43 protein-coding genes and 1 tRNA gene (2 of these 44 cut by a window edge) are annotated in these 57671 nt (G+C 54.6%); 22 read left to right on the top strand and 22 right to left on the bottom strand.

Annotation, left to right across the window (positions count from 1 at the left end; genetic code table 11):
* Nucleotides 1–1748: the 5' portion of a DUF4175 family protein gene (locus tag FF011L_RS22210; RefSeq protein WP_145354163.1), read on the bottom strand. Its footprint begins 1279 nt before the window's first position; only the first 1748 of its 3027 coding nucleotides appear in the window; its start codon is at nt 1746–1748; its stop codon lies beyond the left edge, outside the window.
* Between the two features lie 282 nt (nt 1749–2030).
* Here FF011L_RS22210 and FF011L_RS22215 point away from each other — a divergent pair, with 282 nt between their 5' ends.
* The 4 genes from FF011L_RS22215 (at nt 2031) to FF011L_RS22230 (ending at nt 6817) form a co-directional block, all read left to right on the top strand.
* Nucleotides 2031–3173 (top strand): sulfotransferase family protein, encoded by a 1143-nt coding sequence (locus tag FF011L_RS22215; RefSeq protein WP_246109566.1) that lies wholly within the window; start codon nt 2031–2033, stop codon nt 3171–3173.
* Between the two features lie 687 nt (nt 3174–3860).
* Nucleotides 3861–4445 carry an LURP-one-related/scramblase family protein gene (locus FF011L_RS22220; protein WP_145354164.1) on the top strand — a complete coding sequence of 195 codons (585 nt, stop codon included), beginning with the start codon at nt 3861–3863 and terminating at the stop codon, nt 4443–4445.
* 61 nt (nt 4446–4506) lie between these two features.
* The gene (locus FF011L_RS22225; protein ID WP_145354165.1) at nt 4507–5844 is read left to right on the top strand and encodes a 3-keto-disaccharide hydrolase; all 1338 of its coding nucleotides are present in this window, start codon (nt 4507–4509) and stop codon (nt 5842–5844) included.
* A 109-nt stretch (nt 5845–5953) separates the two neighbouring features.
* On the top strand, nt 5954–6817 hold the full coding sequence (locus FF011L_RS22230) for a hypothetical protein (protein ID WP_145354166.1): 864 nt from the start codon (nt 5954–5956) through the stop codon (nt 6815–6817).
* Between the two features lie 90 nt (nt 6818–6907).
* Here FF011L_RS22230 and FF011L_RS22235 read toward each other — a convergent pair whose 3' ends face one another.
* The 8 genes from FF011L_RS22235 to FF011L_RS22270 form a co-directional block, all read right to left on the bottom strand.
* On the bottom strand, nt 6908–8041 hold the full coding sequence (locus FF011L_RS22235; RefSeq protein ID WP_145354167.1) for an ABC transporter permease: 1134 nt from the start codon (nt 8039–8041) through the stop codon (nt 6908–6910).
* A complete protein-coding gene (locus FF011L_RS22240) occupies nt 8038–8727 on the bottom strand; it encodes an ABC transporter ATP-binding protein (protein WP_145354168.1) in 690 nt (229 codons plus the stop codon). The genes FF011L_RS22235 and FF011L_RS22240 overlap by 4 nt, the downstream gene beginning before the upstream one ends.
* A gap of 59 nt (nt 8728–8786) precedes the next feature.
* On the bottom strand, nt 8787–10337 hold the full coding sequence (locus tag FF011L_RS22245; RefSeq protein ID WP_145354169.1) for an efflux RND transporter periplasmic adaptor subunit: 1551 nt from the start codon (nt 10335–10337) through the stop codon (nt 8787–8789).
* A gap of 35 nt (nt 10338–10372) precedes the next feature.
* Nucleotides 10373–10888, bottom strand: coding sequence for a hypothetical protein (locus FF011L_RS22250; protein WP_145354170.1), 516 nt, complete (start codon nt 10886–10888; stop codon nt 10373–10375).
* A 37-nt stretch (nt 10889–10925) separates the two neighbouring features.
* Nucleotides 10926–12080, bottom strand: coding sequence for an ABC transporter permease (locus FF011L_RS22255; RefSeq protein ID WP_145354171.1), 1155 nt, complete (start codon nt 12078–12080; stop codon nt 10926–10928).
* Nucleotides 12081–12195: 115 nt separating this feature from the next.
* A complete protein-coding gene (locus tag FF011L_RS22260) occupies nt 12196–12597 on the bottom strand; it encodes a hypothetical protein (RefSeq protein ID WP_145354172.1) in 402 nt (133 codons plus the stop codon).
* A gap of 135 nt (nt 12598–12732) precedes the next feature.
* Entirely contained in the window at nt 12733–14142 is a 1410-nt protein-coding gene (locus FF011L_RS22265; protein WP_145355786.1) for a sulfatase, read from the bottom strand.
* 145 nt (nt 14143–14287) lie between these two features.
* Nucleotides 14288–15235 carry a beta-propeller domain-containing protein gene (locus FF011L_RS22270; protein ID WP_391560892.1) on the bottom strand — a complete coding sequence of 316 codons (948 nt, stop codon included), beginning with the start codon at nt 15233–15235 and terminating at the stop codon, nt 14288–14290.
* 360 nt (nt 15236–15595) lie between these two features.
* Here FF011L_RS22270 and FF011L_RS22275 point away from each other — a divergent pair, with 360 nt between their 5' ends.
* From FF011L_RS22275 to FF011L_RS22285, 3 genes are all read left to right on the top strand, one after another.
* Nucleotides 15596–16642 carry a ThuA domain-containing protein gene (locus FF011L_RS22275; protein WP_145354173.1) on the top strand — a complete coding sequence of 349 codons (1047 nt, stop codon included), beginning with the start codon at nt 15596–15598 and terminating at the stop codon, nt 16640–16642.
* Nucleotides 16643–16865: 223 nt separating this feature from the next.
* Nucleotides 16866–19838 carry a PSD1 and planctomycete cytochrome C domain-containing protein gene (locus FF011L_RS22280; RefSeq protein WP_145354174.1) on the top strand — a complete coding sequence of 991 codons (2973 nt, stop codon included), beginning with the start codon at nt 16866–16868 and terminating at the stop codon, nt 19836–19838.
* Nucleotides 19839–19843: 5 nt separating this feature from the next.
* The gene (locus FF011L_RS22285; protein WP_145354175.1) at nt 19844–21289 is read left to right on the top strand and encodes a DUF1501 domain-containing protein; all 1446 of its coding nucleotides are present in this window, start codon (nt 19844–19846) and stop codon (nt 21287–21289) included.
* 228 nt (nt 21290–21517) lie between these two features.
* On the opposite strand, the gene FF011L_RS22290 is transcribed toward FF011L_RS22285, so the two are convergent.
* Nucleotides 21518–22849: a DUF1552 domain-containing protein gene (locus FF011L_RS22290; protein WP_145354176.1), complete on the bottom strand. Its 1332-nt coding sequence runs from the start codon at nt 22847–22849 to the stop codon at nt 21518–21520.
* Nucleotides 22846–25278, bottom strand: coding sequence for a DUF1592 domain-containing protein (locus tag FF011L_RS22295; protein ID WP_145354177.1), 2433 nt, complete (start codon nt 25276–25278; stop codon nt 22846–22848). The genes FF011L_RS22290 and FF011L_RS22295 overlap by 4 nt, the downstream gene beginning before the upstream one ends.
* Nucleotides 25279–25644: 366 nt before the next feature.
* On the opposite strand from FF011L_RS22295, the gene FF011L_RS22300 reads away from it, so the two are divergent.
* Both FF011L_RS22300 and FF011L_RS22305 read left to right on the top strand, forming a co-directional pair.
* Complete coding sequence (locus FF011L_RS22300; RefSeq protein ID WP_246109568.1) at nt 25645–26655, top strand: DUF1559 domain-containing protein; 1011 nt, start codon at nt 25645–25647, stop codon at nt 26653–26655.
* 355 nt (nt 26656–27010) lie between these two features.
* Entirely contained in the window at nt 27011–27469 is a 459-nt protein-coding gene (locus FF011L_RS22305; protein WP_145354178.1) for a carboxypeptidase-like regulatory domain-containing protein, read from the top strand.
* Here the strand turns inward: FF011L_RS22305 and FF011L_RS22310 are convergent, their stop codons facing one another.
* The gene (locus FF011L_RS22310; RefSeq protein ID WP_218932810.1) at nt 27470–29110 is read right to left on the bottom strand and encodes a transglutaminase-like domain-containing protein; all 1641 of its coding nucleotides are present in this window, start codon (nt 29108–29110) and stop codon (nt 27470–27472) included.
* Between the two features lie 294 nt (nt 29111–29404).
* On the opposite strand from FF011L_RS22310, the gene FF011L_RS22315 reads away from it, so the two are divergent.
* Nucleotides 29405–30097, top strand: coding sequence for a hypothetical protein (locus FF011L_RS22315; RefSeq protein WP_145354180.1), 693 nt, complete (start codon nt 29405–29407; stop codon nt 30095–30097).
* Nucleotides 30098–30363: 266 nt separating this feature from the next.
* Here FF011L_RS22315 and FF011L_RS22320 read toward each other — a convergent pair whose 3' ends face one another.
* Both FF011L_RS22320 and FF011L_RS22325 read right to left on the bottom strand, forming a co-directional pair.
* Nucleotides 30364–32124: an alanine/glycine:cation symporter family protein gene (locus FF011L_RS22320; RefSeq protein ID WP_218932811.1), complete on the bottom strand. Its 1761-nt coding sequence runs from the start codon at nt 32122–32124 to the stop codon at nt 30364–30366.
* A 364-nt stretch (nt 32125–32488) separates the two neighbouring features.
* Nucleotides 32489–32561: transfer RNA gene (locus FF011L_RS22325), tRNA-Phe, on the bottom strand.
* A gap of 207 nt (nt 32562–32768) precedes the next feature.
* On the opposite strand from FF011L_RS22325, the gene FF011L_RS22330 reads away from it, so the two are divergent.
* From FF011L_RS22330 to FF011L_RS22340, 3 genes are all read left to right on the top strand, one after another.
* Nucleotides 32769–34382: a HEAT repeat domain-containing protein gene (locus tag FF011L_RS22330; RefSeq protein ID WP_218932812.1), complete on the top strand. Its 1614-nt coding sequence runs from the start codon at nt 32769–32771 to the stop codon at nt 34380–34382.
* A 27-nt stretch (nt 34383–34409) separates the two neighbouring features.
* On the top strand, nt 34410–35456 hold the full coding sequence (locus tag FF011L_RS22335) for a hypothetical protein (protein WP_145354182.1): 1047 nt from the start codon (nt 34410–34412) through the stop codon (nt 35454–35456).
* A gap of 321 nt (nt 35457–35777) precedes the next feature.
* Complete coding sequence (locus FF011L_RS22340; protein WP_218932813.1) at nt 35778–36821, top strand: glycosyltransferase family 2 protein; 1044 nt, start codon at nt 35778–35780, stop codon at nt 36819–36821.
* Nucleotides 36822–36912: 91 nt separating this feature from the next.
* Here the strand turns inward: FF011L_RS22340 and FF011L_RS22345 are convergent, their stop codons facing one another.
* From FF011L_RS22345 to FF011L_RS22365, 5 genes are read right to left on the bottom strand one after another with little or no spacing between them, the layout of a single operon-like run.
* Entirely contained in the window at nt 36913–38070 is a 1158-nt protein-coding gene (locus tag FF011L_RS22345; protein WP_218932814.1) for a Gfo/Idh/MocA family oxidoreductase, read from the bottom strand.
* Nucleotides 38067–39344 carry a class I SAM-dependent methyltransferase gene (locus tag FF011L_RS22350; RefSeq protein WP_145354185.1) on the bottom strand — a complete coding sequence of 426 codons (1278 nt, stop codon included), beginning with the start codon at nt 39342–39344 and terminating at the stop codon, nt 38067–38069. The genes FF011L_RS22345 and FF011L_RS22350 overlap by 4 nt, the downstream gene beginning before the upstream one ends.
* An 11-nt stretch (nt 39345–39355) precedes the next feature.
* Nucleotides 39356–40477 carry a CDP-glucose 4,6-dehydratase gene (gene rfbG / locus FF011L_RS22355; RefSeq protein WP_145354186.1) on the bottom strand — a complete coding sequence of 374 codons (1122 nt, stop codon included), beginning with the start codon at nt 40475–40477 and terminating at the stop codon, nt 39356–39358.
* A gap of 5 nt (nt 40478–40482) precedes the next feature.
* The gene (rfbF, locus tag FF011L_RS22360; RefSeq protein WP_315851717.1) at nt 40483–41247 is read right to left on the bottom strand and encodes a glucose-1-phosphate cytidylyltransferase; all 765 of its coding nucleotides are present in this window, start codon (nt 41245–41247) and stop codon (nt 40483–40485) included.
* Between the two features lie 29 nt (nt 41248–41276).
* Nucleotides 41277–42671 (bottom strand): polysaccharide biosynthesis protein, encoded by a 1395-nt coding sequence (locus tag FF011L_RS22365; protein WP_145354188.1) that lies wholly within the window; start codon nt 42669–42671, stop codon nt 41277–41279.
* Nucleotides 42672–43013: 342 nt separating this feature from the next.
* Between FF011L_RS22365 and FF011L_RS22370 the strand changes: the two genes are divergently transcribed.
* The 6 genes from FF011L_RS22370 (at nt 43014) to FF011L_RS22395 (ending at nt 52733) form a co-directional block, all read left to right on the top strand.
* Nucleotides 43014–43670, top strand: a complete 657-nt coding sequence (locus tag FF011L_RS22370) for a MotA/TolQ/ExbB proton channel family protein (protein WP_145354189.1) — start codon at nt 43014–43016, stop codon at nt 43668–43670.
* A gap of 48 nt (nt 43671–43718) precedes the next feature.
* Nucleotides 43719–44198, top strand: a complete 480-nt coding sequence (locus tag FF011L_RS22375; RefSeq protein ID WP_145354190.1) for an ExbD/TolR family protein — start codon at nt 43719–43721, stop codon at nt 44196–44198.
* A 4-nt stretch (nt 44199–44202) separates the two neighbouring features.
* Nucleotides 44203–44682 (top strand): ExbD/TolR family protein, encoded by a 480-nt coding sequence (locus tag FF011L_RS22380; protein WP_145354191.1) that lies wholly within the window; start codon nt 44203–44205, stop codon nt 44680–44682.
* Between the two features lie 166 nt (nt 44683–44848).
* A complete protein-coding gene (locus FF011L_RS22385; RefSeq protein ID WP_145354192.1) occupies nt 44849–48259 on the top strand; it encodes an outer membrane protein assembly factor BamB family protein in 3411 nt (1136 codons plus the stop codon).
* A gap of 44 nt (nt 48260–48303) precedes the next feature.
* Nucleotides 48304–50661: an ABC transporter substrate-binding protein gene (locus FF011L_RS22390; protein ID WP_145354193.1), complete on the top strand. Its 2358-nt coding sequence runs from the start codon at nt 48304–48306 to the stop codon at nt 50659–50661.
* Nucleotides 50662–50684: 23 nt separating this feature from the next.
* Nucleotides 50685–52733 carry a hypothetical protein gene (locus FF011L_RS22395; protein WP_145354194.1) on the top strand — a complete coding sequence of 683 codons (2049 nt, stop codon included), beginning with the start codon at nt 50685–50687 and terminating at the stop codon, nt 52731–52733.
* A 164-nt stretch (nt 52734–52897) separates the two neighbouring features.
* Here FF011L_RS22395 and FF011L_RS22400 read toward each other — a convergent pair whose 3' ends face one another.
* Both FF011L_RS22400 and FF011L_RS22405 read right to left on the bottom strand, forming a co-directional pair.
* Nucleotides 52898–53260 carry a cold shock domain-containing protein gene (locus tag FF011L_RS22400; protein WP_145354195.1) on the bottom strand — a complete coding sequence of 121 codons (363 nt, stop codon included), beginning with the start codon at nt 53258–53260 and terminating at the stop codon, nt 52898–52900.
* Nucleotides 53261–53365: 105 nt separating this feature from the next.
* Nucleotides 53366–53974, bottom strand: a complete 609-nt coding sequence (locus tag FF011L_RS22405) for a YqgE/AlgH family protein (protein ID WP_145354196.1) — start codon at nt 53972–53974, stop codon at nt 53366–53368.
* Nucleotides 53975–54137: 163 nt separating this feature from the next.
* Here FF011L_RS22405 and pdxH point away from each other — a divergent pair, with 163 nt between their 5' ends.
* The 3 genes from pdxH (at nt 54138) to FF011L_RS22420 (ending at nt 56490) form a co-directional block, all read left to right on the top strand.
* A complete protein-coding gene (gene pdxH, locus FF011L_RS22410) occupies nt 54138–54788 on the top strand; it encodes a pyridoxamine 5'-phosphate oxidase (RefSeq protein WP_145354197.1) in 651 nt (216 codons plus the stop codon).
* Between the two features lie 322 nt (nt 54789–55110).
* Nucleotides 55111–55659 carry a carboxypeptidase-like regulatory domain-containing protein gene (locus FF011L_RS22415; protein WP_145354198.1) on the top strand — a complete coding sequence of 183 codons (549 nt, stop codon included), beginning with the start codon at nt 55111–55113 and terminating at the stop codon, nt 55657–55659.
* Nucleotides 55660–55893: 234 nt separating this feature from the next.
* The gene (locus FF011L_RS22420; protein ID WP_145354199.1) at nt 55894–56490 is read left to right on the top strand and encodes a carboxypeptidase-like regulatory domain-containing protein; all 597 of its coding nucleotides are present in this window, start codon (nt 55894–55896) and stop codon (nt 56488–56490) included.
* A gap of 67 nt (nt 56491–56557) precedes the next feature.
* On the opposite strand, the gene FF011L_RS22425 is transcribed toward FF011L_RS22420, so the two are convergent.
* Nucleotides 56558–57671 carry the 3' end of a DUF6797 domain-containing protein gene (locus FF011L_RS22425; RefSeq protein WP_145354200.1) on the bottom strand. 2144 nt of this gene lie beyond the right edge of the window, so the window shows 1114 of its 3258 coding nt (coding positions 2145–3258); its start codon lies beyond the right edge, outside the window; the stop codon is at nt 56558–56560.

A 57671-nucleotide genomic window follows, 5' to 3' on the forward strand; every position in this document is an offset into this window, starting at 1 on the left:
GCACGCGCAATCCCCAACGATGCCTCACGTTGTGCAACGTCCTGTTGCAACTGAGCTTCAGAGGTCCGGTCCATGGCGATTTGTTGGCGATTCCTAGCGGTTTGGATTAGCTCCAGCACCTCTTCACTTTGCTCGACCAACCTGCTTTCCAGTTCCTCCGCAGAAATCAAAAACAGGCGTAACCCTTCCGATCGTCCAACCTGCCCCGCCGTGTCTCTTGCTGCTGCATAGAGCAGAACGGCCGCAGGGTCGTCCTGCTCGGGAACAGAATCGAGCGCAATTTGGACGTCTCGCTGAAGTTCAATTCCGTCAGCCGGTTTGGACAACACAAAATCGCCCTCCGCCTCTTGCCCGTCCCCCCATACCAAACCACTCTCCACCAAACCGTAGTTATCACTGGCCGTAAACGAGACATCCAGAACGGCAGCCGATGTCAGATACCGGTCCTGCGGAGTCTCTGTCCAAGCGACAACGGGCACCGAGTCGACCACAACATCGATCTCCCAATCGGGCAAAAACGATCCCGTTAAACCATCAAGATCAGTCCACTCAAACTGCAACGTCTGTGTCCCCTGCTCGTTAGCCGTCGCCCAAGTCGATTCAAACTCCAATCCATCTTTCGACCGTTCGACCGTCAGCATTTCTTCATTGCGAGTGACGACCAAGTTTTGCAATTCCCGATCCACACGAATTCGGATTCGAAACCGGCTATCAATGGGTATCGAAAATCGCCTTGCCTCCGTCTCGAACGCTTCGACGCCGCTGATCGGAGGAGGCTGAACCGACACGCGTCGATCAAGCATCTTAGCGGGCGGAACCACTTCAACGTTCTGCCAAGGCATCGACGTATCGTCTCCCCCTTGGACACGTACCTGAAACGATTCTTCTGTTTGCGACCGATCCAGAATCGCTTCGCCGGTTGCCAAATCAACATCGACCGACTGTTGGGAATCGGGTTCCTCGGCAAGACGCCAAGACAATTTCGTGTCTACGGGAAGGTCCACCCCCGCCGCATCGACAATCTGCAACGAGACTGGATTGCCAGTCGAAATGCGTTCGGGATAACGAAGCTGCAAATGATTTTGCCTTGGCCATTCAACGGATCGCCAAGGCATCGCTAACCGCTGCACGCCGATACTTGCCGTTGCTGGGCGCAGAAAGAAGAACAGGCCCACAGCAACAACAGCGGCCACACAAACCAAGACCGTTTTGAGAAATCGAGGCTGATCAAGCGCCTGAGAAAAATCCAGACCCGCCGTCTCTTCCGCCAAACGATCACTCGCAGCCCGTTGCAATTCGGAATAGGCAGGCAGATTTTGGGAAGAAGAATTCTCTGTCGATGGGTAGGATTCGATGAAACTACTCAGCCGATCGCCCAGCCGCGGAAACCGCAATTCGATCCGGCGAGCAACCTGAAAATTGGTGACCGGACGCACGAGGGGGCTCCACAACCACCGCTCTGCTGCCCACGCTACAACCAATAAAATCGTTACAGTCGCCCCCCAGCGGAAAGTTTCAGGCCAATTTGCCCACCAAGCATGGACGCTATAATCGACACAAATCCCCCCACCGACAACGATTAGCAGGACCGCGGCAAACAGGAATCGCCCTCGCCACCGCAGCCAAAGCTGTGCCTGTCGCGTGACCTTGGCCACCTTTTGAAGCAGCAATTCCGAAGCCTGCGATGTCCGCACCGGCGTCGTGGTCGTTTGTCCAGGACTTGGATCAAAAATTGACTGGTTACTCATGCAAACCAGTATAGGGTTCACAGTCGCGGCGAGAATCACCAGCAAGCGGGCTTCATAGCATTTCCAGCCTGCTCGAACTACGATTCAGTTAGCGAATGGAATGGCCGAAAGAGTACAGAACAGGACCGTCCGCAAATAAATCACCGGTTTATTAAAAAGACGCAGGTTACCCGGCAGAGAAAACCGGAAGGCATGCGTCCTGCAGCAAGAATCGCATTCGACAACCTATCCCGGGGCGGTCCTTGACGCAGTTCCCTTCATCCTCTGACATTGGCTCTGACGTTGACCTCCAACGCTCCGAAACCTTCACCGCAATACCACCCCTACCCTTTCTACAGCCCTCGCTTTTGGCACGGGATGCGGATGGGAACTTGGTTTCGTCTCCTTGCAGACAACCGTTTTCGTGTCCATCCAACTCGCTGGGCACTGGCCACCACGGTCACCCTAGCAGGCCCGTTTAACGAGGCGATGCGACTGGCCCAGAAAGCGATCTATGGTCGCAGATTGGACGCGCAGCAGCTCCCGGCTCCCCCCTTATTTATCCTAGGGCATTGGCGTAGCGGGACCACGTTAATGCACGAACTGATTGCCAAAGACGATCGCCTGGGCGGCCCCTCAACGTATCAGTGTTTTGCGCCGCATCATTTCCTTGTGTCCGAGTGGTTCTTCCGTTCGTTCGGAAAATGGCTACTCCCTTCCAAACGCCCGATGGACAATATGGAAGCGGGCTGGGACCGACCGCAGGAGGACGAATTTGCGTTGATGAACCTGGGCGTTCCCTCTCCCTATCGCCGCATCGCCTTCCCCAACGAAACACCTCCAGACCTTGAATACCTGGACCTTGCCGACGTGCCGCAAGAAAAGCGGGACGAGTGGTTAGCCGCGTTGCATAAATTCCTCCTTTCCGTAACCCTCCGGAAAGACCAACGGCTTGTCCTAAAAAGCCCGACGCACACCGGGCGACTTCGCTACCTTGCCGAGTTCTATCCGGGCACAAAATTTATCCACATGACGCGCGACCCGCGAAGCCTGTTCCCATCCACATGCCGACTGTGGCCAAGTTTGGACCACGTTCAAGCCTTGCAAAAACCCAGTTCGGAAGTGACTCCAGAACTGGAAGCGTATGTCATCGAGTGCTTACAGCGGATGTATACAGCTTTCGAAAGAGATATTGCCCACATCGATCCCGAACAGATCATCCACGTTCGATACGAGGACTTGGTGGCCGATCCGGTAAACAAGCTGGCAGAGATCTACGAAACGCTCAAGCTGGATGGATTTGACGACATCCGTCCAACGCTGCAAGAGTGGGCCGATTCGCAACACCGCGAGTACAAGGTCAACAAGCATTCCCTTCCCCCTGAAACGGAAGCTCGTATCCGCACGGAGTGGGCAGACTACTTCGAACGTTACGGATACGCGTAACCGCCCTCAGCAGCAAAAGCAATCGCGAGCCTTCCGCCCGAGCGACGTTTTTCGTGCAAAATGCCGGACGGCTTAGAGCAAAATTTCTTAGCGGCAGGGCGCGAGCTCTCCGGCCCACGAATGACTGCCGTGCGAAAAGGCCGGACGGCTCGCGCCGTTCCGCTAAGAAGGGCTTGAAGGAAAAATTCCTAGCGGTAGGGCGCGAGCTCTCCGGCCCACGAATGACTGCCGTGCAAAAAGGCCGGACGGCTCGCGCCGTTCCGCTAAGAAGGGCTTGAAGCAAAAAATCCTAGCGGCAGGGCGCGAGCTCTCCGGCCCATGAATGACTGCCGTGCGAAAAAGGCCGGACGGCTTGCGCCGTTCCGCTAAGAAGGGCTTGAAGCAAAAAATCCTAGCGGTAGGGCGCGAGCCCTCCGGCCCATGAATGACTGCCGTGCAAAAAAGGCCGGACGGCTTGCGCCGTTCCGCTAAGAAGGGCTTGAAGGAAAAATTCCTAGCGGTAGGGCGCGAGCTCTCCGGCCCATGAACGACTGCCGTGCAAAAAGGCCGGACGGCTCGCGCCGTTCGGTTAAGAAACGTCGATGACGTTGCGGTCGTGCCGCTTCACGCTAAAGTTGCCGTTACAATTGGACCCGCTAACCGATTAGCAACCGAAATCAAAGTCACTTTTTGCAAAACAAAATCCTGATGCAATATCCAATCGAGCTTAGCTTCAAACTGCTCACATTCGGTCAGCGGATCACCGCGACGGACGCTTCGGGCCAAGTCCTGATGTTCATCAAACAGAAGATGTTCAAATTCAAAGAGCAGGTGGAAATCTACAATGATCCCCAACAGTCGCGTCTGTTGTTCCGAATCGCAGCCGACAGGATGATCGATTTTTCGGCGAACTATCACTTCACCGACGCAGAAGGAAATGATTGGGGAGCCGTTCGACGCCAGGGGATGCGTTCCCTCTGGTCGGCCCATTACGACGTGATGCAAAACGAAACCGTCGACATGACGATTTCCGAAGAAAGCCCCATGAAGAAGTTCTTGGAATCGATGCTCTCTGAAATTCCGATAGTGGGCATGATTGCTGTCTACTTGCTCAATCCCAGCTACATCATCCATCGTCCTGACGGCACCCCGGTCCTACGCTTAACCAAACATCCCGCTTTCTTTGAAGGTCGCTTTACACTTGAAAAACTAGCGGAAATACCGGAGGACGATGAACTCCGCTCTTTGATGGCGTCGATCATGCTGGTCCTCCTTGAACGTCGACGCGGCTAATTTCATATCGCTACCTAAGCCTGCGTTTCCTGCCTCCTTTCCAACTCAAGATAGTTTTGCCATGCCTATTTCCTCTGCCCATCCAGGAACGGTGTTCAGCCTTCGATTCGGTTGCCTGTTGCTGTTGATTTCCAGTCTGATCCCTGGTTGCTCACGTTCAGACGCTCCCACTGCAAAATCAGATGTTCCCGATAGCGAACCAGCCGAAAACGCACCGGATGTTTTAGAAAATCCGATTGCTAAAACACCTCCAGCGATTCCTCAAACCTACGAAATTAATGCGGAGACACTCTTGGCAGCTCGTCTGCCCGCCGAGCAAACCGGAGAGGGGTGGGTGCGGCTGTTTGACAACCAGACTTTGTTTGGCTGGCAGCTAACGGGATCCGCGAATTGGCGTGTCGAAGATAATCGCATCGTTGTCGATGGAGGCGAAAAAAGTTTCCTGGTTTCGACCTCTAGCTGGAATGACTTTGAACTGGAACTGGAATTCAAAGCGGACGAAGGGGCCAGCAGCGGCGTTTTCCTCCGTACGCCTCTCTACCCAGAATCGTCCAAAACCGATTGCTACAACATTCGCATCGCTAATGACGACGCGAATTATCCGACGGGCAGCATCGCACTTCGTAAAGCCGTCGCAGAACTGCCCGCCGAAGCAACCGCTGCCGACCGATGGCATCGCTATAAAATTCGCGTGGAAGGGAATACGGTAACGGTTCACCTGGATGACGAACTGGCCTGCACCTACGAAGACGCGGCGCCGCTGCCAGCAGGGCACGTCTCACTGCTGCACGATCAGGGACACGTCGAATTTCGCGACATTCGAATTCGCCCGCTAGGTTTGCAATCGTTACTTGCCGAAGAGAACCTAGGCCAGTGGAAGCAGTATCCCGAATATGAAGGCGAATTTAAGATCAATGAAGAGGGATTGCTTGCCATCACCGGTGGCAGCGGACAATTGGAAACACGTGATTCCTTTGCCGATTTTGCGATGCTGACCCGAGTCCGCACAAACGCCCCCGATCTAAATTCCGGCGTTTTCTTCCGCTGCATCCCGGGTGAAAAGATGAATGGGTATGAATGCCAGATCAGCAACGCCACCAAAGACGGCAACCCACTGATTCCTGGCGACTGCGGATCGGGCGGCATTTTCCGCCGCCAAGATGCACGTATCGTTGCGGCCGATGACGGAGAGTGGTTCGACATGCTGCTGATCGCCAAAGGCCCCACCATCACCGCTTGGGTAAATGGCATCCAAGTCAGTGACTGGACCGATACACGCGAAGCGGACCCCAACCCTCGCCGTGGCCTACGCTTAGAAGAAGGAACCATGATGCTTCAGGCACATGATCCCACGACCGACTTATCGATCCAGCAGTTTGAGGTCGTCGAATACGAATAACGCGCCCCAATTTAATTTCTTATTTGTTGCGGACGCGGAAACGGGCCACCGCTAGAATAGAACTCATCAGCCCCCCCAACAGCCCTTTTCACCAATACTGGACCCCGTCATGATCACTCGTCTTTTGCTTGCCTGCGTACTCTGCGTCTTCGCAGACTACGCCGCGGCACAGTTTCGAATCCAATTCGGACGAGGGGGCAATTCGACTCAACCCCCTAAAATCGACCACCACGATCAGGTGATTCGCGATGGGCACGGGCACACCGCTGGTGTCGACCACCACAATGGATCGCACAACCGCGTTTCTCCAAATTCTCGGCCTCGGCCTAGACCTAGCGGCACGCACATCGATCATCACGACCATGTCATCCGTGACAACCACGGGCATGTGATTGGCCGCGAACATCACGATGTTGTCCACTCCAATCGTTCCTACCATGTACCGGCCCACCACGGCAATCACCATGGCCAGTATTACGTAGAAGACAGCCGCTACTACTACGTTCCTCCAACATCCATTGGGCATACAGCAGCCAGACCTGCTGCCCTCGCTTTCGGTGGCTACCATCAGTACGAAGACCTGTCGGGCCGACTGGAAACGATGCTGAATGAATTGCTACTAGACCTTCATTACAATTATTCGCATAACCCTGGATTTCAGGAAACCTATCGCGAAGGTTATGAACTGCTAAACGTTGCCAAGTACATTCACGACGCGGAGCATGCGAATGATCGCGATGCGATGCGAGCCAAGCTTGGCGGCATGGACCAACTGTTTCATCACATCGAAGACGACGTACGTGGTTGGTCACGTCACCACCACCGACAAATCGGAAGCCTTGGAATTCTTGACAAAATGGAACACATTGAAGCAACCCTGCATCACCTGATGCACGACGTTGGTGTTTCCGCTCAAGAAGAAGCCCCACTCCCAGGCGGAGGAATCGAACAGGCACCACCACCGACCCCGTAGGGACTTCGGTTTTTGCCATTGATCTTTCTAAGCAGCCCTCCCTGAGGGCTTTCGCCCCGGCGGTCAAGAAAGCAAGTCGGGCACTGATTTTCAGGGTTGCCGCAATGAGGTCACGACCGGCGTCATTGCCGCCTGCAAACCAGGAGGCAACCCAGCAACGATCCCCACTAGCACCGAAACGAAAACACCGCTGACGGCCAATCCCAGTGAAGGACGAAACGCGATCATTGCCCCTTCGGCGCCGATTGCAAATCCCCCGACTGCTAACATCCACAGCGCCGCCATCGTTCCTAGCCCCCCTCCGATAAAACAGAGCACCGTGCTTTCCGTCAGCACAAGCCGCAGTGCTCCCAGCGGTCGCACGCCCAAGGTTTGCAGTACGGCATACTCTTTCATTCGATCTTGAACACTCATCACCGTGGTCATTGCAACAAGAGACAGCACCAATCCCACGCAGGCATACCCGAGGTAATGGGCGAACCCAATCAGGTCGACCAAATCGGATAACGTACTTGCCTGAAAGGCCCCTTTTCGTCGGGTTTTTGTCGCAACCGTCGAAGCTCGCAATTTTGAATCGATCTCCGCGGCAACTCGATCGGGGTCCGCATCTTTGGTTAACACGACTTCGTGCTGTGTCACCAACCCTGCAGCATCCAGTCCACGGGTGTACTGCAAGAAAGCGAGGCTGGTGTAAATCAAGTTTTCCTCTGCGGGAACGGACGACGCGAACACTCCCGCCACGTTGACGTTCAAATCTCCAATTGAAAAAGTATCACCGACGTGCAAGTTACGTCGCTGGGCCACGTTTTTTCCGACAATCGCTGCGTCGCGTCGCTCGGCGAAATCCGCCCAATTGCCAGCGGTCAATTCGATCGGCCGGAGCTTTTGAATTTGCTTGGGATCGGCACCATTAAAAACGACGATATCCAGGCTGGCCCGACAGTTATTGGTCCATACCTGAATCGGCATAACGTCCTGAACCCCCGCGATTTCAAGGATTTTTCGTTGGTAGTCTTCAGGCAATCGGCTTGTCGTCGGACAAAAGCGGTTTTCTTGAAAAACAATCAAACTTTGGTTTGCGTCCTCTCCGCTGGTCAAACGCCGCAGGCCTTCCTGCACCGACCCCACAAAGCAGAATACGAACATCGCCACCGCCGTTCCCGTTACCGTCAGCAGGGTCCGAGAGCGATGGCGCCACAAAGTCTTCAGGACATATTTCGTCATACCGCTTCACCCGCTTGTTCGTGAAAATGACCTCGATCCAACACCAACTGCCGAGTAGCAATCGAGGCGGCTTCGTGATCATGCGTGACCATTAACATGGTGATATTCAACTCACTATTCAGCCGTTGCAGCAACTCCAAAACTTGCTCACTGGTCTCAGAATCCAAGCTTCCTGTCGGCTCATCGGCGACCACGATCTGCGGGTGGGCAACAATTGCACGGGCGATCCCAACCCGCTGCTCTTGGCCTCCGGACAACTGCCGCGGGTAGTGTTCGGCTCGGTCTCGAAGGCCCACAACATCCAAAGCCAGTTCGACTCTTTTCCGTCGTTCGGAAGCCGACATTTTCAGCAGCAGTGTCGGCAATTCGACATTTTCATACGCGGTCAGAACCGGGATCAGATTGTGGGTCTGAAAGATGTACCCGAGATTCGCAGCACGCCAATCGGCAACCTTCCCTCGCGACAGACTGGTTACTTCGGTCCCGTTAACGACGATTCGTCCGGAATCGGGGCGATCGATTCCGCTGACCAGATTCAGCAAAGTACTCTTACCGGTACCGCTGGGCCCCATCAACGAAACGAACGCCCCCTCGGCAACTTCCAAATCAACATGATCCAAAGGGGTAATCACTTCCTCCCCCTTTTTAAAACTTTTGCAAACGTCGTGCAGTTCCACCAGTGCCATTGCATCCCTCGATTCTTGACGAGTGTGATCTCAAAGTTAAATCCCCCACTGCATCGTCGCTACTTAAATCCGAGTGCTCGATCTTCGCCGAGAACCGTCAAAGGCATTCCAGGCTTCAATCCATCGCGGCCTGAAACGATCAGTTTGTCCGTCAACCGCAACCCGCTAACCACTTCCATCAGTCCGTCCGCCCCCGTTTGACCGGATTCCACGGTGCGAAATGCCGCTTGGTCTTTTTCATCAACGACCCAGAAACCATTATCAGCATCCCTTGCTGCCAACAGCGATTCGGGAACAAACAAGCGTTCGATCTCTGCAGACCCTTGATCCCCACCGGGTGATTCAGGAGCGAGAAAAGTTGCCGTCACCAGCATTTCGGGGCGGACATTTTCCGGCGGTTCTAGCAATTCGACTTTCACTTCCAGTGTATTTTTTTGAACGCTTGCGGTACTGGTCACCTGCAACACCCGGCCCAGTATCACGGCTGCCGAAGAAGCTGTTTTGACTTCGACACCTTGACCTCGTGTCACCATCGGAACGTCCTCCAAACGGACATCTGCCCGCACCTGAAGACGATTGGGATCGTACATTTCAATCACCGTGCTGGAGTTTTGCCCCGCGTTCGCATCCATCCCCATGACCCTTGAACCAGGAGAGGCGATCAACCTTAGGACGCGGCCGTTCATGGGGGCTCGAACCACGCTTCGGTCCATCGCCAAATTAGCTTGCCGCAGCAGGAGCACCGATTCACGAAGCAGTGCGGCGCTGGTGCTGACTTTGGCTTCGGCCTCCTCCAACTGCCGTTTTTCTTCCACCAGCAGCGTCAACCGTTCTCGGGCGGCTTTTAGTTTGTTTTCCAATGCCTGAATTTCACGCTGCAGGTAAGGTTCCCGCTGCAGTAATTCATCACGAATCGCCTGCGCCGTTGCGTATGCGTTGGCAGCTTGCTGCACCAGCCTTCCCGCAATCGCACCCTCTGCATCACGGCGTCCCTCCCATGTTTTTTCGGCGTACTGCAAATCCCCTTCGGCGGCGGCAATCAAAAAAGGAAGCTTCGCCAATTCGGTTTTTGCTTTTGCCAACTGGCTTTCCGCGTCGGCAACATCCGCCTGCAAATGAGCTGGCCGATGCAGACGAATCTTGGCGGCGTCTCGTTCGGCTTTGGCTCGAGCCAATTCGCCTTCACGAATCGCTTTTTTGGCCTCCGCCTGTTCGACCGCTAATTCAGAATCGATCGAAATCAGCCGAGCAATCGGCTGATTTTTCTCGATCAGTTCTCCTTCGACGACCAATAATTCATCGATCACGCCCGGCGCCAACGCAGCAACACTGCTTGCAATCGGACGCGGTTCGATCCATCCGGGAGCTTGAAACAACGGGGTGCCCGTCTGTTGGACTTCGCCCCGTTTTACCAGCACCGGCAAAACCGTCACTTCCTGACGCGGCATCCACTGCTTTCCAGCGGCGGCCCCTAACAGAATCAAAAAACCAGCCAAAATCGCTAACGGTATCCCATACCGCAGCCCCCATTTCCGGCCCCGAGAAGGCGCCGAATCGGGGACCGTACGATCCAAGGCAAGTTGGCTAATATCGACTGAATTATCATTCATCAGTTAGTAACCGCGAGAGGTACAATCAGGAGGACTTAGATACTGGGACGAACAAAAACCTGCTTGGCCGACACCGTCAAATTCCCTAATTCATCACGCATAGCCGTTCCTTGAACGACCACCGTCGATAGCTCTTTGACATTCAGCAACTTGCGTGCGTCTTGTGACACAGGGGCTCCGGCTTCATCAACAACTTTGATCGTTGCAATGTTGTCTTTGACGGCCACAGTTTCGCAGCAATAATCCCACGGAGTGGCACAACCTTCATCGGCTGCACAGTAGGGAACCTTGGCATCGACGATGGTAAATGCAGCGATCCCATTGACGAAAGGTTCGGCGGAGCCACCGATCAGGCCAACCAAAGTCACCTCGTCATCATTTTCCGCAACCTTCCGCGCTTCCCCTACCGGCAGCGCACCTTCCGGCTCGGTCTGTACTAAATAGGCCGAATCACCGGCACCATCCGACGACTCCGAATCGGAAGCGACGTCCGAACGACCACAACCGACCATCACCAAAGACAAACCCAACAACGCGATAAACTTCTTCATTTTCAAACTCCAAAACAGTGAGGAAACAAACTAAAACTCAAACGGCTTTTAAACAAACGGCCACCTCCGCCTTTAGCGCTTTCAACGCTGGCGGCAGTGCCCCTAAAACTCCTAACGACAATCCGACACCGCACCCAATCAGCAGGGCCACGCTATCAATCCGTAACGTGAAGGCCCCCATCGTGAAGCGGATCGCCATGCCGTTTAACATCGTTAATGCGATAAAGCCCGCGATCAATGAACCGGCGGCCGACAAGAGGACTCCCTCTTGGATCAGGCTAAGCAAAATTGCCACACGGCGAAAACCAAGAGCTTGCAAGGTCGCAATTTCCCGGACTCGCCCGGCGACCGCGCCATACATCATGTTCAATCCAGTAAAGACACCGGCCCCGGAAACAAGCCATACCACAGTCCAGGCAAGCATTCGCACAGGGCGATAATGTTTTTGCAGCAGGCCGTAGTAAGCGGTTTCGCCAATCGCGCGCAGTTCCAAATCGATACGCTCTTTGCAGAACAGTTCGACTTCGCCCGAAGACCTTCCAGGCTGCAATAGCAGCGCTACCATGCTTAGGTCTTGTCGTTTTGTGGCGGTCTGAAAATCACTAAGCCGGCACCATATCTCGGACTCAAACGCAGCTCCTCCGGCGGCAAATCGACCACTAATCGGCCAACTTTCTCCCTCAAAATCGATCACTTTCCCGACAGCCAACGACTCGGATTCAACACCAAGTTTCGCGGCGGCCAAGCGGCCGACTAAGACCTCTCCAGCCGCTGGCCATTCGCCTTCAAAAACGTTTACGGAACGCCGCACCAACGGGGCTGCGGTGGTCACTCCACGGACCAATCCCAATCCGCCCTTACCTCCTGCTTCGCGAACACGCGTTCCTAGATACAACTCCGGAGAAACGTGTTGGATGCCGTAGCGTGCCTGCGCCCCATCAAAACTAGCTGTCAGCAAACCTGGTATCTGAGCGGCAATGGATGAATTCTCTACGTTCTCTTCCGAGTTCACCGAATAGACCAACACAACCGCATCGTCGCCACTAACGGCCAACGAACGTTCCAGTCCACGAATGAACCCCACGACAACGAAGACCAACGTGATCACCGTCGCCAATGCGATCAGAGTTAAGGCAGTTCGTATTGGCCGTCGGGCCAAATTGCGAACGCCATACTCCCAAGGTAGAAGCATGCTGAGGATCCGATAGAAAGAGCAAATATCCGTGCAGCGTCAAAGAGCCGAGACTCTACGAAACACTTACGCGTGATAGAAAACGAAAGAGGGAAAAGATTTCCGTTTCGCTTGCTCAAATCAGCAAAGACTGATGCGCAATACAGACGTCCCTGCCGCAATTGGGTTGCCAACTACGCGGGGGACCGACGGTGACATTCACTCGCTGCAGCAGTTGTTCCACAATCGGAAGGCTGACATTCAGCGGAATATCTAAAGAAAGAAGATCAAGCGTCCCAATGTCGATCGTTTCATCCGACGCCAACGCTCCATGGCAAATGCATTGCCCACAATCACAGCCAGAATCCGAATCGGAGGACGGATCCTCCGGGCTTTGACTACCTTCGCACGCATCGCAACAGGAAACCTGCAGCCCCTGATCCAATTCGCGACTCTGCCCACATCCATGGGTAAGACAACGCGTTGGGCATGCTAGCAAGCACGCGATCAAGCAAAGATGGATAGAAAGTCGGAACATACAAATACGATACCTTAGAAATCTCGTTAGGCCAAGAGTTCTTTTTGATTTGCAGCAAGGCCCGAGGTGAGAGCACAACGCTCGGGAGACACGCTTGCGGCTTCCAGTTCACCCGACAATCGCAAAAAGTATTATCTAAGGCCGCCATGGTTCCGGACTGCCCGGTTTCTTTTGCAGGAATTTGGCATCGACGGTCTTGTACCATGCATGCAACCGTTCTCGCATCTCCTGGACTCGTTCAGGGTGCCGCGAAGCGATGTCGTTCTGTTCACCGACATCTTCCCTCAGATTATATAATTGAACGCTTCCATCCTCGTAGCGTTCAATCAGCTTCCAATCCCCTTCGCGAATGGCTCCTGCGGGGATTCCACCTTGGTTGCTGTAATGCGGATAGTGCCAGAAGAGTGCGGTCCGGTCGAGAGAACCGCCCTTTAGGACGGGCAATAAATCCCGCCCATCAATGGGATGCTGGACCAGAACTCCGGCCGCAGCAGCAACGGTGGGAAACAGGTCAATCGAGCAGATTGGTTCATCGCAAACGGATCCCGCCGTGGTGATTCCGGGATAGCGGATGATCCATGGCTCCCGAATCCCCCCTTCATAAACCCAGCCTTTCCCGCCTCGAAGCGGCAGGTTACTGGTTGGTGAACCTTCACTAGTGGAAAGCCCACCATTGTCGGACGTAAAGATTACGATGGTGTTATCCTCGACCCCTGAAGTTTTCAACTGCTGAAGGACTTTGCCTACAGCTTCATCCATGGCTTCCACCATCGCAGCGTAAACAGCATGTTTCTGTAGAACGCGAACCCTACGCGGTTTGTCTCCGAAGATCTGCTCTTCATCGCCAAACTCTTCCCCCGCGATACTTGCTGCCTTCGCTTTATATTTTTCGACCAAATCGGGACGCCCCATCAATGGCGTGTGGACCGAATAGAAAGAGAGGTACGCAAAGAACGGCTGATCTTTGTTATCGGCAATGAACTTCGCCGTGTCACGAGCCAAACGATCTGGCAGATGATCTCCGGCAGGACTTTCAACTGCCATCTGCGGATTTTCAAAAGGGGCAAAGTAGCGTTTCCCCGTGTAGGGACCGCCGATTCGGTGCCCACCGATGTTCACATCGAAACCGCGATTCTGAGGATAGTACTCCTCCGATTCACCCAGATGCCACTTGCCTGCGAAAAAAGTCGCATACCCTTTCGACTTGACCGCCTGAGCGATCGTCGTCTCTTTCAGCGGCATGTGATCATTTAGCGGCGCCGGAGCAAACTTCCCTCCACGTTTACCGGAAAAGAAGTTCGTCGCGTCAACACGCGTGGGGTACTTGCCCGTCATCAAACTGTAACGAGTTGGCGAACAAACAGGATTCGCAGCATAACCATCGGTGAACCGAACCCCCGATTTCGCCAACGCGTCAACATTGGGAGTTTCGTAAAAACAGTTTTCATTATTTGCGCCGATGTCCATGTAACCTAAATCATCGACAAGAAAGACAACCACATTTGGCGGGCGTGTTTCCTCCGCAGCGGTCGCGTCCTGGCTCATCACATTCGCCACGCCCAAACAGGCAAGCACCAAAGACCAGACAGGTCCGCGCCAAACAGTGATCTCGAAGGATTGAAATTTCATGATTTAAAGGAGCACAATGAGAACGATAAATTTCAGCAACACGACAATGACAAATCGACCTCTACTTCAAAGGCGGAGCGGCCAGGGGAACACCGTTGGTATCCAGGATTTGGAAATGATGGATGCCATGTTTCAGTCCATCGGTATAGGTCCAAACCACTTCTTTGTCACGATTGACTTCGATCAGCTTGGGAGCGTCCGCATCTTTCCGACCGCCTGCGTACGAGGTGATGACAACATTGCCGTTCGGTAGTACCTGCCCACCGCAAGGGTCTTGAAGCCAGGCCCCCGGCAGGTCTTCATTCAGCAGTTGCCAGACGCTGTTCCCGTCTGCATCAAAATCAACGACACGATTTCCGTTGGTACAGCAGACGAGGGTATTCCCTTCGCCGTGGCGGATTGCCGTGAACGGCCACGAATGAATGGAGTGTTTCGTGTCCCCTTCGGCCGTTGTGTCGATACTGCTAAGGACCTTTCCGTCACGACCATAATGCCGCACTGCAAAATCGAGCAGATGCGGAACCAAGAAACTTCCATCGTCTAACTTACGAGCCATTCGCGTCTGCATATGAAAGTTCTGCAGTTGGCAGTCGAGCGGAAATTGGACGAGGATATCGCCGTACCGGTCCACTTCCAACAACCTTGGTTTTTCCCCCGACTCCGTGATGACGTAGGTTCCCAATCCCGTTGGCTGAGCCGAATTGACCTCGGCTTGAGTCCCTTTCCAAATCAAAGTCTCTCCTGCGGAGCTAACCTCAATAACAGCCCCTCCCGGGTATCGCTTTCCTTTGCTCAGGGTCAGCACAATATTGCCACCGGGCAAAACGTAGCCGTCCCGAGTTGAATGCGGATAGCTCCAGGTCCGCTCCCCTTGCCCGTCGACGATGTAGGTTTCCTGCCCGCATGCCAAGAAACCGTGCGTCGTCTCCTCGGCTTGCACCGATCCAAAATGCAACAGCATTCCGACAACGGCAACCGACAGGAATTTCAATTGATTCGAGTGTTTCATTGTCTAGTTTTTATTTGATGAGGACCGCCTGCAGATCCATGCTGAACCTACTCATTCCCGAACGGGCCACTTCATTGTACTTGGTCGACGGCTGCCCTACGCCCTCCCCCGCCGATCGAAGAAACCGATCATTCATCGCTGACCGGAATCCAGGAAAACACCAAAGAGCCCCCCAAATTGCTTCGAACGGGCCGCGTGGGTCGGCTACAATATTTTACTGCTCCCTCGGAAAGCCAAGGTCTCAAAAAACGAGCTTGCAATGAGTGATCGCTTCACTCGTCAATGAATTCATCGCGACAGGCAAAACCTCCTACTTTTCATGCGAACGCTCCCAACTTCTCCAACTCGGTAAAGATCAACATGAAATACCTCCTACTAGCACTTTTTTCGTTCTCCGGATTACTTGCGAACGCGGACTCTTTGGTATTCGAAGGGGAAGCCGGTCCTGGCAAGGGAAAGCACATTGTTTTCATCGCCGGGGATCACGAATACCGCTCGGAGGAATCGCTTCCCGCGTTGGCTCGCATCATGGCAAAACACCATGGTTTCAAATGTACGGTCTTATTTAACATCGACCCCCAAACCGGCCAGATCGTTGCTGGAACGCCTTCGAACATCCCTGGCATGGAAGCCCTAGAGACGGCCGATCTAGCGGTCGTTTTTCTGCGTTTCCAAAACTTGCCAGCTGAACAGATGCAACACTTTGTCGACTATCTAAATCGTGGCGGTCCGGTCGTCGGCATGCGGACCTCCACCCATGCCTTTCAAATCCCTGCAGAGCAACCGTTCGCAAAGTACTCGTTCCAAAGCGATGCCGATGATTACGAACTTGGATTCGGACATCAGGTTTTAGGACAGACCTGGGTCGGTCACTATGGCCGCAACCACAAACAGAGTACACGGATCACCCCGATTGAAGCGAAGAAGTCACACCCAATTCTGAGTGGTGTTCAAGACGTTTGGGTTCAGGCAGGAGCCTACGTTGGCAAACCAATCGACGGAGACATCCTTACGATGGCACAGCCACTTGAGGGGATGACCCCCGATTCGCCAGTCGTCGAATCGCTACCGCCTCAGCCTTCGGAGTGGACTCGAACCTACGAAGCCCCCAACGGCAAACAAGGTCGCGTCTTTACATCGCTGTACGGGACTCCAGAGGATTTAACAAACGATGGCTACCGTCGTCTGATGGTAAACGGAATCCTTTGGGCAAGCGGCCTGGAAAAAGCAATCACCCCCGACCTTGATATTTCCCTGGTTGGCCCATTCCAACCAAACACCTATGGCAACCAAACGCATGCACTTGGGATCAAACCCGAAATGTATGAAGGGTACGAAAGTCCCATCCCTGCCAACAACAACGTGAATCAACCGGGCAAAAAGAAGAAAAAGGCGACTGCGGAGTAAGTAAGGGTTCACCAATCGTAGCTGCCGTCGCCAGACGGTCGAGCCCTGCATTGCCCACGCTCTGACGAGCGTAGCGACGCCTGATGGGGGATCGGCTTATGGGGGGGCCGCCTGGGAGCATCTCAAACCAAGGCAAGATATAGGCCTCTGTGTTAAGATGAACTAACCGGCCTTTCGTGCTTTTTCTTCCCCTGCATCCTTCACCGGCCCCGCCACCAAATTAATGAAGCTACATCACATTCCTTTTATCGTTGGACTGTCTTGCTTCCTAATCGGGTGTTTTGCATGGGAAGCCTTGCCTGCGGCCGATTTACAGGCAGAGGAACCGCTTCAGTACAACCGTGATATCCGCCCGATTCTCTCGGGCCGCTGCTTCGCCTGCCACGGCCCCGATGAAGAGTCCCGGGAAGCCGATTTGCGACTTGACGATCGAGAGGAAGCGATCGATTTCGGAGCCATTGCACCGGGATCTCCTGACGATTCGCTCCTGCTGGAACGGATTGTTTCGACAGACCCCGATTTGGTCATGCCTCCCCCCCACGCTGACATGCCTCTGTCCGCCACCGAACAGGCCACTTTACGACGCTGGATCGAAACGGGTGCTGAATACCAACAACACTGGGCTTTTGAACCGATCCAGCGGTTCCCGATTCCCGAGGTCGCAGATCCGGGTTGGTGTCGCACCCCGGTCGATCGGTTCATTTTACAGGCCCTTGAGAAACGAAAAATTGCGCCCTCTCCGGCCGCCAACCGAATCACCTTGATCCGGCGACTGTATCTGGACTTGATCGGCCTGCTTCCCACCGCAGACCAGGTCGACGCGTTCGTCAACGATCAATCCCCCGATGCCTATGATCGACTGGTTGATGAGTTGTTGGAATCACCCCACTTCGGAGAGCGTTGGGGGCGTCATTGGTTGGACCAAGCAAGGTACGCCGACTCCAACGGCTACACGTTTGACACCGAGCGACAAATGTGGCCCTACCGTGATTGGGTCATCGATGCACTCAACCGCGACATGCCTTTTGACCAATTCACGATTGAACAGCTGGCGGGCGACCTTCTTCCCGACGCCACGATTTCACAACGAATCGCAACGGGCTTTCATCGCAACACCCTGATCAACCAGGAAGGGGGAACCGACGATGAACAATTCCGCGTCGAATCGGTCATCGACCGAACCAATACGACGGGAACGGTTTGGTTGGGAATGACGGTCGGTTGTGCGCAGTGCCACACTCACAAATTTGATCCGATCACCCAGGAAGACTACTTCGCTTTATATGCCTACTTCAACAGCACGGTCGACAAAAACAACGTCGGGCCACAGGTCTTGCTGAAGTCTGCTGCCTCGGAGCAATTGAACGAATTAAAAGCAAAGTTAACCGCATTAAAAACGGAGCAGGAAAAGAGCCGCCTTGAGCAGACGCCCGCAGAATCCGTCTCCTGGACGCAGCTGAACTTTGCTTCCTTTCAATCGGAATCGGACGCCAAAGCGGACGCACTGGACGACGGATCGCTACTGGTCAGCGGAACCAATGCAACCTTTGACGACTACATTGTTGAATACGAAATTTCGCCTCAGAGTATCGCTGCCCTACAGCTGGACGTGCTGCCCCATCCGTCCCTACCCCTCGGAGGTCCGGGCCGTGCAAGCAACGGCAATTTTGTTTTAGGAGAAGTCGAACTTTACGATGCGGCGGGCAAGAGGATTCCTTTGCATCCAACCGCGATTGCAGATTACTCACAACCAGGGCATGACATCTCTCGCACCGTCGATGGCAACGTGAAGACCGGCTGGGCGATCAATACCAACAGCAAAGGAAACGTTGCTCATTGGGCTCAGTTCATCCTCAGTGAACCTCTGGTTGCGTCCGAAGCGACCCGTTTGCGGCTGACGTTGCGATTTTGGCAGGGGACGCGTCCTTACAACCTGGGGCGTTTCCAGCTCTCGGCATCGCCAATCGCTCCCCCGGTCCCCGATGCGGCACTACAAGCATCGATCGACACGATCACCAAGCAAATCAAGACGCTGGAAGGGCGACGCGTCCGGTCGATGGTGATGCAAGAATTACCCGAACCTCGCGAGAGCCACCTATTTGTTCGCGGCGATTTTCTGCGTCCCGGCGATCCGGTGGTTCCCCATCCCCCTTCGGTCCTCCCTGCCCAGTTCCCTTCCAACCCCGTGCAGGGAACCGACGACAGCAAGGAATCGAATTTGAAGCAACCGAGTTCGGATGCGGCTTTGAAAGACCGTCTGGATCTGGCGAACTGGATCGTTGATCCGGCAAATCCGCTTCCTGCACGAGTCACAATCAATCGAATCTGGGGGCGATACTTTGGCCGCGGCATTGTTGAAACCACCGAAGACTTTGGCTCGCAGGGAACCCCGCCAACGCACCCGGAACTTCTTGACTGGCTGGCTGTGCAGTGGATCGAAAGTGGTTGGTCGCTAAAAGCACTCCATCGCCAGATCGTCACTTCGGCGGTCTACATGCAGTCCTCCAACAGCAGGCCCGACTTAGCCGCCGCCGGAGACCCACAGAACAAGTGGCTTGGCCGTCAGAATCGGATCCGTGTGGATGCTGAAATTGTTCGCGATTTAGCGTTAAGCGCCTCAGGACAAATCACGCGTCCCATCGGAGGCCCATCGGTCTATCCTCCGCAACCCGAAGGGGTCTATGCGTTCACTCAGAAAAAGAAGAACTGGAAGACCAGCGTTGGCACCGATCGATTCCGGCGGACGATGTATACCTTCTTTTACCGCAGTTCCCCTCATCCATTACTGACCGCATTTGATACGCCTCGGTTTAATGTCACCTGCACACGACGAGGTCGCTCGAACACTCCACTTCAATCTCTGATGGTCGCCAACGATGCTGGCATCTTTGAACTTGCCCAACACTTAGCGACGGTCGTTTGCGAAGCGTCCGATGATCCCGACCAGCGGATCACCGACCTGTTTCGTCGCTGCCTTAGTCGCTTCCCCAGCCAAGAGGAACGAGACTTCCTGGCAGGATTTGCAGAGAGCCAAGAAGCGATCTTCGCAGAACAATTCGCGAGCGAATCCGATTCGGCTGATTCGACTTCGAAAAACGCGAACCATCAAGAATCATCACTTAAACCCAATCGAGCCGCCTGGATTGCTACGGCTCGGCTGATCATCAATTTAGACGAATTCATTACAAGGGAGTAACTTCGATGACTCCAGAAAACGACTTCGACCGTCAAGCCACCCGCCGGCATCTCTTTCGAGACTGTGGGATTGGTCTTGGATCGATTGCGTTAGGCGGTTTACTGCACCGCGATGCAATCGGTGCAACTCCGCTGGCAACCAGCCACGGATCGCTGGGAGTCCTTCACCACCCGCCCAAAGCGAAGAACGTTATCTTCCTTTTCATGGCAGGCGGTCCCAGCCAATTTGAAATGTTTTCGAACAAGCCGAAACTGACGGAATACACCGGCAAATCGACTCCTAAGGAATTCATCGAAGGAAAGCGTTTTTCGTTCCTCGGTCCCGAAGCAAAACTGCTGGGCAATACTCGCAAATTCCAACGCTCCGGCGAGAGCGGGATTGAACTTAGCGAACTGCTGCCCTACCACCGTGAAATCGCCGACAAACTGTGCTTCATCCACAGCATGCATACCGACGTCTTCAATCACGGGCCGGCAAAGATTTTCATGAATTCGGGATCCCCTCAGCCGGGACGCCCCTGCATGGGTTCTTGGATTCATTACGGAATTGGCAGCGAATGCGACAACCTGCCAGGCTTTGTCGTCTTGCAGTCGGGACCTCGAGGCCCACGCGGCGGCGGGGCCCTGTGGTCAAGCGGCTTCCTCCCTTCACGTCATCAAGGGGTCCCCTTCCGAAACACCGGCGACCCGATCGTTAACCTTGCCAGCCCCGCACATTTTGATGGGCCGCAGGGCCGAGCCTTCTATGATGCGGTCGGTGCAATGAACCGGAAAAGAATGGCAGCGACCGGTGACCCGGAAATCGAAACACGGATCGCCGCTTACGAGATGGCCTATCGGATGCAATCAAGTGCTCCCGATCTAATGAACATCCAAGACGAATCGCAGGAGACCCTCGATCTATACGGTGTCAAACAAGGGACTCCTTCGTTTGCGAACAACTGCTTATTGGCACGCCGCATGGTCGAACGGGGCGTCCGCTTTATTCAGCTGTACCATACGGACTGGGATCACCATGGCGGACCGGGGCAAACCTTAGGCAAAGACCTAGAACTGTGCTGCAAGCAGACCGACCAAGCCTCGGCGGCTTTAATCAAGGACCTCGAACAACGCGGACTGCTTGACGAAACGCTGGTTCTTTGGAGCGGCGAATTTGGCCGGACACCGATGGGAGAAACCCGAGATAATAAAGTCGGCGGACGCGACCACTTTATCGATGCCTTTACGTTATGGATGGCAGGCGGCGGGATTCGCCCCGGGATGCAATATGGGCAGACGGACGAAATGGGATTCTCGATCACCGAAAACCCTGTCCACGTACGTGACCTGCACGCCACAATCCTCCATCAACTGGGGATCGACCACAAACGCTTCAGCGTCAAATTCCAAGGGCTTAACATGAAGCTAACCGGCGTCGAAGAAGCTCACGTCGTCCACGACATTTTGGCTTAAAAACGGTTTCCGGCCTGTCGACGTCTGGCGCGCGTGCTTGCCGTCGCTGCCGTCGCCAGACGGTGGTTCCTGCTGCATTCTTGTCACAACAGCACTCGTTGCGGCGACGCTCCAAGCCCGCAGGCTTGCGAAAGCAGTTCCGTTTCCGGTCTTGCCCCGGCGGGCTAGTAACTGGCAGCTACCAACTTGTGCGATCGAGATGCGATTCTCCGCCAGCCCCGAATCGCCTTAAGCCAAAACCAGGGGTCCGCCTCCGCAGAAGTCAGGGTTTCCGAAGCTTTCCACGTGGTGTCCGAAACCGTGGGCCAACGACATCAGCAAACGGTTATGAGCCACTCGTTCGTATTTCAGCGACCGGCCCATTTTGAAATTACTGCCTCCCCCGACCAACACGAACGGGATGTCGTTGTGGGTATGCGTGTTGCCTTTGCCTAATTCGTTCGTCCAAACGATCAGCGTGTTGTCCAGCATATTGCCGTTGCCATCGGCTTCTGGAGTTTCCTGCAAGCGTTTGGCCAGATACGCGATCTGTTCGCAGTACCACTTGTTGATCTGAGTCAGTTGATCGGCGGCTTCGGTATTGCTGTCGGGTTCGTGGGATAACCCATGATGCCCCTTATCGATCCCCAACCATCGCATTCTCGCCTGGCCAACCGAATTGGTCATCTGCAGCGAACCGACTCGAGCGAAATCGGCGATGAAGCTGTTAACCATCAAATCGATTTGCATCTTGGTGATGCGTGGCATGTTGTCGTTATCCTGAGTCACTCCAGGTTCCAATTCAGGAACGGCATGCCCTTCCGCTCCATTGCTCACATCCGCAGCCCGCAGCTGCAATTCCATTTCCCGCACCAGCGTCGTGTGTTCCTCCAACATTCGGCGATCTTGCTTGCTGATCGCTTTGGCCATTTTGCGCAGATCTTCCTGCACATCATCGAGGATACTGACCAAGCTCTCTCGGTCCTTCATCTGCCCGTACAACTTGGAAAACATTTGATACGGATCGTCGATCGGTGAAACCGGTTTATTCGCGTCTCCATAGACCATGCGAGTCCATGTATCGGCTCGATCGGGAACCATGACGCCAAATTCAAGCGATCCAAACCGAGTCCGCGTTGCTTCCTCAGCCTGGAAGAAGTTCTTAATCTCCTGATCGATCGACAGCCCTTTGGCCCATCCTGCGGGCGTATCCGACCCGCCTTGGATATTGCCAGGAAAAAGCTCGATGCCGGTCAACAGGCAGCCAATACCGCGCATATGGCCGTCACCATCGCCACGGATCCGATTTGCCAGCCCATGCAGAAAGAGCGTCTGATCCTGGAAAGGGGCCAAAGGTGCGGTGCTTTCCTTCAGCGTAAAGGAATCGCCCTCTTCGTCTGGCCAGAAAGTCTTGGGGATCACTCCGTTGGGACTGAAGACGACGATCAATCGCTGCTTCCGACCCGCTGGCGATTCCGCAGCAAAGCTTGGCAGATTACAGAGGAAGGGGGCGGAGGCGGCTCCCAGGCCTAGTGTCCGCACAAACTCACGGCGACTGCGATGCGATTGAAGCAAATTCATGGCTTGGAAACCTCGCTTGAAGGACTTGGATCGGAGGGACTTGTCTTCGGTGCTGCGGCTGCAATTGCCACCGCGGAATCCGCGACCAAGTCTCGTATATGGTAGGAACTCTTTTGAAACCCTGAAACCAACTGTTCACGGACTTCAAGTGGAAACGCCTGAATCGGTTGTTTGGCAAGGTAGCGAAATAGCTGATCCGTAAATGCACCATGCGCCGAAGGGCTCTCGGCTAAAAATTCAGCTAAATCGACTGCGGTTTCCAGCGTGACCTTTTCACCACTGGATGTCAAATAGATTCCCGAAGCATCAATCGGACGCTCCAGCTCGACAGGACGAAATTGGCCAACGGCATCGAAGTGCTCAAACGAGAAACCGAGCGGGTTAATGATTCGATGGCAGACCATGCAGTCATCACTACTTGTTTGCAACGCGACACGCTGACGCGTGGTTAAATCGGGCTTGGAATCGGGTGGCAACGGTAATTCCGCCTGCGGAGGCGCTCGCAGCGTTCGCCCTAAGACGCTTCTTGCCACCAAAACGCCACGGTGAATGGGAGAACTTGAATCGGAATAAGCAAATCCAGCCATCACATAAGGGTGGGTCAGGGCGCCAGCTCGATAGTCGGGCTGAAACAGAATTCGCTGAAATTCGTCTTGCTTAACTTCCGGGACGCCGTAGTACTCCGCCATCCGGCGATTAAAGAACTGCTGGTTATTTAAAAGCAACCGCCGATAATCCGAATCCTTTTCCCAGACAATTTGATCTAAGAACAAATTCAGACTGGTCCTTAAATCCGAAACCAAAGGAGGCCCAAAATCAGCGTATCGTTCGCGATCCTTGGATAACCCGTGCATGGTATCCAACCCCAGCCAAGCATGCAGGAAACCTCGCAACTTCACCTGAGCACGAGGATCCTCAACCATTCGGATCGCTTGCCTATGAAGCTGTGTCGGATTTCCCAGACGCCCTTCTTTAGCTTGTTTCAAGAGCTCCTTATCTGGCAAAGAATCCCAAATGGCATAAGACAGTCTCGCAGCCCGATCGTAATCGTCGCCGTTCTCGGATCCCGGAAGGTGGTACAGGAACCTTGGCGATTTCAAAGTCATCAGCACGACCAACTTAACCGCCTGACCTGCATCCTCCGATTTCGCAAACGTATTCTCAATATAAAACTGATGAACGTCTTTCGCTAACGGACGACGAAACGCTCGTTCCGCGAACTGTTCACAGAACGCCTTTAGTTTTTCTTCTCGATTCTCGTCGGCTTGTTTACTGCCGGACAGCTCGTCCAAGTGGTCCACGACATAGGCTGCGGTTTCCAGAGCGGCATCCGTTGTTGCATCATCCCATTCTCGCGAAATCGCGTTTCCTCGCTCGTACCCTGTACTGCGGTCATCCGGCGGAAAGGAGGTCGTTACGACAAAAGTCTCGGGCGATTTCCAAGGAACTAAGGCACGATGGGGAATGACCTCACTGACATGGTTGGGCGGTGTCCAGCGAAGTGCTACGCGGGCCAATTTATCCCGCTTCGATCGGTAGTACTCCAAGCGAACGGAATAGCTGCGTCCAGCCAACAAATGAACCGTACCTCGATGCTCCGTCTGATCTCCGGATTGAACAACCGCGTCCACAATGGGATTCTGCAAGTCATTCACAAACAAACGAACCCCGTTCATCGAATCGACGACAAACTCGTACTCACCTGACTCGGAAGCCAAAACCGAACCGTCCCAAGCCATCGCAAACTCTTCGGCAGATAGCTTCGGGTCGGGGCTTCCCTCTCCAAAATCAAAATCGATTTTGTCATCGATACGGTCAAAGACACGATCGCGAAACCCCACCACTCGTGACTTGAAATAGGTTCCACGCAGACCATTCGTCGGTTCCTTGTCATCCTTAACCGCGTCCTCAGTCGCCGCCGATTCGTCCGCTGATGCCGGAGCTCGCCACGCATTGAGTTGCTGCTGCCAGATCTTGTCAGCGTCCTTCCGATTTCGAAAACTGCCAATCAAATCTGCAAGCGTGTTTTGATGTTGCCGGACGGTTAATCGACTCAACTCAACACGAGTCCGCATACGAACCGCAGCAGCTTGCCGGGGGTACAGGACATCGCGGAGGTATTTGGCGACCGCTTCGGCATCCTCGCCCGTGCATTCATCCGGAGCCCCTTCGGGCATTGTCTGCACAATGACGTCGGTCAGTTCGATATGCGAGCGTTCATCCAACAGCGGTTCGTCGTAGGCACCCTCCACCCCTTCACCGTGGACGCCATGACAATCCGCACATCGTTCCAGATAGATCCGTTCCCCCAGCGTAGGTTCCGCCGCCATAACACGGGTGTAATCAGCAGCGAACAGGCCTATCAAAACCGTTAGGCATGCAGACTGCAGCAGCAAATCACGGACGAACCGGAAGAATGACATCGGCATAAGGTGGGATAAAAGGCGAGGGATCAAGTAAATCGACCATCTTCATTATACAGTCCCCTACGCTCGAAGTAGCGAAGCATCTTGGAAGGCCCTTCTCGAAGAATGCCCCACTCGAATCAGAGTGGTCCAGCCAAGTATCGATCTCTCACGGAATCCAGCCTCCCTACTTGCAACCGCACCACCGCAGCCCCACACTAAAGGGTGGTGGCCGTCTACTACACTGATCTGTTGTCAACTAAACCAACTGCACCTTGAATCATCGCGTCGAAGCTCCCGGGCAAACGATGCCTGGTCGCGTCGTGATGAGCGACCTCCGCGCGTTCGAAATTGTTTTCGTTCAACTCTTCTTAGCTGGAGGTGCGTGGGATGGGAATTTACGGGGCAGATCGATTAGTTTTGGGGGCAAACAAGACCGGCCAATTGTTTCGGCGGATGGACCGGAGCCGTTCAAAGCCACGGCATGGCTTTACCCTTGTTGAATTACTGGTTGTCATCGCCGTCATCGGTATCTTGGTTGGATTGATGCTTCCGGCCGTCCAATCGGTCCGCGAAACCGCTCGACGGCTCAGCTGTTCCAACAACCTCAAACAACTGGGACTCTCTCTTCAGCTGTATCACGATTCGCATCTCAGATTCCCCTACGGTTGGGACACACGCGGGATGACGTGGAGCGGCCATATTTTGCCACAACTGGAGCAGAATCCGCTGTACGACAGTCTTCAGTTCCATGAAACGGGAGCCGGCAACTGGGCCTACAACGGGGGCCCCAACGAAACGGCCGCCGGGACGGTCATTGGCAGTCTTCGCTGCCCTAGCATGAACCTTCCGACGCACCTTTCGAACCACGGCATCCCCGAACGAGTCCCTGTCAGCTACCGCGGCAACGCAGGAAGCCTGGCCAGTTCCGACGATGCCAGCACCATCGTCCCTGGAACGCGATCCTTAGAACACCTGCAGCAAAACGGAATCTTCTACGGATGCAGTCAGGTGCGGTTGGGGGATGTTCGCGACGGAACCTCCCAAACATTCATGATCGGGGAATCATTCACCGACCCGTTTTTCTACAAAGACGGCCAAGCGATGGACTACTGGGCGATCGGATCACCGTCGATCGATCCATGTCGCTGCGACGGTGGCACCGGTGGTACCGAATTTTCAGAGGTCGTAGGAACCACCTTTGCACCGCTAAATGCTCGCCGAACGGCACCACAACTAACCGGCCGCCAATTGGAATTAGCGTTCGGCGGCTATCACCCCGAGGGTGCCTATCTAGTCTTCTGCGACGGAGCGGTTCATTTCCTGAACGATTCGATCGACGATGCAATCTATCGTTCGCTCAGTTCACGCAACGGAAACGAATCGATCCCAGGTTGGTAACCCCAATGCCACCGACATAGGCAATTTGCAAACCGCTCTCCTAGCGGAACGCCGCAAGCCGTCCGGCAAGCATCAACGCTCCTAGCAGAACGGCGCGAGCCGTCCGGCAGGCATCAACTCTCTTAGCGGAACGGCGCGAGCCGTCCGGCAGGTGCAGGGGTTTCCAGAACGATTGCCGGACGGCTTGCGCCGTTCCGCTAAGAAAAGATATTGATCTCAGACGCGAACCGTCTGATAGCGGCCCCTTTCACCCGCACCGATTCACCAAGCCACTTGCTCTGCCACGAAAACCACCTCCAACAAAACGCAACCGATAGCGTTCACCCTTTTCTTGCTGACTTTCAAAGGAAAAAACATGTCCCGCACTTCATTCCCCTTTGCACTAAGCATCCTTCTCCTACCCGCCTGCAGCGATCCCCTTGCTCCGGACTACGGGGCACTCGATTTACTGGACGTATCGGGAACCGTGCAGATGGACCGCGCCCCCTTGCCCGATGTCATGGTCACCTTCGAAGATCCGGTCACCGGCGCCTACTCTTATGGCACAACCGATTCTCGTGGCCGGTTCCGCCTGCAGTTCAACAGTGAAGTGCATGGGACGCTGCCTGGACGCAAACTTGTACGCATCCGCTCGGCCGGATCCGAGACGTCCGGTGAAGCGACCGCTGACGAGGAAGAGCAAGGTTCCTCCGCTTCGTTTACCACGTCCGAAACGGAACGAATCCCTTCCATTTACAATGAAAAATCAGAATGGTTCGTCATTGTTTCGGACGAAGAAACACACTTCGATTTGCAGTTAAAACCAGTGTTTTAGCTACTCAGAGGCTTCTAGAATTTCGATTTCAATCTGTCCCATCACACTTAAGATCGGCTGCAAACACTCGTATTCGTTGCCACTGGAAAGATCGGTCGTTACCAGTGCGATACGGCTTGCCGGAGCCGACGCGCCCAACGTTGCGTCCAACGCGATCCAGCCTTGATCAACATAGGCAATGTTCCACATGTGATACAGCATTGCCGGCCCATCGACCGTCTGGACATAGGTCAATCCTGCAACCACACGGGCTGGAATTCCTTGGCTCCGCAACATTGCGGCTAGCAGCACCGCATGTTCGGTGCAGTCCCCCGTTCTGTCCGCAGCGACCTGTGCCGCCGTCGAAAAGCCTCGCGAGTAATCCTTGTGCACAATATGTTGCTGCACCAAACGCGCCATCTTCTGAACTCCATCCGCAGTGTCTTTCGCCACGAACGGTTCAGCGCGATATTTCTGAAACGCTTGTTGCAAAAATGCCTCACACCGCGAGTCCTGAAAATCAATCAGAGAATTCGGTTCGATATCCGCGCTGGAAACATCGGGTAGCGTTGCTTCCCCATCCCATCCAGCGCTAACGGATACCCGCAACGCCTGACCGTCCGAGAGCGAGGAAACCCGCTGCCCTGCGGCCGCGGGAATGGCGAACATCGAATTCTGATCTGAGACGCCATTTGCGCGAACGTCAAAGTGAACCTCGGACACATGCAACGGATCTGCAAGCTGACCGGTTAGAGGAACCGCTGCGGCCAGCAAGAAATCCTTGTCCATCGAAATCTCGGCGGTCGCGGTCGCTTCATCGGTTTGGTAACTGGTCAATCGCAACGCGGGAGTCCACGACTTCACAATTTCCCCCGCTTCATTAACCCAGTAATCCGTCTTTATTTCAGTCCCCGGATCAATCGTCAATCGACAACGCACCTTCAACAACGGAGCCGAACTACCGTCCAGAAGGGAAACGGGTTCCAGTCCTTCGGCGACCAATTCGTACCGGCCCAGTTGGTAACTCACTGGCAGTAAAGCCTGCATGTGCCGTCGTTCACCAGGTTTTAACGGCTTCATCCTTAGTGAAAAGGGAACCGCTAACGGACCTTGATTCCCCTTTTCCCAATGAATTTGACGCTGTGTCGTCTGTCCACTGCGACGAATTTGCAACAGAAGCTGCCCTCCCTGCGGAGAAGCGGTGGTCACCGTTTCGGCCGCACCATTGCCAAGCGTTGAACTCAGTTCCAGCAGCCGGCCATCGCGATCCAGTGTGGTCTGCTGCAGAACGTGATGAGTCATTTTTGAACCACCACGTTGCAAAACCATTTGATCTTCCGCTCGGCAGACCCAGCCTCCATCCATTCCCGCCTGAACATCGACGTGGGAGTACCCAATCTTTTGCCCATCGACGGAATGAACTTCCCAGCGTTCCCATCCAACAAGCGATGCGGCTTGGTGATCCGTTTGCGGATCTGCGGCACCCGACACAACACCTTGCCCCGGAGCCGCTAAGTCAAGCTCCGGTGGCTGGCGTTCACAGCCGGAAAAACCTGCCAGCAGGAGCAGCACTCCGCAAAACGACGGGAGCGAGAGAAAACTTCGCACGACAGCTCTAGCGGACGAAGACCCGCTGAAGATCTGCAGCAAACGACGGTTCATCACGAGGGGCATCCTTGCAACCGAGCGAGGGACTTCTCAGGCCATGCAAACCTGGCAGCGAGCCTCATTTTAGCGTCTCCCCCCCAGCCCTGCCTCTTTCTCCCCTCCGCTAACGACCGATTTTAACAATTAAGCCATCTTTAGCGGCATTGATTTGGAGGAAACACAAGGAAGCCAGGAACCAATTCCGAGTCGCCAGCGGAGGTGACCTAACGTTTTATAGACACCGGGGGGAGTCGAATTGTTTGGCCGTTGATGGCCGTGGTACCGACATTTACCTGTGAGACCAAGTTAATGGGCTTTCTTAAACGCATCCTCCGAAGCACCGGACCTGAAGGCGCTGTCAATACAGACCCGGCGGGGAGCTTTGAGCGATTGAGCGATGAAGAACTACAAGCACACATGGGAATCGACCGATATGATTCATTTTACCTAACCAACGCGATTCGCCCCTCGTACGACCTGCAAGTTATCCCTCGCCAGGGATTCCGGCATGACGAGTACCGGGACGACGCCAGCGGTGCCAGGGTCCCCGTTCTAATGGCTTCGGCTTCACGACCGGATCTACTGGACCTGTTCCTGGAATTGATCGATCCCCTTGGACCGGTTGTCGATGTTGTTCTGGAAACAAGTCACCATGCCACCGCAGGGCACCAGGATTTGTATCGCGAACATATCGATGTCCCCGTGTTAAAAAGCACGCTTTTGGAATTCGAAGACCTGCTGCTGAATGATGGTTGCACCGGCATCGCTGTCGTCAATCCTCAAAAGCAACAAGAGGTCCAGTTCGACGAACACAAGATGTTAATCGCGTACGGACATCCTTTAAAGGAATTCGAACGGGTCTTGATTGCGGGAGACGTTTTCCCTGATCCCGACATCCGGTTCATCACCGAAGCGGAACACGTGCACAGCAGCACCGACCGCTACATCCACGATTTCGAAATCCTCAAATCCCGCCTGGGAATGGATTCCGACTGGAACTAGGGAAAAGCGTTTGCCCTGTCCAATTTGACCAGCCCCGATCATTCATGGAATGCAATTGCATTCCACAGTCGATCTGTAAGAGGGCTGCTTACCATCGCCATCAGCGGCGATGTGCATCCATTGACCTGCGTATTTAATACATTGCGCATCTAACGGCCAGCCTGCATCGCACGATGCACGCCACTCCGCATCAATCGATTCGCACTGCGGCGAATCGACTGGAAACGTCTTTGTCGCCCGCTTCCTTGAAGCGGACAAACTAGGTCCTAAGACTGCGATTCGCGGTACGCTTCGGCCTGCCGGTCGAGGTCCCCGGAAGTGTATCGCTGCCAATACATATCAAGTCGCCGTTTGACGACTCCGCTAAGCAGAAAAACGCCTAACAGGTTTGGCAGGCACATTCCCAGCAGCATCAAGTCCGAGAATGCGAGCACGTTTGTCGCTGCGATAATCGACCCCAGAAACGTGAAGAGCAAGAAGATAAATCGATAGACGATCGAACTGCCCGCACCAAACAACTGCACAAACGATCGCTCGCCGTAGTACGACCAAGAGATACACGTACTAAATGCGAACATAACCACTGCCATGAACAGGACGTAGCCAAACCACTCATGGCCGCCATCGCGGAACGCCGCCAAAGTGAGTGCGGCCCCTTCTTTGGCCTCGATAACATCGGCGTTTGCGGGGTCGACGTGTGCTTGACTGACAATGATGACCAATGCAGTGGTCGTACAGACAAGGACCGTATCAATGAACGGTTCCAGCAAGGCGACAATCCCTTCGCTGATCGGTTCATCCGTTTTCGCCGCGCTATGAGCAATCGGAGCAGAACCGACACCGGCTTCATTGCTAAACGCCGCTCGTTGAATACCGATCACCATGACTCCCACCACCCCGCCATAACCGGCTCCGGGGGTAAAGGCTTCCGTGAAGACGGATGCCAACGCGGCGGGAATTTGTTCTGTGTGAGCAAACAGGATGTACAACGCGGCCAACATATAGGCCATACACATCAAAGGAACGATCGCCCCGGCCACACGTCCAATCGACTTAATGCCACCGACAATCACCACTCCGACCAGCACCGTCATCAGCAACCCGTAGACCCAAGGGTATTGGTCAAGGAACGTGATATCGGTTCGGATGGCCGCCAGCGACTGATTGATCTGGTAGGCATTTCCGCCACCAAAACTGGCTCCAATACAGAGAATCGCAAAGATAAAGGCGAGCACTTTGCCAAGAACCGGCAGGCCCAATTCGGTTAGGCCCTGTTTCAGGTACCGCATCGGCCCTCCCAGCACATGCCCTCGACTATCGACGGTTCGATACAGCTGTCCCAGAGAACACTCTGCAAACTTAGTGCTCATCCCCACCAACCCAACAACGATCATCCAGAACGTCGCTCCCGGACCTCCCAGCCCAATCGCAACGGCGACGCCGCCGATGTTTCCCAGGCCAACCGTTGCGGACAACGCCGTGGAGAGGGCCTGGAAATGGGTCACTTCGCCCGGTTCATCTGGATTGTCGTATCGACCGCGAGCCAACTGAATCGCATGCCAGGGGGCCTTCAGATTGATGAAACCCATTCGAATCGTCAGAAAGACTCCGCCAAGCAGCAACCAGGCCACCACAAATGGAACACTTGTCCCCAGCCAACCGGGATGCGCTTTCCCACTGGAATCTTTCCAGGGCCCTGTATAGAAATCGAAAAAGATGACCGTTTCAACAGGAGCCACAACATACTTGCCGAAGAAGTCATCGATATTAGCCTGCCAATCCGGCGCTTCGGCTTCTTCAGCGGCCGCCTCTGGATCCACTCCGTCCGCAGCCGCCTCAGGTCCCGCGGCTTCAACGTCCACGGCAACCACTTCCTCGGCCACAACCGCTTCCTCGGTGGCCCCCTCATTCGCGCCGACATCCTCCTGCCCAAGCAAGGGGCTGGTTGCCCAACTGCCTCCCGCCACAACTAAAAAAAGAAACAGGATCAAGCAAGGAACACGGCGTCGAAATTCAAGGTCAGTCATCATCCATCCGGGCGGTGACAAAGTACACGAGGGGATCGCTAACGATTCCCATGATTATTGATGAGCGTATATTAACGGGAAACCACATGCGTTTGGACCGCACACTTCACAGGTTCTTCAACATTTATTCTGTGGGGGCCAAAATCACAGCAAACGACCTGCTAAGAACTGCCAGTCTGCAGTTAGGATTGGTGGGTAAAGGACCAACCACCGTTGCGATTGCAGCAACAAGTGGCGAACGCCGGGAAGATGGCTGACAAAACAGCTCCGTCCGGCAAGGGCTCTCAAATCAAGAAACGACGAGAACGCTGAATCGAGGAAGGCTTAGCAAAGCCTTTGCAACAATGAAGAAGAAAAAAAGCAGTGGTCAGGGGCGGGCTCGAACCGCCGACACACGGATTTTCAATCCGTTGCTCTACCAACTGAGCTACCCAACCAAAGCAGGCTGTTATACTAAGTGGCGACCCTGTTTTCTGTCAATCGGTTCGACGAAAAGAGAAGCAGGAAGGTACAAAGAAGTTTTACTGGTCACGTTTTCGTTTATTTTCCGCGGTATTCTGTCGATGCAAGCCACTTTTTCTCGCTCAAAAAATCCGGTTTCTTGGAAAAGGTCAGCGATTTTTTTTGGGCTTGTCAGCATTTTCTTGCCTCTCCAGGCATCCGTTCACGCAGCCAAGCCGACCGATCCACAGGTTCAGGCGATGATTCGCAAAGGAATTCAATTCCTCCACAGCGAAGAATCGATGAAAGGGCTGGGCCATCGTGAGGGGTCCGAAATGTTGATCGCCTATGCGGTTTTCAAAGTGGACCACGAAGAAAACGACCCGATCGTCAAGCGAGGCCTGGATCAAGCGATCCGCTACGCGGGCCAAAGTGCCAGCCAAATTCGAAATCACACCTACGCCAATTACGAGATGGCCGTCGCCATCCTCCTGCTGGCAGAAGTCGATCCCGTCAAATACGAAAACGAAATCCGTAAACTGCGCGACGTCTTTGTCTCGGGACAGCGGGGGCACGGCGGGTACGGATACTACAGCGAGCAGGCGGGCGATATTTCGCAAACCCAATACGTGATGCTGGCGCTCTGGACGCTAGACAAAAATGGGTTCCAAATCCCGACCAATGCGACGATCGGAGTGACAACTTTTTTCCTCCGGACCCAGGCTCCGCAAGGAGGATGGGGATACAAGGGGAACGTGGCCCCCAAAGTCGGGCAAAAAATCCCGCAGGACAATCGAGTCGGTGAAACGCTGACGATGGGCGGTGCAGGCAGCCTACTGATCGCTGGTGAATTGTTCGGATTCTGGGAATCCCCCAACCTGGACCCTGCCCTTGCCGAATTGCCGATCGCTTTCAAACCTGCCGAAAGTGAAAAAGAAAAAATGCTGAAAGCGGCTGAAGCAGCCGGCATCAAGCCTGCTCTGCTGCTTGGCTCGGTCTCGCAGGCCGATCGTTTCCTCGCCAATCCTAAGGGGGGGATCCGGCTGCGTGATTACTACAAGATCTACACGATGGAGCGTTATCGCAGCTTTGTCGAAATCGCGACAGGCAACATCGTTGAAGAACCGGACTGGTACAACAAAGGGGTCGCCGACCTGAGATCCAAGCAATCGGATAACGGGGCTTGGGGGATCAAAGATGCCTACGGCAGCGGCGGTGCCGTGAATGATGAACCGGCAGTCGCGACCGCGTTTGCCATCCTGTTCCTAATCCGAAGCACCAAGAAATCGATTGTCTCCTTCAGCCAAGCGACCGCTCGCGGCGGCCAGGGGCTCCCTAAAGACGCCAGCGAAATTCGCATGGAAGGTGGCCAAGTGAAAGGTTCACAGGTCGCCGGAGCCGTTGACGGGTTGTTGAACCTGCTGGAACAAGATGGGGCCGACGAACTGGACGGCCAGTCGATCCCCGAAGACCTCAAACTGGCGACCGAGCCCGAAGCCCGCCGCAAACAACTGGACCGTTTGATCCGCTTGGTACGGGGCAGCCAATCCTGGCAAGCGCGCCGCGTCGCAGCCCGAGTCCTAGGGCAAAGCGGGGAACTTCGCGTGGTCCCAGCATTGATCTATGCCTTGAGCGACAATGACACCTACGTCAGGCGATTTGCCCGCGATGGCCTGCGATTTGTCAGCCGCCGCTTTGACGGATTTGGAATGCCAGACAAACCGAACGCCACCGAAATCAAAGCGGCTCAACAGGCTTGGCGCGATTGGTACTTAAGCCTTGACCCAGGCTATGTTTTCCTTGACGCTGATTCGTGATCCAATCTTCTCTCGACATTTAAACCAATGAACGATCCTCACACCGATCCCGAATCCGATCCCATTATCGATGCGGAAGCCGTTTCCGACGACGAATTAGTCGTGGAAGCCGAAGCCGTTGCCGACGATGGAATCGAGGAACTAGCCGTTGCCGAAGTGGTTCCACAGGTCGTTTCTCCAAAAGCGATAAAACCACTTAAACCGACCGAAGGCCCGAACCTAAAAACTTCCCGATTCGATTCGGTTAGTTCTTGGTTGATGGCCCTGGCCCTGTTCGTGGGGATTTTCGTCACCCTGTTGTTTGTGATCTGGCTGACTCGCAATATGAAATTTGCGTCCAAGCCGTTCCCACCGATCATCGAAGAAGCGGCTGGCCGAGGCGACAACGCGGAAGGCTTTGAACGCGACTTTGAACCTCCAGGCGCCGAAGAGGTTGAAGAACTAACGGAACCCACGTTGGCGGACACTCTTGAAGCGGTCACCGACGCCGTCAGTAGCGTGGCCGCATCGCTGGACACGATGAACACCAACGCACCGGCCAGCACCGCTGGCACAGGCTCCGGGGACAGCCGGCCGCCCGGCCCCGAAGGAGAGGGCGAAGATATTGTTCCGCGTTTCGAACGCTGGCGATTGAATTTCAAAGCCAAAGACGTTTCCTCGTACGCCAAACAACTTGATTTCTACAAAATCGAATTGGCGGCCGTCGGTGGCGGAGTCCAAGGGGTCGACATCGCTTCGAACCTCAGTGGCGGAGGCAAGAAACGCAAAGTGGACACCGAAGATCCGGCCGCTAAACGGCTCTATTTCAGCTGGACCGACCCCTCGGTCAACTTCGCCGCCTGGGATGAACAACTGCTAAAGAAAGCAGGCGTTCCCCTGGGAGGAAAGCGAATTCGGATTCAACTGATTCCTGAAAATCTAGAAAACGAGCTAGCCCATATCGAACTCGCCTACGCGACCGAAAAAGGACATCCCAGCGTGACCGAGATCGCTCAAACCGTTTTCGAATCGACCGGATCCGGCAATAGCTTTAAGTTTGAAGTCATCGAGCAACGGTACCGCAAAACGAAGTAGTCGCTGCCAAAATCAACAGCGACGATCGTCTCACCGCAACCAACCGCTCCAACGGTCCTCACATCACTCCTCCATACCTCTAAGGCGGAAGCGATGTAACGAAACATGAAAACAACACCGTTCGAACAGGTCAGTGGTTTCCTAACAGCCACCGCATGGCTTGCTGGCGTGACCGTTGCATGACGCTATTTCCGAATATCTCTCAAACCGTTTTTTGATTACAAGCGGGCAAGCCAAACCAGCGTTCTGTCGTGATCAGTCAACGGTATCAGAAGACATCGACTCCCCTACCCTTATAACTTTGACGGCGAAGGTCGATTGTTGCCTGCTTCTACCCCTTGTTTATCGATCTGCCTGCCGACTTACTCTCGCGCCGACTTGCTGGAACGATGTCTAACGGCGTTGCTCCCCCAACTGGATCCGTACGCGAATAAGATCGAGTGCATTGTTAGCGACAATGCTTCACCCGATCACACGCCAGAGATCATTGCTAAGTTCGCAAAACATCCTTGCCTCCGTTCTTTCCGCAACGAAACCAACCTGGGAATTTTGGGAAACATCACAACCGTGGTGACCCAATATGCGACGGGCAAATACGCCTTCCTAATCGGGGACGATGACATCGTTCTCCCCGGGGCCATTGAACGGATCATGAATATCCTGCAGCGACCGGACGCCCCCGATTTGGTCGCTCTAAATGTCGGGTACCAAGACGGCGAGCACCGCCCGCAGGCGGCTGAACTAGCCGCCTTCTTACAAACCATGACGATGACCAAAACGTTGCGACCACATGCGGCCAGTGGTCGTTATTCGTTATCGGAATTGCTGACCGGTCCCGACGCCGACTTCACTGCGTCCTACAGTGTCATCATTCCTCGGCAGTGGTGGTGTGACGAATTCCCAACACCCTTCCTTGATGCTCCGTTTACCGAAGTCCGCAACACCTACCCACACGCGCACCTGATCGCCAAGCGGATGGGTAACCAGCTGGGAGAACTGATCGCGGAACCGTCCGTTCTGATTTTCGAAATGCCAGCGAACGAATTTAGTTGGTCAAAATACCGTGGCATCGTGTCAACGTTACACTCCGTTTCGCTGCTCAAAGAATTCAGCAAAAACGGCGTACCGCAAGAAACCTTGGCTCCCTACTTCCTGAACCTTCTGCAGCACCGCAGTGCTTTTCTGGGCGATCTACTATGGGATCCGGATTGCGCCGGTGGCTGGCGTGAAGCGATTCGATACGGATGGGATCTTAAACGACATCCCTACGAACTGCTGCGCTCATTTGCCATCGCTGGGCTCCACCCAAAATCCCCGCGATGGTTGCGTTGGTTGGCGGAATCAAGACTTAAAAATTCGCAGTGAGCGCCCTCTGTTGAAAAGGGATAATCAAATCGCCAGCGTGTGATTTTTCTGTCGTCGTTTCACGACCGCATGTTCGCGCCTTGGGCCACCCTTATCGCTTTCCTAAATCATCAACTATTTGGGTTGCCCATTGGCGGAATCGTGCAGGCGACTTCAACAGAGCGTTGGCCTCGGTTCGGCTTAATTCGGGAAACCAACGATCGATCAATCGATTACGATGTTCGGGGCAGTCGATATCAAACGCGTTATCCCGAACCAAGCGATTTAACTGGTTCTCTTGTTCGGCCTGCAGACGCGCACTCAAAGCCTCTGTCCATTCGACCGAATCCAGACAACGATCAACGGAGGCTTCCCAATCTTCATATGCCGTTTGCCCATGGGCGACCTCCAAGAACCGCCGGAGCGAACGTGTTAGTGGTCGCTCGCCACACAGCGGATTGTCCGTTCTCTTGACTCCGGCAAGCGTCCAACCGGGCTCCACTGCAAAATCGATCCCTCGCTGCTGCGGTTCGATCCAAAACCGACGCTCCCTTGTTTCCGCTCTTCGACTAAAAACCGACTCGACCAAGACCTCCTCCCCCCATCGACATTCAACTTGTATTTGCTCTGGGGAATAAGTCACCGATTCGATCGATTTCAAACGCCAATCCGGGCGCACGACGTTTAACAGGCTCCAGACATGGGGAAACATGTCGGTGATGTAGTCGGTCGTTAACTCGGGCGACTTCCGTTCGCCATGGCGAATTTCCTGCCACGGGTCGCACCAACGGATCTGTATTTTGTCGGGAATACATCCGGCCACCGATCGCGAGAAATCTCGAAAAAACCCCGCATGCATCAGCGGCAACTCGACTCCCAAAGGCGTCTTTTGTTTCGCGGCCAACGCCTGCAACTGCCCTGCTTCCCGCGAAGACGTCACCAGCGGTTTTTCACACAAAACAGGAACTTTCGCATCCAGCAATAACTGACAGTCGGCAAAATGCTGCCGCGGCGAACTGGCCACCACCCCTGCAACCAATTCACTAAAAGGAATTTTGCTGCGTGGTACTAAAGAGACGTTTTCCCACTGCTGGTTATCCAGATAAACCTGAGCCGCTTGCGGAGCATGATCGGTTACCCAGAAAATCGAATCGATCTCTGTCGTCCCTTTTCCATTTAGCTGGCTTACCAGATCCCTCAGGACCGTCAGTAGAACCCGCGCCCAGCGACCTCCACCGATCACAGCCATCGCTTGACGTTTGCTGTTCAAACCGCCTTGACCTCTGGCATCGGCATCCACAGTTCACTCTGCAATCCTCGTTCACGCAACTGTGGCACGATTGAATCGGCGTAGTGCCACGCGAACAGAAACACGACCTCCGGCTGCTCATCGAACAGCCGTTGGTTGTTCACAATCGGGATATGCATTCCGGGCAGGTATTTCCCGATCTTTAAAGAAGCGGGTTGTTCCGCTAAGTACGGGATCATATCGGGCCCGATTCCGGCAAAATTCAAAAGCGTGCTGCAACGTCCTGGACAAGAATTCCCAACAACCCTTTTCCCCGCTTCCAATTTTTCCAAGATGGTTGCCAACAATCGATTCTTCAAACCGATAGATCGATTGCGAAAATTCGCGTAATAGTCAGGGTTCAGCAACACCTTCTCTTCTTCACGCAGCAACTCGGCGACTCGGCCACTGGGGAGCGCGTTCTTTCCTTTGGCTACGGTCACGCGGATGTTCCCCCCGTATCGACTTACGCGCGCCGCGTCGACGACGGTGAAATCATAATAGCCAAACAGAGTGACGAGCGCCTTTAGCGAATAGGTCCTAAGATGTTCGTGGTAGATCGTATCGAACTGCAGTGAATCGATCACAGGCAACAGGTAGTGGTTCTCCAGCAAGAAAAAACCGTCATCGGCAACCAGGCTTTCCAAGCCTTCGATGAAGTCTCCCATCGCGGCCATGTGGGCAAACACGTTGGTTGCCGTGACCAGCTGAGCCTGCCCATGACTGGCGACCAACTGTTCGGCGACTTCCACGTTAAAGGGGGCCTGGACGGTATCGATTCCCTCTTCGCGAGCAAATCTGGCAATGTCCGTTGGTTCGACCCCTGCGACCCGCATTCCTCTTTGACGAAAATACGTCAGCAGCGTCCCATCATTACAGCCAACGTCGACAACCAAGGCATCCTTGGACACCCCGCAATCCGCGATCACGTCAGCCGCCAGTTGTTCCTGATAAGCCGCCAATTCGCGAGTCACGCCCGTCCGATAGGGATAGTTTTGGTGATAAACCACCTCACCAGGAACGACGTAGTCAAGCTGCGATAGCGTGCATTCGGGACACCACATCTGACGAAGCGGATAGCTATTTTCTGGCTGCTGAAGTTGCTCCTGCGTCAGCAACGTATCGCACAGCGGCTGATGCCCCAGATCAAGCACTTCCTGCAGCGATTGCGACCCGCAGACCTGGCAAGCGCTGACAGGGCCGGAGGCAATATTATGTTGCGGACGTTCCGAATTCGCTTTATTTGCGGCGGTCATAGAACAAGCTATTAAGTCGAAGTAGAAGGAGATTCTTGAGTGCCTGCAGCATACTGTGTGATCTGTTCCCGAGTTAGGGTTCCAGGTTCCCTTCCATCGGCAAACCCTCGATACCACTCGGCAGTTTTCCGTATCGTTGTTTCAAAATCCCAGCGTCCCGCCCACCCCAACCGCTGCTGAGCACGATCGGTTGCCAGGAACAACTGGCCCGCTTCATGCCAGCCTTCTGGAGGCGTATCGAAGACTCGCTGCAGTTCAGGCCATTGCTGCTGGAGGGCGCCCACCACATCGGCGACCGAACGATTCGAACCACGGCAGGGCCCGAAATTAAACGCTGTTGCCAAATCCTCAACCTCGCCTGCTTTGGCTTCCGCAAGCTGCCTTGCCAGCGATAGATACCCATCCAACGGGTCCAGCACATGTTGCCAAGGTCGTGTGGACTGAGGGTAACGCAGCCGAATGGGCTGATCGGCCTGAACGGCGCGAACGCAATCCGGGATGATCCGGTCCGGAGCCCAGTCCCCGCCACCGATCACATTACCAGCTCGCGCGGTCGCGATTCGCACAGGGCTAGGGGAGGCATGATCGGTTTGCGAAAAGTAAGACTGCCGAAACGCGTCGACAGCCAATTCGGCCATCGCTTTACTACAGCTGTAGGGGTCACGTCCTCCCAGACGATCGGTTTCAACATACCCCGCATCGGTTTCAATGTTCTCGTAACACTTGTCGGTCGTCACAACGACGACAACGCATGGTCGGTCCCACCCTCGCAGGGCGTCCAGCAGGTTTGCAGTCCCCATCAGGTTTACCGCAAAGGTTTCCAGCGGCTCGCGGTAGGACTGGCGTACCAGGGGCTGAGCTGCGAGATGAAAGATCACATCTGGATTCGCTTCCTTGACCGCCTGCCGAAACATGCTGGCATCGCGAACATCGCCGACAACGTGCTGAATTTTGTCGGCCTGGCGCAGCGCGGCAAAGAGCGACGGATCCGTAGACGGGGCAAGCGCGTACCCAACCACATCGGCTCCCAGTTCCAGCAACCACTCCACCAACCAAGCCCCTTTGAAGCCGGTATGTCCGGTGACTAGTACTTTGCGGCCTCGATAAAAATCGGCATGGACTGAATTTGTCACCCGGATCACCAGACTTTCCAAGGAGCTTGGTTCGTATCCCACAATCGATTTAGATATTGGTACTCGCGATACGTATCCATCGCAAAGAAAAAGCCATCGTGCTGGTAGGCCACCAATTCCCCTTCTTGGGACAGACGCTGCAGGGGTTCCTGTTCAAAGACACAGGAATCATCGCCCAGCCGATCGATCACCCTGCGGTCCAGGACAAAGAAACCAGCACTCGCCCATGCATCCGACTGCGGTTTCTCGCTGAACTGTTTAACCAAACCATTGGGTTCCAGGTCAAGCATTCCGAACCTTGAAACAGGGCGCATCGCCGTGATCGTCGCCAATTTACCATGCTGTTTGTGAAACGCGACCAAAGCCGTCAGATCAATATCCGCGACCCCATCGCCGTAGGTCACCAAAAACAAATCGTCATCGATATACCTAGCAGCACGTCGAATACGCCCACCGGTCATCGTAAGATCCCCGGTTTCGGCCAGGGTTACCGAAAAGGATTCCGTCGCCAGCGGTTGATGAAAATCGATCGCCTGCTGGTTCCCCAGCTGGATCGTAAAATCATGGTTCATCGCGTGGTACTGCAAGAAATACTCTTTGATCATCCGCCCCTTATAGCCAAGGCAAAGCACGAAATCATCGAAGCCATGAGCGGCATACATTTTCATGATATGCCAGAGGATCGGACGACCACCGATTTCCACCAATGGCTTGGGACGGTACTCGGTCTCCTCTCGCATCCGAGTCCCCTGCCCGCCGCATAAAATCATGGTTCTCAAAGGTTCAATTCCTTAAAACGTTAATGCCAACGTTGGCGAATCTTTCGCCAAACAAAAATGGCTAGCGGTAATTTAAACAGTGCGTTTGCGGCCAAATAACCTGCCGCAACCCCGACGGCTCCAAAGGGTTTCACCAACGCCAATACCAGCAATCCATTCAAAACGTCGCCAGCCAAAGCCCATTTAATATAGGGGGCTGACAGATGGCAATGGACGTATCGCCAAAGGGATTCCACGACGAAGACGACCAGAATCGCCAGCGACAGCAGGAACACCGGAAGCGGCGAGAGCAAACGGTCGCCAATCTTTGGCAGGAAAGCGTCTAACAGCAGGACCAACACGTTCACCGCGACCAAGGCCACCAGCAAGATTCCGAGCGCGACACAGGAGACACGGCGGAAAACCCGATCAAGTTCACTGAAATTGCGGCGGGCGATCAAGCTTCCAAATAGCGGCATCCGAGCACGGACCCAGCTCCCGCTCGCTTCCAGCAAAGTCCCTAATACCTGCCACGTCATCCCCATCCGTCCGGCAGGAATGGGGCCGTGAAAATAAAACAGCACGGGGACCAACAGGTAGGCATTAAAAAAGCCAAAAAAGCCTTTGACCGTCATCCGCCATTGAAAGGGCCAGACCTCCTGAAACCACTGAAAATCAACGACAACGGGCTGCCGCCATAAACTGACAAAGAAATTCCGGTAGCGGCCCCCTACAAAAGCGGCTTCGCAGCCGACTCGGACGACCGAAACGATCGCCGGCACCCAAAGCCCCGCCCCCATCGGAATCGAGATCCAAACCGCCATGGTCCCCAGCACCGAACGCGTCAGCTGGTTTTTATAAACGGGCTGCACCTGATGGCAACCTTCCAGGACCGCCATGCAAGGAGAGAGCAACAAACTGAAAGAAGACCCGAGGACCACTGCAAGCCAGGGCCACTGCCAAGCGATATTCTCCGATTCACGTGGGCCACCAAAAAACCAGAACCCAGCCGCCGCGACGACAAAAAAGGAGAGCACGGCGGCGATCAGGTACCACCGCATCGCGATCCTGAACAAACTGCCCAGCCGCGACCGACGGCGGCGATCCCCCACAACATATCCGTCCCCAGACAATTCCAGACCATCCCATTCATGGCTGGTTGAATTGATCAAGACCTGTGGCAAGGACAGTTCGAAGAACATCTGCAGACCAACCACACTCCCGAAAGTGTAGTAGTAGCCCTGCATTTCTTCTGAAAAGTAATGGGCGATCAGGAGTAGCGTGACGGGACCGGCGGCGAATTGCCAGCCGCGCACGCAGATCGCAAAAAAGACCGCCTGATTGACCTCCAGCCGATTCAGCATCCGCCGCGGCCAGCTCCGCCGAGGCGGTTCGGCAATCGGTTCGGGCGGCAAAGGAGGCGTCTCGCTGGGCATCGGCGGCTTTCGGAGCCAAAATGAAGTCAAGGCTCAACGACGAACATGGCAATGCCCTCCCGCCGCACCCTCTCACTCAAGATGCGATGGGAACAGTACAATGCCGTTTCTACGTTGAATCGACCAATATAGTTCGTGAACTTCCGACCCATCGTGGGCGAAAGAAGCCGATCGAGCGGAACTTCACCTGCATTTGTGACGAGAACCCTTTAGTATCCTCGTCCGATTCGGGACTTTTTGATTAAACTGAACCAACTAGTACCACTTCTACTTCGCACAATCCTGGTTTGACGTCCTTCAGACGTTTCCTGACACTAAGCTTCCGATAGAGGAACCGACAGCATGTTGCTTGCCGCAGATGATGGACTGAATCTTTACATGCTCATCTCGAACTCGACGTACCTTGCGTTGGGGTTGGTGGCTCTATGGGGGTTGTACTGCATCGTCGTGATTTGGACTCGAGTCTCGAACAAGCGTTTCAAAAACGAAGCGGCTCAAGACGCCTTCTTAGATGAAGTCGATCCGGCCCTCCGCAGCGGCGATTTCGAAACCGCAGCGATGCTTTGCGAAGGGGACTCGCGAGCGATCCCGCAAATGCTTGAATTGGCCATCGCCAATCGTGAACTGGGATATGGTCGAGTCCGTCAGGTGGTCCTCGATCGCTTTCAGCGCGACGTTCTCTCCGACCTTGAATACCGGCTCAGCTGGGTCAGCACCGTGATCAAAAGTGCTCCGATGATCGGGCTGTTCGGAACGGTTTTTGGAATGATGGGGGCGTTCAAGACCCTCGCAACGGCCGAAAGTGTGGAACCTTCTGCATTGGCCGGTGACATTCAGGTCGCGTTGGTGACCACCGCCTCGGGCCTGGCGATCGCGATTCCACTGATGATTATCGTCGCCAATATCAATATTAAAATCAGCAAGATGGAAGACCTGGTGGGCACCGGCCTGACCCGCTCTTTCTCAGCCCTTAAAGAGGGAATGCAGCGAGAAGGCTAAGCCCTTTTCGAGATCCCCGCTTCCGGTTTCAAACTGCAGAATCATCGCATGGCTTCGGTACCAGACACGATTGACGACGACGAAGAAGACGCCCCGATGCAAATGTCGAAGGGGAAGCGTCCCGATGAAGAGATGGACATCACCCCGATGATTGACATCACCTTTCTACTGCTCATTTTCTTTGTGGTAGCTTCGAAGATGGACCCCACCCAAACGGGGAGAACACCAACCGCCGATGCTGGACTTGCGGTCTCCGCAAAGGATTCGGCGGTCATCTTTGTCGAACGGGGAAGCGAGGACGCCGCCATCCTCAGTCGCTCCGACAAAAGCAAATTCATCGACGACGAAGACGCACAGACCCTGGAAGTCATCGAATACGTACAGAAAGAATTGGATGACGGGAAGCAGCAGGTCATGATTCTCGGAGACTACGACGTTTCGGTTGGCGAAATCGGCCGGGTCCGCAAAATGGTCGGTGACAATTTCCCGGATCTAGACACCACCTACATCGCCGTTAAAGAGGAGTGAAAGCATGTCGGATCCCAGTGCAGACCTTCCTGACGAACCGCCACCACTACCGCGTAAAAAACGGGAAGATGGCGAACTAGACATGACCCCCATGGTCGACGTCACGTTCCTGCTGCTGATCTTTTTCATGGTGACCGCATCGTTCAGTTTGCAAAAATCGATCCCGATGCCCCGCTCCCAAAGTGACCAGCCCAGCACAAACCAACAGGACGAAGAAGAAGACGATTTTGAAACCGTGACCGTCGAAATCGACGAATTCAATGGCTACCTCATTATCGCTCCGACCTTTGAACGCGAATGCGCCAGCAAACTAGCCATCACGACGGGCTTAAAAGAAGCCTATAACCCGAGCGCAGGGGGCATGCGATTGTCCATCACTTGCCACAAGAAGGCTCGCTTACAAAGCCTGGTCGACGTCATGGACGCAGGCACCATCTCCAATTATGGCGAACTACAAATCACCGAAGTCGAAGAACTTAACTAAGAAGATGTTCGCAAATAAGCTACCTAGTTAATGGAACAACACCAGTTTTCTGGTTTCAGAAATACCAGAGATCTTGGTCTCGTCCGTTACAATTGAATCCGGCCGCTTATGTGTGTGGACGGTCCCAAATCGATTCCAAGCTGACTCCTTATCACCCTGAAAGCCGATGCTGGCCAACGAACTGATCGATCTTCTCGAGCGACGCGGGTTGCTGGACCAAGAAATTATCGAAGCCCTGCGCGATCAACTGGCACAAAGTGGTGCCAAGGTGACGCCTGAAGCGGTTGCGAAACTTCTTGTTGACAATAAACACCTAACGCGTTTCCAAGCAACCAAGCTGATTGGCGAGCTCCGTTCTGGAGAATACGAATCGGAAGCCGATGCGGTACAGGCCAACGAATTGGCGGATGATCTGGACTTATTGGATGACAACGCTGACGATGGCGAAGAGGTCATGGCGGTCCTCGATGAGGACGACGATGTCGCCGAAGCGATCGCAATCGACGATGACGAAGTCGCCGAAGCGGTAATGGTCGAAGACGACGATGTCGCCGTCGCGGTAGCCGTTGATGATGACGAAATCGCCGAAGCGGTCGCCGTCGATGGCAGTGGCCCCAACAAGACAACAGCGCGCCGAAAACCCCAGCCAGAGAAGAATATCTGGGACTCGTTTAAGATCTACGGTGTCGCCGGGATCATCCTGATGCTGATCGTCAGTGGATTTGGCCTGTGGTGGGTCATTTCAGGGCAGGACGCAGGCGACTTCATCAAGAACGCAGACTCGCTGTACGATTCCACCAGCTACGCAGAAGCCCGCGAGCAATACGAATCGTTCGTTAACAGCTATGGCACGACCGACCCAATCAATGCGTCTAAAGCGCGAGTCCGAATCGCGACGACCAGGATCTACGAAGCGGTCGGCAACGCCGATCCAACCGACGCACTGACGGTCGCAAAAGCGGAACTGCCAGCGGTCCAGGAAGAACAGTTTATGGCGGACGAGCGTCCCGCACTCGCTGACACGCTGGTCGCCGTCGGCGAAAACATCGCCGACAAGGCCGAAGATGCAGAACAAACCGAAGAGAAGAAAACCTTCTTGGCCGGTCTGGATGACTTGATCGCGATGACACAAAACGCGAAATTTGTCACCTCGGTCTCTCGCCAAAGCCTTGCCACACGGCTGACGGAACTGGATGAATCCCGGGCGCGTATCAATCGCACCATCAACCGTAACATTCGTCTGGATGAAACGGTTGCGGCGATGACGAAATTTCTAGAAGGTCGCGAAACCAAACCGGCCTACGATATTCGCAAAAGCCTGCTCCGGGATTACCCCGAACTGGAAGAGAACGAATCGCTGCAAACTCTGATCGAACAGGCGAGCGGAATCCAGCAAGAACTGGTGGAATCCCTTTCCACGCTCCCCGAATTGCTTACCAGTGACCCGCTGTCGAGCGACCAAAAGACGATTGTTCTGACCAATCGCGTCGGTCCGGGCGTCCCCGGCTTGGCAGGCCGCGTCGTCTACTTCCAAGTACGTGGTTCCGTCCTCGCCTTTGCAGCCGATACAGGACAAAACCTCTGGCGACGATTTGTTGGCTATCGGAATTCCCACCTTCCAACCCCGCTTGGAGAACGCCCCGAAGAGGGAGTCCTGCTAAGCGATGGAGCTCGCAGCGAAGTCCAACGCCTGTCGGGTGATACCGGTGAAATGAAATGGCGGTCGGTGATTGGCGAAGCATTTAACCCACCTCAAGTCGAGGGCGAAAACGTCTTCCTTTCCACGAATAGTGGTCGAGTCCTGGCGTTAGACAGCTTCAGCGGCGAGGTGCAGTGGGGCGTCCAATTGCCTCAAGAAACACAGGTCCCTCCCGGCGTACTTGACCGTTCTACACGGCTCTATCAGGTCGGCAATCACAGCAACCTTTATGTCCTAGACGGCAAGACCGGAAAAGCGATCGAATCCTACTATCTCGGTCATACCGAGGGCTCGGTTCGCGTTTCGCCCGTGGCATTACTAGGGCATCTGTTTGTGGTCGAGAACATCGATCCTAAAAATTCTCGGATTCATGTCTTGCGAATGAACGAATCGGGCGATGGTCTGGTCCGTGCTCAAGCCCCGATCCTGTTGACCGGGAACGTCATCACTCCGCCCAAACAACAGCGGCGACGATTGATTGTTCTGACCGACCGCGGTCAAGTCAAAGTCCTGGACATCGAACCGACGGCCGAAAACGAACAGGTCACCGTGATGGCCGAACAAGTCGCTTCTTATGAGTCGCCCACCGCGACCCAGATGGAAGTCGATCAAACACAAATGTGGGTCACTGGGACTCGAGTCAATCGCTATGAATTGCAGATGAGCACCGGGCGAATTGTCTTTTCATGGACAAAACATGCAGGCGATTCGTTCATCGCTCCCCCAAAGATGCTGGACGATATCCTCTTCCACGCACGCATTCTGAAGGGGACCAAAGGCGTTCGCGTGACGGCCGTTGATCCAACGACCGGCGACATGCGATGGCAGAACGACGTCGGGGTCCCCGTGTCGATGCTGACTCCTACCAAGGGCGGCGTGCACGCGATTACTTCGCAAGCGGGACTATACATGCTTGATGGGGAAGCCTACCGGGAAGGCATTTCAGGCACCCCGATCGAAAACCCCGGTGGACAAGACAGTTCAACTCTTCGCTTCGAGAATCCGTTTAAGGTGACCGATGATGTTACGTTGTTGCTGAACAAAGAGGATTCGGGCCAACTGGCGGTCTACAACCCAACACGCCGCAGTGAAACCTTGCGAATCATCAAACTGAACATCGGCTTGGCGAAAGCAACCGCCCCTCCAATCGCGACGGCCGGCGGACTGATGTTGGCTTTGAACAATGGACGTATCTTGCTAAAGAACTTCCAGACCGGGGTCAACCTTGGCAGCCCCTTCCAACCTTCGGCACCTCCCGAAGCGGACATCGACTGGTATGACTTGGTCCCACTGCCAAACGACCCAGAGCAAATCGTCCTGGGCGATGACCGCGGGAAACTATTCCGAATTCGAGCCGGCGACCAATTGCGGGCGCTAACCGAAGTCGACAACCCCATTAAGTTTTTGGGCACGATGACAGCGATCGATGACACGCTGTTTGCGACAACCGGTGGCCCCGCTGCCGATGTGTTGCTCCGCTACGACATCAACAAGCTAACAGAGACCGGACGAACCACCTTGGAAGGTCGCGTCCTGTGGGGCCCGGTTCGCATGGACCAAAACATTTTGATCCAAACCGATGACGGAAAACTAAGAGCCATGGATGCGAAGGGAGAAGCGGTTTGGACGCTGGACATTCCACCGGGCGTTCCTGTCGCTCCGCCCACAATGATCGCGGGCCAATGGGTGATGGCTGGCGAACCAGGCTGGTTACTGGCAATCGACCCAGCGACCGGAAAGATCACCGGTCAGATCGATTTCGGCGAACCGCTGTCGGCCGCTCCACTGCCGGTCGGTGCTAACAACCGGTTGTTCGTCCCCGGTTCTGAAGGGGTGATCTACATCACCGATCTGCCAACCGGAGGGGCTTCAGAGTGATTTCAATTTCAAACATTGGGCGACGGCACAGCCAACAGAGTGCCATGACACACCAGCCATTATTGAATGGTTTCTGGAAGTCTGCGATTGTTGGCATTGCCGTCTTGGCCTGCAGTTTCCCGACCACCCTACATGCCCAAAAAAACAATAACTTCGGACAATCGGGAGCTCCCGAGGCCGAAGGAATTGAGCTTCTGCAAACCGAAGCTTATGACATGATTCGAGTGAAGGATTCCGCCAAAGGTGGATGGGCAAAAGTCCTCCCCCTACCCTTCCCTGGTCGCAAACTGCCGCGAACGACTCCGCAAGGATTTCTAGAGGTTTCGATCCTCGGACTGCCCGGCAAGAAATTCAAGATTGCCTGGAAAGACATCGAAGCGATCGACCTCTGGGAAGATCGCCTGGCACGGGAAACTCGCGAGCGAATTGCGAGCGGCGATTTTGATGGCGCCTATCCGTTCATGGCGGTCATGATGCGAGACCTTCCCGAAAATGCGACGCTGGCCGAACTGCGAGCAAACTATCTGCTCCGCGACGGGGCTTCGCATTACCAAAAGAAAGAATGGAAGGAAACCTTAGCGATCCTTGAAGAACTGCGTCGCTTTGATCCCAAATTCCAAACCAAAGTGGTGCTTCAGAAAATCAACGAGATCATCGACACACTGATGGAATCGATGCTGGAAGCGGATGATCTGGAAAACGCCCAAAAACTGCTCAGCCGAATTTCCGGTGATTACAAGCCCAGCGAGATCCCGACGATCGAACGCTGGAACGCTCAGTTTTTGGCGATGGCAGAAGAAAAACAAGCCGCAGCGATCGCTGCCCGCGACAAAAAAGACTTCCGGGCCGCTCGAAAATTGGCTCGCGACAGCCTGCACATCTACCCCAAAGTTCCAGGTGGAATCGAACTGGTCAAACAGATCGACACGTTATATCCACTGGTTCGCGTGGGCGTCCTACAACGAGCCACCGTCATCGACCCCACCCAACTGGACAACTGGCCCGCACGACGCGCCGGCGAACTGGTTTATCGGCGTCTATTCGAAATGCGCGGCGTCGGCCCCGAGGGTGGCGAATTTGAATTCCTGTTTGGTGACACCGAACAAAGTGACGATCGCTTGGAATTCGATCTGAATTTTTCACCGAATGGAACCGAACCACCGCTCGACAAAATCGATGCCTATCAAGTTGCCGATGCGTTGGCCGCGCGCGCCCAACGGACCTCCCCGCTATACGACCCGGCCTGGGCCAGTTCCGTCGAAGGGATCTCCGTCACCAGCCCGCGTGAGATCCAATGCCTGCTCCGCCGTCCGCACGTCCTTCCCGCCAGCCTGTTGCAGGTCTGGGTTGACGGAACCTGGATCAGCGACGACCCCAAAACACCGACCGGCGCCTACAAACCGGACGTCCGTGAAGAGAACCTGACGCGCTACGTCCTCACCCAGCGAAACAAAGATTTCCCGACTCAGCCACGCGAGGTGGTGGAAGTCGATCAAATCAATGCAGCGGATTCCGTGTCGGCACTGCTCCGTGGCGAAGTCGATGTTCTGGACCGCCTGTTCCCTGCCGACGCAGAACGCCTGCGAGGTTCAAAAAAGGTCCGCGTCGGGCGTTACCCTTTGCCCAGCGTTCACATGCTGATCCCCTGCAGCGATCACCCTTACCTTGCCGAGCGTACCTTTCGCCGAGCCTTGATCTATGCGATCAACCGCGAAGATATCCTCACGGGAGAATTGCTTGAAGGCAAAACGGTCGAAGGCTGCCGCGTTATCAGTGGCCCGTTCCCATCGGGTACCGAACCGGACGACCCTTTGGGTTATGCCTACAACGAATCGGTAAAACCGCGGCCCTATCAGCCACGTCTGGCAAAACTGCTAATGGAAATGAATCAGCGGCAGATGAAATCGGAAGCGGAAAAGAAGAAAGAAGAAATGCCCGCGATGACGCCGATCCGGATCGCCGTCCCCGCCGACAATGTTGCAGCCATCGCGGTTCAAGCGATCAAAACCCAACTGGAACTTTTGGATGTCTTTCCAGTCGAAATCGTCGAACTGCCCCCCGGCGAATCGATGCCCAAAGAAGGGACGGCCGATTTGGTTTATGTGGCGGCTTCGATCTGGGAACCAAGTATCGACGCACGGCGACTGCTAGGACCAAACGGCTTGGCAGGCAGCCAAGATCAATTGGTCGGTTTGGGACTGCGAAGGCTGGAAACCGCCAGGAACTGGAAAGAGGTTCGTGACCGCCTTCATGACCTGCATCAAACCAGCAATCACGAACTTCCCATTCTGCCCCTTTGGCAACTAGTCGATTCCTATGCGTACCGCAACGAAGTCGTTGGAATCGGTCGCGACATTGTCTCGTTGTACCAGAACGTCCGACGCTGGCGTCTCGCGCTGTAGCCTCAGAACCCAAGCCAATTAACATGTTTCGCATTATTGTCTGCTCCGGGCTAAGCTTGTTCATGCTGCTTTCGTCAGCAACGGCCCAAGGCAAAAAACCCAAACAAGAAGCCACATGGGATTACGATCCCTACAACATGTTGGTTTGGGTTTTGGACACCAACGGAGACGACCTGACGGACGAACTGCGGCAACCGCTTCGCGACTACCTGGATTACGATTTCTCTGCGCTCTGGCGTTTGGATTTGAAGAAGGCTCCGCCAATTGTCCAGGTCGCTGCGTTGCGGGATCTGCAATCGGTCCAATTCGAACGCCTAACCGCTTCGGACCCCGTCTTGGCGGTCCGCAAGAACCATCCTGACGCTCCGCGAATCCGCACGGCCCTTAGCGCCGGTCAATATGTCAAAAGCATTTATGCGACGGCCGACATGCAAAAGGATGTCTTAGACCGAGCCCAAGGGATCCTGCTGCATCCAGCGCGCGGGCGCTGGGAACGGATGATCAATGAAGCCTTGGTAGCGATGGATTTGAACCCAGCAAAATACCGGGCGATCAATATCGCCATGCTAGACGTGCTGGAAGGAACATCGAAGGTCGACGTCCCGCTACTAAAAAAGATGACTCAACCGATCATCGATTCAACGGTCGACATGGAGGATGGCCCCACCGCTGCGGAAGTCCAGCAAGGTCTGCAAAAGCTATTTCAAGAAATGGAATTGATCGCTGAGGTCAGCAACGCCGACCTGCACGGAATGCGTGACGTGATTAAAACCGAAGGCTTTCCAAATCAAGATGCCGTGCTAGCCAGCTGGGCTGCAGAAGGAACCGAATCGCTGCTCATTCCTCGCGGCATGGCGGCAGAACTGGACGACCCCGCTCCCAAAATCATCCCCTTGGATATTGCTGGGCTGATGGGCGAGAATTTTGACAACTACGACAAAATCTTTATTGTCCGTATCGACCGCCAATCGATTCCCATCGATGTTGCCGTCATGGAGATCGATTGTGTGATGCGATTGCCCGGCCCAATCGTGCGCAAGAAAGTCCTTAACGAACAGCGATTGGTCGCCGCGATCGGCGAAGCGATGACAGCCAGTTTCGGTCCCATCATTCGCATCGAAGATGCCGCAACCAAATTGATTACCGGCCGGGTGAGAGGTGCAGGCCTGATTACGGACCCCGATTCCCCCGCCGCGATCAAAGTAGGCGATCTACTGCAACCGGCGGTCCGCAAAGACGACCGACAAGGGGATCCTCTGATTCTTGAAGCCCTCGACTGGGCCTATCTAAAGGTCAACAAAGTCGACGGTGCCAAGCTGGAGATGGAGCTTTTCGCAGGCCGCGCAGGAGGGCTTCAAGGACGCAAGAACAGTCGCACCCATCGGTTGGCTTTTCGGATCCGCCCCTACTATCCAAACACGGTCATTCGCTTGCACGCTCAAGGGAAATCCGACGAACCGCTTCAGGGTTACGAACTTTACGAAAAAGATCTGGAAACCAATGACATGTCCTTTGTCGGGCGGACCGACTGGGATGGTCGCCTAGTCCTTGAGAAAAGCGATTCGCCACTGCGTCTGATGTACGTCAAAAATGGTGGAGCGGTACTTGCACGGCTCCCCTGTGTCCCCGGACAAGATCCGATCGCAACGGCTGACCTAATGGGCGATGACCCCCGGCTGCAAGCCGAAGCGTACATCCGAGGCGTGCAAAATGCGATTATCGATTTGGTAGCCCTCCGGGAACTGCTGTCCGTTCGTATTCGGCTTCGCATCGAAAAAGGGAACGTCGTGGAAGCTCGCGAACTGCTGGAATCACTCAGGGAACAACCAACCTACGAGATTCTATCGACCGACATGCGAAACAAACGCCTGGAACTGGGAGCCCCCTCGCGTCAGCAGACAGCGATGATCGACCAGCTGTTTAAGCAGACCTTTGACATGCTCGGCAAGCACATCGACGAACGAATCATTCGTCAACTAGAAGTCGACGTAGCCAACGCCGAAGAAAAGGCTCGCAACGGAGCCGCAAAAAAGCCGGCCGAAGAGCCAGCAGAAGAACCCAAGGAATCGTAAACGGCTGCAGCGTCGCAGGAAGCTAGCCGCACTTGTCGCTCTTCAACTAGCGGAACGGCGCAAGCCGTCCGGCCGCACCACCAAGAACCTTGCTTCTCACCAAACCGATCCAAGCGGCCGCGCAATAAAGCCTCTGGACTTAACCAGCGCCGAAGAGGACCGGCCTACTTGTCTTTGTTGCGCCACGTGGGACGCTGACGGCGAGCTTTGGGATGGTGTTGAGCTCGCAGATGAGGATCGGCGTAGGGTTCGATCTCGGCACCGTCGGGACGATCCGTTAACCGGACGACGGTCGCCCGCAGCTTGTTCTCTTTCTTCTGATACTCCGGATCGATTTCGAATTCGACGAACATTTCGATCATTGGAGGATTGCTTTTGGTTTCCCAAACGCTGCTGTGGAAAAAGACATCTTCACGAAAATCTTCCGCGTCGATAAATCCGAACTTTCCCTCCGCTTCGACAAATTTGACCTTCCCCAATCGCCGGCGCTGGATGGGATAATCTTTAGGGGCAACGTACTCGACCAAAACAGTTCGCTCAGCAGGAAAAAAGGGTTAGAACGGCGGCTACGACAGCACCACCCACCATGTCCGACTAGCGAACCGGCGGGACGGAGTTGAATTCCGTCCCCTCTAATTTAACTCGGGATTAGGAATTTGGGGAGCGCCAACCCAGCGTGCGACAGAATTACCGCATGCTGAACGCAAAAGCCGCCCCCACATCGTCTGATGATCCCCAAAAATAACGTCTGTCGTTGGGGAGGCAATATGCCAGGTTCCAGCCGCAATCTCTTGCTCCAACTGGCCAGCTGTCCATCCCGCGTGTCCGACGATCACACGTACAGGCGAATCAGGGTCGTTCAACAATGTTTCCATCTCCCCTTTTTCTGCTGCGATCATCAGCCCTTCCGCTCCCCCTAATTCGGCTTTTCGAACGGCCTGCAAAGCGACCACGGGGCCCGACAGAGGGCCTCCGAAGTGAACCGCCCGCGATTGCCCTCCCGGAACGACAGGAGAGTCATCCCCGATATCAAATCGAGCCGACGTCCCTTCTGGTTGCGCTTCCTTGGGATCTAACATCGCCAGCAGATTCGCCGGCTGTGGGTGAAAAGGACGGTTTAAAAGCAAACCGATTGCCCCTTCTTGGTCATGTTGGACCACCAGACAAACTGCCTGCGAAAAGAGGGCATCTTCCACACCTGTTGACGCAACCAGTAAATTCCCTGCGATAGATCGATACATTGTCCTGAACTACCTCCCATCCTTTCCTCAAATCGGTTACCCGATTGACGACAAGTTGACAGTAAAAACAAATCAAGAGAGGTTAGTGGCAATAACTGGGCCAAATCATCAGAATCCACTCAAAACCACCCGTAACCCTTTTCCCAACAAACAGTTACGACCGATGAAAAAAGAAATCGAAGCGATGCGTAAGAGCTACACGCTGGCCGGTCTGGACCAATCTGAGGCCGATAGCAGCCCTTTTCGTCAATTTACGAAATGGTTCCAAGAGGCCCAAGAAGGAGATTTACCCTCTTGGTTTGAAGTCAACGCGATGACCCTTTCGACGGCCGACCTGGAAGGGCACGTCACCAACCGGATTGTTCTTTTGAAGCAATTCGACGAATCGGGATTTACGTTTTTTACGAACTATATGTCACACAAGGGCCAGCAATTGGCGGCGAACCCTCACGCCGCTCTCTGCTTTTTCTGGCCTCACCTAGAACGCCAAATCCGGATCACAGGGACCGTTAATCGTGTCGCTAGCGAGATATCGGACCAATATTTCGCAAGCCGCCCTCGCGACAGTCAATTGGGAGCGCTGATCAGTACGCAGTCATCCCCGCTCGCCGACCGGAGCACCATGGAGACCGCTTTTCAGCGTTATCAAAAAGAGTTTGAAGGCCAGCCGATCCCTCGCCCCGATCACTGGGGTGGGTACCTGCTAAAACCAACGGAAATTGAATTTTGGCAAGGACGCCCGAGTCGGCTCCACGATCGAATTCGCTATCAAAACCAGAATGATCAGTGGACGATCGATCGCATCTGCCCGTAGCCCTCCCCCCAAAAGCAAGACAGCCCCAACGGGGGGAATGAAACCTCGCAGAAAACTAGGATAACCGTTTCAGCCACCACAAGTGGAACGCCACAGGAGTCGATTGATTTGTTTTCCCGCATGGGGGTCGCGGCATCGGTCCGGTCTACCGATTTCAGACTCTTAACAGGCCGGTGATGGGGCAACAACCAACAACGATTGCATTTCCCACTCACCAACCGCCTTTCCCAAACCTTGCAAGCGACAGCCAAGAATTCTGCTGCTTTGTGAGTCGAGGCGGGTTCGAGAAATACAATCCATTCCTTTGTGGAGTTCAATACAGATGCGTTTCAACAAATCGAAGTCGTTGCTGGCAATCACCCTTAGTGCCGCTCTATCCTGCCCAGCACCCCTGATGGCAGCTCAACCGGTTGCTTCGGTCGCTCCGGCTCAAACCGTCGTCGTTGACGGCCTGAAAATCAACAAAACGGTTTCGAACGTTGCTCTGCAAGACAACGTTCTACAGGGAGCTCTTGTAGATGCGAACGGCCAAGCCATCGCGGAAGCAACGGTTGTTCTGTCGCGTATGGATGAAGTTATCGACCAGCAGGTCACCGACGCGGAAGGCCGATACGCATTCGAAAACGTACAAGCTGGCCATTACCAAGTCCGCTCGGCAGCGGGCATGGAACTGGTCCGTACCTGGGAAGCCGATTCGGCTCCTAACGGCGCGAAACAAGGAATCATCCAAACCGTCGACCGCGACATGGCTCGCGGCCGATTCGGACACTACGGTCTGAGCACCTGTCAAAAAATTCTGATCGGCGGAGTCATCGCAGCGGCCATCGCAATCCCCATTGCCGTCTCGAACGACGACGATGACGCATCCTAAGCCAGGAAATTTCCTCGCTTGAGATCGATTTACGGACTTTTTGCCAGTCTAAGTTGATTTATCGGCCTAACCGGCCGATCTGGATACTCTGCAGGGGTACTTCAAACCGACGCCGTGCGTCGGTAGATATCCCGATAGATCATTTCGTCATGATTTCACCAAGTCGTTGGGACTCGGGAAACAAAGTGGCGGAATCCACGGATAAATCAACCAGACTGCGGAGTCCCTAAAGTCATGACACATAAAATCTTCAACGGTTTTCTCGCCCTTGCAATGTCTTTCGCAATGGCATGCCCACAAGCCCTGCAAGCGGCTCACCCATCCCACATGGTTGTGGAAGGGCTGAAAGTCGACGCGACCGTCAAAGACCTAGTTCTGCAGGACGGCGCGATCCAAGGTTCACTGGTTTCGCCAAATGGCAAACCAATCGCAGGACAGGCCGCTGTGGTTGCTCAGCGTGGGCATACACTCGACACCCAATTGTCCGATGCTGAAGGTCGTTATGCCTTCAAGAACCTGAAACCGGGCGTCTACCAAGTCGCAACCAATGCCGGAATCCTGACCTATCGAGTTTGGAATCCTGAGCAAGCTCCTGAAGGTGCCGAGCAAGGCATCATCCAAGTCGCTGGTGACGATGTCATCCGCGGCGGCAGTGCCTGCTGCTCGGACACCTCCTGTGACGGCTGCGACGGAATGGGCGGCCGCCATGGTAGCAGTGGAAGAATGTCACGAGCCCTCGCCAACCCAACCGTGGTTGTTCTTGGAGCCGCAGCAATCGCAGCGGCGATCGCCATCCCGCTTGCACTAAGCGACGATGACGACGCTTCCTAAACCAAAATTTCTTGGTTTATAGGACCCGCACAAAACGAGGCATAGCACATCGCTATGCCCCGTTTTTTTATTTGGGCATCCGGTTGATCGTCCAGTAAACCTCTTCCAGCAGTGCTTTCCCTGCCGGGTCCTGCAGATTCATGATCAAGTGCAGTTGGTCGACGGGTTGTAAGCCAGGGACAATCAATTTCACTCCTTTGTTGTCTGCATCCATTTCCACTTTGGAAACGGTCAATGTATCGGGCCCCACTTCGCCGGTGGTGGGAGAATACATCTTCGATCCGTACGACGCTTGCCACAAATAATCCCAGTGTTTGATCGCATAGGAGGCAGGGTCAGAAGCGGTTTCCACATCGACGGGTGTCGTGAATCGGAACCGCAGCCCATCGGGTTCGACGACGGCACCGGTAACCATCCACTCTTCGTTGCCCGTCGCACGCAGGCGTTGAATTCCCTTGTCGGCCATCCGTGGACGACCGCCCCCGTTCCACCCCTGCAACCCGACCGCATAAACCTGGCCGTCGGCGGGATTCACTTCCGCTCGCATGATCCCGGTTTCGAAATCAAACGGCAGCTTGATTATCGCCGCTTGGGATTCACCTTCGACCTCCTGCATCAACACATACGACATCCAGCCTTTGCCAAAACTAGTGTGCAGCAGTCGCCCACTTAACGGTCCCCACCGAGGATCATCAACCCAGACTTGGCCCCCTGACGAATTGTCAAATTCCTGCGGCATATAAACCAGAGGTCGATCGAAGGTTGTGGGGGGGACCAGTTTGTCCAGATCGATCGCCCCACCATCCGGAGCCCATTTCCCAGGGATCGAATAGGTCGGTACCCAACCGTAGAAGCCCCCTTTTTTAACCAAGTTGATTTTGGACGCAGGAGTCCACTGCCCTTGGTTATCGCTAACCGTTAGACGGTTGTCGGGCAATATTCCCATTCCATTGGGGGACCGAAAACCGGTGCAGTAAATTTCGCGGCGCTCGCCATCGGGAGAGATTTTAATGATCGCCCCCGGGATCGCGTAATCCGCACCATGCCCTGCTTTGGCGTAGTAAAAATTCTTATCGGTATCGACCTGCAAATCAAAATTGAAAGCATGGAAGTTCACCGAGACATCATCATCCGCGCTGAAGGTCTCATAGAAATCAGCTTCACCATTGTCGTCCAGGTCA

It is taken from the genome of Roseimaritima multifibrata (assembly GCF_007741495.1).
Classification (GTDB): Bacteria; Planctomycetota; Planctomycetia; order Pirellulales; family Pirellulaceae; genus Roseimaritima; species Roseimaritima multifibrata.

Excerpts from the sequence above, each read along its gene's own strand:
- FF011L_RS22220 (WP_145354164.1), top strand. The coding sequence starts at position 3,861 with ATGCAATATCCAATCGAGCTTAGCTTCAAACTGCTCACATTCGGTCAG.
- FF011L_RS22225 (WP_145354165.1), top strand. The coding sequence starts at position 4,507 with ATGCCTATTTCCTCTGCCCATCCAGGAACGGTGTTCAGCCTTCGATTC.
- FF011L_RS22230 (WP_145354166.1), top strand. The coding sequence starts at position 5,954 with ATGATCACTCGTCTTTTGCTTGCCTGCGTACTCTGCGTCTTCGCAGAC.
- FF011L_RS22235 (WP_145354167.1), bottom strand. The coding sequence starts at position 8,041 with ATGACGAAATATGTCCTGAAGACTTTGTGGCGCCATCGCTCTCGGACC.
- FF011L_RS22240 (WP_145354168.1), bottom strand. The coding sequence starts at position 8,727 with ATGGCACTGGTGGAACTGCACGACGTTTGCAAAAGTTTTAAAAAGGGG.
- FF011L_RS22245 (WP_145354169.1), bottom strand. The coding sequence starts at position 10,337 with ATGAATGATAATTCAGTCGATATTAGCCAACTTGCCTTGGATCGTACG.
- FF011L_RS22250 (WP_145354170.1), bottom strand. The coding sequence starts at position 10,888 with ATGAAGAAGTTTATCGCGTTGTTGGGTTTGTCTTTGGTGATGGTCGGT.
- FF011L_RS22255 (WP_145354171.1), bottom strand. The coding sequence starts at position 12,080 with ATGCTTCTACCTTGGGAGTATGGCGTTCGCAATTTGGCCCGACGGCCA.
- FF011L_RS22260 (WP_145354172.1), bottom strand. The coding sequence starts at position 12,597 with ATGTTCCGACTTTCTATCCATCTTTGCTTGATCGCGTGCTTGCTAGCA.
- FF011L_RS22265 (WP_145355786.1), bottom strand. The coding sequence starts at position 14,142 with ATGAGCCAGGACGCGACCGCTGCGGAGGAAACACGCCCGCCAAATGTG.
- FF011L_RS22270 (WP_391560892.1), bottom strand. The coding sequence starts at position 15,235 with ATGAAACACTCGAATCAATTGAAATTCCTGTCGGTTGCCGTTGTCGGA.
- FF011L_RS22275 (WP_145354173.1), top strand. The coding sequence starts at position 15,596 with ATGAAATACCTCCTACTAGCACTTTTTTCGTTCTCCGGATTACTTGCG.
- FF011L_RS22280 (WP_145354174.1), top strand. The coding sequence starts at position 16,866 with ATGAAGCTACATCACATTCCTTTTATCGTTGGACTGTCTTGCTTCCTA.
- FF011L_RS22285 (WP_145354175.1), top strand. The coding sequence starts at position 19,844 with ATGACTCCAGAAAACGACTTCGACCGTCAAGCCACCCGCCGGCATCTC.
- FF011L_RS22290 (WP_145354176.1), bottom strand. The coding sequence starts at position 22,849 with ATGAATTTGCTTCAATCGCATCGCAGTCGCCGTGAGTTTGTGCGGACA.
- FF011L_RS22295 (WP_145354177.1), bottom strand. The coding sequence starts at position 25,278 with ATGCCGATGTCATTCTTCCGGTTCGTCCGTGATTTGCTGCTGCAGTCT.
- FF011L_RS22300 (WP_246109568.1), top strand. The coding sequence starts at position 25,645 with ATGGGAATTTACGGGGCAGATCGATTAGTTTTGGGGGCAAACAAGACC.
- FF011L_RS22305 (WP_145354178.1), top strand. The coding sequence starts at position 27,011 with ATGTCCCGCACTTCATTCCCCTTTGCACTAAGCATCCTTCTCCTACCC.
- FF011L_RS22310 (WP_218932810.1), bottom strand. The coding sequence starts at position 29,110 with ATGAACCGTCGTTTGCTGCAGATCTTCAGCGGGTCTTCGTCCGCTAGA.
- FF011L_RS22315 (WP_145354180.1), top strand. The coding sequence starts at position 29,405 with ATGGGCTTTCTTAAACGCATCCTCCGAAGCACCGGACCTGAAGGCGCT.
- FF011L_RS22320 (WP_218932811.1), bottom strand. The coding sequence starts at position 32,124 with ATGACTGACCTTGAATTTCGACGCCGTGTTCCTTGCTTGATCCTGTTT.
- FF011L_RS22335 (WP_145354182.1), top strand. The coding sequence starts at position 34,410 with ATGAACGATCCTCACACCGATCCCGAATCCGATCCCATTATCGATGCG.
- FF011L_RS22350 (WP_145354185.1), bottom strand. The coding sequence starts at position 39,344 with ATGACCGCCGCAAATAAAGCGAATTCGGAACGTCCGCAACATAATATT.
- rfbF (WP_315851717.1), bottom strand. The coding sequence starts at position 41,247 with ATGATTTTATGCGGCGGGCAGGGGACTCGGATGCGAGAGGAGACCGAG.
- FF011L_RS22365 (WP_145354188.1), bottom strand. The coding sequence starts at position 42,671 with ATGCCCAGCGAGACGCCTCCTTTGCCGCCCGAACCGATTGCCGAACCG.
- FF011L_RS22370 (WP_145354189.1), top strand. The coding sequence starts at position 43,014 with ATGTTGCTTGCCGCAGATGATGGACTGAATCTTTACATGCTCATCTCG.
- FF011L_RS22375 (WP_145354190.1), top strand. The coding sequence starts at position 43,719 with ATGGCTTCGGTACCAGACACGATTGACGACGACGAAGAAGACGCCCCG.
- FF011L_RS22380 (WP_145354191.1), top strand. The coding sequence starts at position 44,203 with ATGTCGGATCCCAGTGCAGACCTTCCTGACGAACCGCCACCACTACCG.
- FF011L_RS22385 (WP_145354192.1), top strand. The coding sequence starts at position 44,849 with ATGCTGGCCAACGAACTGATCGATCTTCTCGAGCGACGCGGGTTGCTG.
- FF011L_RS22390 (WP_145354193.1), top strand. The coding sequence starts at position 48,304 with ATGACACACCAGCCATTATTGAATGGTTTCTGGAAGTCTGCGATTGTT.
- FF011L_RS22395 (WP_145354194.1), top strand. The coding sequence starts at position 50,685 with ATGTTTCGCATTATTGTCTGCTCCGGGCTAAGCTTGTTCATGCTGCTT.
- FF011L_RS22405 (WP_145354196.1), bottom strand. The coding sequence starts at position 53,974 with ATGTATCGATCTATCGCAGGGAATTTACTGGTTGCGTCAACAGGTGTG.
- pdxH (WP_145354197.1), top strand. The coding sequence starts at position 54,138 with ATGAAAAAAGAAATCGAAGCGATGCGTAAGAGCTACACGCTGGCCGGT.
- FF011L_RS22415 (WP_145354198.1), top strand. The coding sequence starts at position 55,111 with ATGCGTTTCAACAAATCGAAGTCGTTGCTGGCAATCACCCTTAGTGCC.
- FF011L_RS22420 (WP_145354199.1), top strand. The coding sequence starts at position 55,894 with ATGACACATAAAATCTTCAACGGTTTTCTCGCCCTTGCAATGTCTTTC.